Here is a 54,245-nt window from a genome sequence, read left to right as displayed (position 1 = left end):
CAGGGTCCGGATTGAAAGACTCACTCGGTACGACTTGACTCATGCTTATCTCCATCAGCAGGGCATTGCGGGTCTCGGGACTGACGCTATTTCAACTGCTTGTGAGGCTTCCCTGTGCGAGCCAAGTCAGGGTGCTCATGTAGGTCGAGCATGCCCCGTATGTATGAGTTCTTTCGACACGGTGTCCGCTTGGAGCTGCGGCCGTTGAAGGGGCAACGAAAAGGGCCCGCAAGCGGCGAAGCTGCGGGCCCTGGAAGAAAAATGCCGATGCCGTGGGGGCGTGCCTGGGAAAGGGATTTGAGAGGGAGGGAGGAGAAAGCTCCCAGGCTCGGCGGAATCCGTTGCCGGCCAGTATGCAGACCTTTCCTGAAGAAAAGCTTTACGTCGTGTAAAGAAGTTGCAGGTCTGCTGTGTGGAGTCACCCCGGATGGTCAAGTGCTGCGCGCTGATTTACCGCCGGAGGTCGCACGGGATTTGGACGAGGCACGCCAGTAGGTTGTGATCCTGATGGCCACGGAGGTGGAACTGCAGCAGGTTGACGGTGGGGCGTTAACGGCTTGCTTGTGTTTCGTGCAGAGCGCTATCCCACTACTTGGCCGGATGGTCCTTGCGGTACAGCGTCCACTCTTCCATTTCCGTCCCGTTCGGCAGCACGCAGATGCCTTCCTGGCCCTGGGGCGTCTTCTCCATCCGAACTTGTCCGCCGATTTCACCGCAATAGACCGATGCGGGATTGGCCATGCCCACGGAGGGTGCCAGCTTCTGTTGGGCGCATGCGCTGAGTGCCAGTGCCACCAGGGCCACCAGCGCGATTCCTGAGAGTTCCAGTGCTTTGTTCATTGCGCCACTCTATACCTCTGGAGGTTGGGAGTGTTGTTGCGTCCGCAACCTTCGGTTTGCGATGCAAAGGTATGTCAGCGCGGCATTTTGTGCATAGAATGCTGACTCGCTAGCATACAACCCAAGAAAAGTCCATGACACCTGATTACAAGACGCTCCTGCAGCAAAAGGCAGAGATCGAAGCACGCATCGCCGAAGTCCTGAAAGCCGAAAAAGGCGGGGCCATCGCCAAGGTTCGCGAGCTCGTCCAGCAATTCCAATTGACCCAGGAAGATGTGTTCAGCACGGGCAAGCGCAAGTCGCCCGTCGGTGCAGGCGTGCCCAAGTACCGTGATCCGTCCACCGGCGCAACGTGGACCGGCCGGGGCAAGCCTCCTGCGTGGATCAAGGATGCAGTGGACCGCACTGCCTTCGAAATCTGACCAACAGCCCGCACTCGCGGGCTTTGTCTTTTCTGGCCACTTGCGCTCAGTGGGCCCACGGCAGTTCACAAGCGTCACCTTGCGCCAAGGCCGACGCTCTTGTCATGCTCTGCGCTGATTGCCTTAGCTGTGCTTGTCCGACAGGGCCGGTCCCGGGCGGCGACCATGCTTGAGGTCATGAACAAACCTACTCCCAACACCCCGGGCCAAGTGCCCACCTCGTCGTCCCGCAACCGGTTCGCCACCAAGCGAACCATGTACATCGTTGCCGCTATCGTGGCTGTGGCACTGGTGATCATGTTTGTGCCCTGGTAGGCGCGCATCGACATCCCGCTCCCGCCCCCGCTCATGTCCGCAAGGGCATGAGAAAGCCCGCCATCTGGCGGGCTTTCGTTTTGGGGAATCGCTTGCCTCAGTGCGCGTGGTGCGCCGTGGGTGCTTGCGCCGGGGGGAGTTGGGCCAACTTCTGCGAGCAGTCGCTGCACACATGCCACGCGTGGAATTGGCGGGCTCCTGTGGCGGGTTTTTCCTGTTCGCACTGGATGCAGAAGACGGCGGGGGCCAGGTCCATGAGCCGGATCGGCTCTCGGCCTTTCTTGGGACTACGCATAGCTCTCCTTCAAAGTGTTGCTCCTCGGTATCCATTGGGCGCCGGGTTGGGAAAGGCCGGTCGTCAGCGGGCGCGCCATGGCGCAGCAGAAGCCAGCGCCATCGAGGGTGCGTGTTCAACTTACAGCCAAGCCGTCTCACGGTTGTGACTTCCGCATGACCGTGTGGGGAACGCGCCGCAGTGGTTTGACAGTGCAATTTGCGCAGTCTTAGAATTTGTCCCTTCCATTCCTGCGACCGCTGCGAGCCTGACATGAACCTGTGACGCCTTCGGACCCTAGTCCGACCGATCCCCCCGAAGCCCATTCCCGGCCCACGGCGGACGCCCGCGTCACCACCTGCATGCCCGTTGACTGCTCCGCGTTTTCTGAACGCAATCTCGCGTCGCCGTGCGGCCTCTTTATGAAAGAGTGCCCATGACAGAACCCATCGACATCCTTGCCCACAACACCGCCGCCTGGAACCTGCAGGCAGCGAAAGACTGCGACTGGTCGCGCCCGGTCGACAGCGCTGAAATAGCCCGGGCCCGTGCCGGAAGCTGGCAGGCGCGGCTCACGCCCGGCCCCTTGCCAGCGGGCTGGCTGGATGATGTGCGCGGCCTGCGCATCCTCTGCCTTGCCGGCGGCGGCGGCCAGCAGGGGCCCATTCTTGCGGCGGCGGGCGCGCAGGTCACCGTGTTCGATGCCTCTGCCGGGCAGCTTGCACAGGACCGCCATGTAGCGCAGCGCGAAGGCCTTGCGCTGACCTGCGTGCAGGGAGATATGCGCGATCTGGGCGTTTTTGCAGATGCCGGCTTCGATGTGATCTTTCACCCCATCTCCAACCTCTACGTGCCTGATGTGCGTCCCGTATGGCGTGAATGCGCGCGGGTGCTCGCGAAGGGTGGGCGCCTTCTGTCCAGCTTCTGGAATCCGGTGGTCTTCGTGGAGGACCGCGATCCCGCGTTGCGCGAGCAAGGGCTCATGCGGCCTGCGCGGCGCCTTCCGTATTCCGATGTGGTGGATTTGCCGCCCGCAGCGCTTGATGCCAAGCGGGAGCGCAATGAGGCGCTGGTGTTCGGCCATACGCTGGCCGATCAGATCGGCGGCCAGCTGGATGCGGGGTTGGTGCTGACGGGCTTTCATGAAGACTGGCAGCCCCATGCCCGTTTTGTGATCGAGAAGTTCGTGCCGACCTTCATTGCGACACGTTCGGTGAAACTCTGAAGGTACTGCGGCCTGGCCTTGCCGCCCTCAGGTCGGCCTTAGGTCGCCTTTAGGTGCGCAAGGCCGGCGTCCAGGTCTGTTGCTGGGCGGGTTCGGTCACGGGCTGCGCCGGCTTCGGTCGGGGAGCCGGGCCCTTGGCCTGGGACGAGGGCTGGGCCTGCCGTGCTTGCTCGGCGCCGGATTTGGCCAGCAGCATCATCACGGCCATGCAGATCAGCGTCAGCATGAGCACCACGCAGATGGGGCCCAGATCCACGGAGGCGATGTCCAGCCCCTTCAGCGACTGCCAGCGTTCTGAGCGTACTTCCAGTGGTTCTTCGGGATCGGCCATGGCACCTCCACTGCGTTGAGTGTGGACACATGCTAGGCGTAAGTGAGCATGCAAACAATATGGGGACTTCGCCAGGATGTGAGGGTATACAGCAGCCCCGGCTCGGTTGGCTTCACGCTTGAAGGCTCTTTCCGCTGCTGCCGTGTGACAGCTACTTGACCCACATCAACTGCACCGCCACGGCCAGGGCGATGGCCAGCAGCCCCAGCAGCACGGCCATTGCCACGATGGTGACCGCCCTGCGGCGCTTTGCCTTGCGTGGGTTGCGCAAACGGGGCGGGGTGGGAGGGGGCTGCGTGGCATCCAGGGCCGCAATTCTTGCCAGCCAGTCTTCGGCTGTGGGCAAGGTGGGGGTGGGCGATGCGCAGGGTGAGGCGGGGGCGAGGCGGGTGGTGAGACGGGCTTGCCACGGTTCATGGCCCCAGCTCCTGACGCATCTCTTCAAGCACCTGCACGGCGCCCTGGATCATGGCCAGCCTGTGCTGCAGCGCAGCCTTTTGGGCCTGCAGCCGGTCCAGCTGCTCGGCGACCAGCGCCTCGTCGGCCCGCAGCTTCTTCAGCCGCTCCTGTATGGCCTCCATTTCCGGGGCGCTCATCTGCCAATCCTCCAGCATCGAAGGGCGCGGAGCGTGGCCCGGACCCTTCTCACAATTCACACGAATGCTGGCAATTATCTGTGCGCCTTAGTGATTGGCTATGAATGAATTGACATAGATTGTCATTGACCGGCGCAGAAGGCCGAAGGCTGTGCAGTTGTTCAAAGCAGCCAGGTCCTGTTGGGCCGGTTGCCGTCGATTTCCACAAGTCCTGCGTCCTGCAGTATGGGCAGGATGTAGGTGATCACCACGGCCGCGTTGTCGTTGGCCTGCTTGGCCGCAAAGCCCAGAAAGCCGGGCCGGTGCTGGCTGGAGGCCACGATGCAGGGCCGCTCGGCGCCGTGATGCTCCTGGGCCAGATGGCGCAGCACGGCGCCGAAGGCTTCCCGCCTTATGCGCACCGTGTTGCCCTTGTGCGTTCTGACTTCCAGGCCGCTGTCGCTGCGGCGGATGACAGTGAAGGACGCGGTGCGTCCCTTGTCGGGCGTCTTCAGGGGCTTGTCCTGGGCGATGCCGTCCCAGAAGGCATTGAAATCGTTGTTGGAGAGCACGCGCACGAAAAAGAGGTCCATTGCCTGGAGGTTTTCTTGGACGTGGAGTCTCCCTGGCTTCGACTGGCCGAAGATGAGCAAATCTGAGCAGTGCCGCTCAATGTGCGAGAAATTTGAGGAAGATCCGGCCTTGCCGCGTTCTGACCTCGGTCCCTTCGATAAAGCCCATCAGTCTGGCCGAACCGTCCATGGAGTACAGCGCCGGTCCATCGATGCGGTAGATGGGCCTGGTCCCGCAACGGACGAATTCATCGCCTTCGACACGCCCGATTTCGTTTCCGTGCCCATCAAGCACAGTCCACGAGCCTCCTGCAATCATGGCCTCACCCGGCAGTTGCCGGTTCCCAAGTGAAACCACCAATCTAAGGAACGCGAGGTGTCTGAATCTGAGCGAATCTGAGCAGTCGTGTAAAGCTGTGCCGCCGACGCCTTGGGCAGGGTCCTGTGGAAATTCGTGTGCGCCAGGCCCAAGCCGCATCGCACCGGCCAAAAGAAGCTGGCTGCGATCTAGGGGCACTGCATGCGTGGGCGATTGAGCGGTTCGCAGCCAAGTAGAATTGTTTCATATCAAAGACATGCTGCTCTGAAAGTTGCAGCGACCGGGCCCGCTTGGCGGGCCTTGTGCATGGGGCGCGGTCCCGCAGCCGGTATCTGGGTGCATGTCCTGATTCTCTGTAGGCCCGGCCTGCGATCCAATCTCGCGCATGGGGCTGAGCCTTCTTGTCAAATTGCTCTCATTTATGAAGATCTGCTGTCGCCAACCGGATGCGCCTGCGGCATTGCCTTTCGGCTTGCCCGTGGGCCATGCCGTGTGGTGCATGCCGCGCTGCGGAGGGCGGGTGTGAGCGAACAGGCGCTGTACGATCTGGCCCCCGTTCTGGAGCTGATGCTGCTGGGCCTGTTGCTGGCGCTGGGCCCCCTGGCCTGGGTGTGGCTGCGCAATCGCAGCGGCGGCTCGCTCAAGCGGCTGCAGGCGCTGTCGGTGCTCACGCTGTTCCTGACTTTCGATCTGGTGCTGTTCGGCGCCTTCACCCGCCTGACCGATTCCGGCCTGGGCTGCCCCGACTGGCCGGGCTGCTATGGCAGCGCCAGCCCCATGGGCGCCCGCGCGCAGATTGCTGAGGCCCAGGCCGCCATGCCCACCGGGCCGGTGACGCATGGCAAGGCATGGATAGAGATGGTCCACCGCTATCTGGCAACCACCGTGGGCGTGCTCATCATCGCCATGACCATCATGGCCTGGCGGCGCGCGCGGCGCCTGGGCAGGGCGGGTGGCGCAGGGGCCGAGCTTACAGGGGCGGAGGGCACAGGCGGTGCCCTGAGTCCGTGGTGGCCCACGCTGGCGCTGTTCTGGGTCTGCCTGCAGGGCGCCTTTGGCGCCTGGACCGTGACCATGAAGCTTTTTCCGGCCATCGTGACCCTGCACCTGCTGGGCGGCACGGGGCTGCTGGCCTTGCTGTGCGTGCCCGCCGTGGGGTTGAGCCGTGCTGCGCGTCAGCAAGGGGCGACCGTGATTTCGCCCGCGCTGCGCGCGGGGCTGTGGCTGGGTCTTGCGCTGCTGGTGCTGCAGGTGGCGCTGGGCGGCTGGGTCAGCACCAACTATGCGGTGCTGGCCTGCAGCAGTTTCCCGACCTGCCAGGGCAGCTGGTGGCCGGCCATGGATTTTTCGCAGGCGCTGCAGATCTGGCGTCCGCTGGGCCTGCTGCAGGACGGCAGCAACATCAGCTTTGCGGGCCTCACGGCCATCCACTATCTGCACCGCCTGGCGGCCTATGTGGTGGTGGCTGCGCTGGCCGGGCTGTGGTGGCGTTTGGGTGAAGTGCCCGCACTGGCGTCGCAGCGCCGCGTGCTGGGTGCGTTTTTGGTGCTGCAGGTGCTGACAGGCCTGTCGAACGTGGTGCTCGATTGGCCGTTGGTGGCCGCGGTGCTGCATACGGGCGGCGCAGCTGCGCTGGTGACCGTGATTGTTTGGTGCCTGGCGGCCAGCCGCCCGGGCGCACTGCGGGACGGTCTGCCGGTTGCCCGTGGAGAGATTGCATGAGTAAACAAGCTTCCCTGAGTGTCGAGCCCTCGCGCTGGACACAGTTCTATGCCCTGACCAAGCCGCGTGTGGTGCAGCTGATCGTGTTCTGCGCACTGATCGGCATGGTGCTGGCCGTGCCCGGCTGGCCCAACGCCGACCAGTGGCTGCACATGGCGCTGGCCTGCTTGGGCATCTGGCTGGTGGCGGGCGCGGCGGCCGCCTTCAACTGCCTGGTGGAGCGCCATATCGATGCGCGCATGAAGCGCACCTCCTGGCGGCCCACGGCGCGCGGCGAGCTGAGCAGCCAGCAGGCGCTGGCCTTCTCGGCCATCTTGTGCACGCTGGGCGCGCTGGTGCTGCTGCTGTGCACCAACCCGCTGACCATGTGGCTGACGCTGGCCACCTTCGTGGGCTATGCCGTGATCTACACGGTGATCCTCAAGCCCGCCACGCCGCAGAACATCGTGATCGGCGGCGCCTCTGGTGCCATGCCGCCCGTGCTGGGCTGGGCCGCGATGACGGGCCAGGTCGGTCCCGAGGCGCTGATCCTGTTCCTCATCATCTTCCTGTGGACACCACCCCATTTCTGGGCGCTGGCGCTGTACCGCGTGGAAGACTACCGCCAGTCCGGCCTGCCCATGCTGCCCGTGACGCATGGCAGCGAGTACACGCGGCTGCAGATCCTGCTGTATACGGTGATCCTGTTTGCGGCCTGCATGCTGCCCTTCATGTACGGCATGAGTTCCTGGCTGTACCTGGTGGTGGCCGTGGTGCTGAGCGTGGGCTTCTGTGCCTATGCCTTTGCACTGTGGCGCAATTACTCGGACCAGCTGTCGCGCAAGACATTCCGCTTCTCGCTGATCCACCTGAGCGTGCTGTTCCTGGCGCTGCTGGTCGATCACTACCTCTGGCTGGGCTGATGGGTTGATGGCCTGAGGGCCATGGCCGCGCAATGACAAACCGGGCCCTTGAGGCCCGGTTTGTCTTGGTGACTGCCGCCTTACTTGATCTGCCGCTTTTCCAGCTTGCGCGCCAGCGTACGCCGGTGCATGCCCAGGCGGCGAGCGGCTTCGGAGATGTTGAAATCGCTCTCGGCCAGGGTTTCGTGGATGTGTTCCCACTCCAGCGTCTTGATGGAGGTGGGGTTGCGCGACAGTTCCACGTCGGTGCGGCCCTCGAGGCGGCCGAAGGCGGCCTCGATATCGTCGGTGTTGGAGGGCTTGGCCAGATAGTGGCATGCGCCTAGCTTGACCGCCTCCACGGCCGTGGCAATGCTGGCATAGCCTGTGAGCACGACGATCAGCGCCTCGGGGCTGTGCTGGTGCAGCATCTGCACGCAGCTCAGGCCCGACGCGTTGCCCGCCAGCTTGAGGTCCATGACGGCGTACTGCGGCGAGTGCGTCTGCAGCAGCTCGCGCACTTCCTCGGCGCTGGCGGCCTGCAGCACGCGGTAGCCGCGCCGCTCGAACGAGCGCGTCAGCGTGCGCGCAAAGGTCGCATCGTCTTCAACCAGCAGCAGGAGGCGGGAGCTGTCCATGGGCGATTCGGGTTCCTGTGGGCGCCGCTTCAGGCGCCGGGTTCAATGGCAATCGATGACAGGGGCAGGCGGATCTCCACCTCACTGCCCCGCGGCGGGGTGTTCCTCACCTGAACGCGTCCGCCCAGCGAGCGCGCCACGTTGAGCACCAGGAACAGGCCCAGCCCCCGGCCCGGGCGCTCCGTCTTGGTGGAGATATGGCGCTGGCCCAGCTGTTCCAGCACGGCGGGTGCAAAGCCCGGTCCCTTGTCGCGCACGGTGATGCACAGCATGCCGGTGCGCACGGCCAGGTGCAGCGCCACATGGCGGGGGAGGCTTCGGCCGCATTGTCGAGCACATTGCAAACCATTTGCTGCAACGCGGTATCGGAAAGAATGGGGAAGTCCTCGTCGGCCTGGACATAGTCGAAATGCTCCACGGCGTGGCGTGACTGCCAGTGCGCGACCACGCCGTCCATGAAGGCGCGCAGCGTGGTGGCCTGTGGCGCATCGGCGCGGGTCTCGCCGGCCGACATGAGCACGCTGGAGACGATGGACTTGCAGCGCAGCAGCTGCTGCTGCATTTCCTGCAGGTCTGCCAGCAGGTCGGGGTCTTGCGTGATGGCGGGCATGCGCTGCCAGTCGCCCAGGATGACGGACATGGTGGACAGCGGCGTGCCCAGCTCGTGCGCCGCGCCCGTGGCCAGCAGGCCCATGCGCACGATGTGCTCCTCTTCGCTGGCACGCTGGCGCATGTTGGCCAGCCGTGCGTCACGCCGGCGCAGGTTGGAGACGATGCGGCGCAGGAAGACGACCAGCAGCACCGTGGTCAGCCCGAAGCTGATCAGAATGCCGCTCACGTACAGGCCGGGCAGCCCGTCCGGTCCCGCCGCGCCAATGGGCAGGGGCCAGTGCACGATGGCCAGCACCAGGGTGCACAGCGAGGTGCTGGCAACGATGATCCAGGCGTGCACGGGCCTGAGCAGCACGGCGCCCAGAATGCCCTGCAGCAGGAACAGATAGATGAAGGGATTGCTGGCGCCGCCGCTCAAATACAGCTGTATGGCCAGGGCGAGCACGTCGGCCAGCAGGGCCAGGAACAGGTTGCGCGCCGAGATCTGGCGGCGGTGGCTGCGGTACCAGTAGATGTAGCCAAGATTGGTGAAGACGCTGGCCATCAGCACCAGAGCCATGGCCGGCAGCGGCAGGGTGATGCCGAAGCCGTAGTGCACCAGGGAGATGGTGATCACCTGCCCGACCACGGCAAACCAGCGCAGCTGTATCAGCAGCTGCATGTTCTGGCGTTCGGTGGTGCGCTCGACGCGGAACAGGGACTCTGAAGGCGAATTCACGCGGGCGATTGTGCGCTACCGCAGGCAGCCGTGGCGCGGCAGGGTCTTGTAGAGGACTGGCGTAAAAAAGGCCACCGATGTCATCGGTGGCCCTGTTGCCTGGAGCGGCGGCTTTACGGCCTTACGGCTTTACGGCTTGCTGCTTGCCTGCCGGTCATTGCGCCTGACCAGCCAGGCCGCGCCGACCACCATCAGCGCCAGCCCGTACCAGGTCAGCGCATAGACCAGATGGCTGTTGGGGAAGCGGATCACGGTCATGCCCGGGCGCGGCCAGGTGCCGTCTGCCACGGGCTGGCCCGGCAGGCCTGCGTCGATGAAGTAGGGGGCTGCATGGTCCAGGCCCTGGGCCTGTGCAATGGCCGCCACATCGCGCGAGAACCAGCGCTGCTGCGCGGGATCGTTCTCGCGCAGGAAGCCGCCGCGCGGCTCGCTGATGCGCAGCAGGCCGGCCACCGTCACCGGGTCCTGGGGCGCCTGTGCGGGCTGATCCTGCCAGCGCGCGCGCTGCGCTGTGGGAATGAAGCCCCGGTTCACCAGCACCTGGTTGCCGTCGTTCATCTGCAGCGGCGTCAGTACCCAGAAGCCGGCGCCCAATTCGGTCACGGCCTGGGTCAGCACGGTCTTGCCGGCCAGCCAGTGGCCGCTGGCCTGCACGGCGCGGTACTCGTGGTCAGCGGCCGTGATCTGCGGCCATTCGGCGGGCGGGGGCAGGGCAGCGGGTGCGGCGTGCACGCGCTGGTCAACGCGCTCTATCAAGTCCAGCTTCCAGGCACGGCGCTGGACCTGCCAGCTGCCCAGGAAGATGAAGCCCAAAAACAAGGCGATGCCCACCGAGATGAGCATCGCCTGAGCGAGTGGGCCACGCCGGCGCGATGCGCCGGCGTGGCTGGAGGGCCCGGAGTTTCCAGATGCGGTCAAGGCGTGACCGAGGCTGGAGCCGTCTGAGCGGCGGGGTCGGCCGGCATGGTGTGCTGGGGCATCATGTTGGTGTTCATGTGGAACATGACCCACAGGGTGCCCGCAATGCCGATGGCCACGAAGACCACGGTGAAGATGGTGGACAGCAGGGTCCAGCCGCCTTCGATCTTGCCGTTCATGTGCAGGAAGAAGACCATGTGGACCAGGATCTGCACCACGGCGAAGCCGCCGAGCACCATCACGGCCGTTGCACGGTCCGAGATGACATTGCTCATCACCAGCCAGAACGGGATGGCCGTCAGGATGATCGAGAGCACGAAGCCCCACATATAGCCCGAGAACGTGCTGTGCGGGCCTGCGTCGTGGTGGTGATCGTCATGGCCGTGCTGGTCGTGGTGACCGTGGCCATGGCCGGCGTGGATGTCGTGTGCAGCCATTTACAGCACCCCCATCAGGTAAACAAAAGTGAAGACGCCGATCCAGACCACGTCCAAGAAGTGCCAGAACATCGACAGGCACATCAGGCGGCGGTTGTTCTCGTGCGTCAGGCCGTGCTTGTTGATCTGGATCATCAGCGTGACCAGCCAGATCAGGCCGAAGCTCACGTGCAGGCCGTGGGTGCCCACCAGCGTGAAGAACGAGGACAGGAAGGCGCTGCGCTGCGGGCCTGCGCCCTCGTGCAGCAGGTGGGAGAACTCATAGAGTTCCAGGCCCAGGAAGCACAGGCCGAACAGGCCGGTGATGGCCAGCCACAGCTGGGTGCCGCCCAGCTTGCCCTGCTGCTTTTGCAGCATGGCGAAGCCGAAGGTGATGGACGACAGCAGCAGGAAGGCCGTGTTCATCGCCACCAGGGGCAGGTCGAACAGCTGGGCGCCCGTGGGGCCTGCAGCGTAGTTGCGGCCCAGCACGCCATAGGTGGCGAACAGCGCTGCAAAGATCAGGCAGTCGCTCATCAGGTAGAGCCAGAAGCCCAGAGCGGTGCCGTTTTCGGGATGGGGCTCCTCGGCGAGGTGGTACTCGCGCGGGGCCAGGGCGGCAGCGCCGCCTGCGGTGTAACGGGTATCAGACATGACGTGCCAGCTGTTGTGTGCGCAGTTCTTCCGTGGCCGCGACTTCCGCGGCGGGGATGTAGTAGTCGCGCTTGTAGTTGAACGTGTGGATGATCGACGCCAGCACGGTGGCGGCGAACGACGCAATGGCCAGGGGCCACATGTGCCAGATCATCGCGAAGCCGAAGACCGTGGACAGCGCGGCGATCACGACACCGGCGCCGGTGTTGGACGGCATGTGGACGGGCTTGAAGCCGGTCAGCGGACGCTGGTAGCCGTGCTTCTTCATGTCCCACCAGGCATCGATCTCATGCACCACGGGCGTGAAGGCGAAGTTGTACTGGGGAGGGGGCGAGGAGGTGGCCCACTCCAGCGTGCGGCCTTCCCATGGGTCGCCGGTCACGTCACGCAGCTGGTCGCGCTTGAAGTAGCTGACCACCAGCTGGATCAGGAAGCTGCCGATGCCCAGTGCCACCAGACCGGCGCCCAGGGCGGCGATCACGAACCAGATCTGCAGCGAGGGGTCCTCGAAGTGGTTGGCACGGCGTGTCACGCCCATCAGGCCCAGCACGTACAGCGGTGTGAAGGCGACCCAGAAGCCGACCAGCCAGAACCAGAACGAGCACTTGCCCCAGAACTCGTCGAGCTTGTAGCCGAAGGCCTTGGGGAACCAGAAGTTGATGCCGGCGAACACGCCGAACACCACGCCGCCGATGATCACGTTGTGGAAGTGGGCGATCAGGAACAGGCTGTTGTGGAGCACGAAGTCGGCCGGGGGAACGGCCAGCAGCACGCCGGTCATGCCGCCGATGGCGAACGTGCACATGAAGCCCACGGTCCACAGCATCGGCACCGTGAAGCGGATGCGGCCGCGGTACATGGTGAACAGCCAGTTGAAGATCTTGGCGCCCGTCGGGATCGAGATGATCATCGTCGTGATGCCGAAGAAGGTGTTCACGCTGGCGCCGGAGCCCATGGTGAAGAAGTGGTGCAGCCAGACCAGGTAGGACAGGATGGTGATACACACCGTCGCGTACACCATGGAGGTGTAGCCGAACAGGCGCTTGCGGCTGAAGGTGGAGACGATCTCCGAGAAGATGCCGAAGCAGGGCAGGATCAGGATGTAGACCTCGGGGTGGCCCCAGATCCAGATCAGGTTCACGTACAGCATGGGGTTGCCGCCCAGCTCGTTCGTGAAGAAGTTCGTGCCGACGTAGCGGTCCAGCGACATCAGCACCAGGGCTGCGGTCAGGATGGGGAACGAGGCCACGATCAGCGCGTTGGTGCACAGGGCGGTCCAGGTGAAGACGGGCATCTTCATCAGGTTCATGCCGGGTGCGCGCATCTTGATGATGGTCACGATCAGGTTGATGCCTGACAGCGTGGTGCCGACGCCGGCCACCTGCAATCCCCAGATGTAGTAGTCAAGCCCGACCCCGGGGTTCTGCGCCCCCAGGTTGGACAGTGCCAGCCAGCCGGAGGTGGAGAACTCGCCCAGGAACAGCGAGATCATCACCAGCACGGCGCCGCCCGTGGTCATCCAGAAGCTGAAGTTGTTCAGGAACGGGAAGGACACGTCGCGGGCGCCGATCTGCAGCGGCACCAGATAGTTCATCAGGCCGGTCACGAAGGGCATGGCCACGAAGAAGATCATGATCACGCCGTGTGCCGTGAAGATCTGGTCGTAGTGGTGCGGAGGCAGGTAGCCCAGGTTGTCGCCGAAGGCCATGGCCTGCTGCAGGCGCATCATCAGCGCGTCGGCAAAGCCGCGCAGCAGCATGACCAGACCGAGGATCATGTACATGATGCCGATCTTCTTGTGGTCGATGCTGCACAGCCAGTCGCGCCACAGCGGGCCCCACAGGCGGAACTTGGTGAGCAGGCCCAGCACGGCAAGGCCGCCGAGCACCACGGCGATGAAGGTCGCCAGCACGATGGGCTCATGCGCCATCGGGATGGAGTCCCAAGTGATGCGTCCCAGCAGCCAGTGGGCCTGTGCCGGGGAGGTATGTTCAGACATATCGAGTCTCTTAGGTCGTGATGGGAGCGGGCGGCGGTCTGGCCGTCGTCCGCGTCCGCTAACTGCTTATTGCTGCGCAGCGGCTGCGGAGCCGTCGCGCTGGTCCAGGAAGGCCACGACGCGGTCGGCGTTTTGCACCGTGCACACATCCTGGGGCAGGTTCATGCCCACGGCCTTGAGATAGGCTTCGCCGCCGGCAGCGTCGATGGCCATCATGTGATGCATGCACATCTTGCCTTCTTCGACACAGCGGTTGAGCACCTTGTCGTACAGGCCTTCGTCCACCGTGGCGAAGCGCTCGACCGGGTTGCGCTCGCTGGGCTTGACCAGGTTCAGGTAGGTATCGCGCGTCAGGGCCTTGCCTTCGGACTTGGCCTTGGCAACCCACTGATCGAACTCTTCGTTGCTCAGGCCATGGAACTTGAACGTCATGCCCGAGAAGCCGGCGCCGCTGTAGTGCGATGCCAGGCCGTGGAACACGCCGGGCTTGTTGATCACGGCGTTCAGCTCGGTCTGCATGCCGGGCATGGCATAGATCATGCCGGCCAGGTCAGGCACGTAGAAGGAGTTCATCGTCGAGGTGGCGGTCAGCTTGAAGTGGATGGGACGATCCACGGGAGCGGCCAGCTCGTTGACGGTGGCGATGCCTTTTTCAGGGATGAAGAACAGCCACTTCCAGTCCATGGCCACGACCTGCACCTCCAGCGGCTTGACATCGGTGCTCAGCGGCTTGGTGGCCGAGACGCGGTCCAGCGGACGGTAGGGGTCCAGCTTGTGGGTGCTGATCCAGGTGATGGCGCCCAGCGCGATGATGATCATCAGCGGCACGGACCAGATCACCAGCTCCAGCGTGGTGGAGTGGTGCCATTCGGGGTCGTAGTGGGCCTCGGTGTTCGACTGGCGGTATTTCCAGGCGAAAAGCAGCGTGAGGATGATCACCGGGATGATGATGATCAGCATCAGCAAGGTGGCCGTGACCACCAGGTTGCCTTGCTGCGCGGCGATGTCGCCGGCGGGGTTGAGCACGACGGCTTTGCTGCAGCCAGTGAGACTGGCTGTCAAAGCGGCCGCGGTGAGCCACGCAGGCCCACGGAGTTCCTTGATTTTTAGCATGCTAGGGGCGCAACAAGAGCGCGTTTACATAGAAACGCGGATTACAAGATCCGGGCAAATGTATTACGAAGTATAAATTTGTCCATTGGACATTTTGTCCAACGTCAAGGAGAACCCGGGAACTTTCTGCTACCTGGACGGGTGCACGTCAGGTGCCTGGCGGTCCGGAGGCCGCATTTTCGCGTCGCGCGCAGCAGGACAAACACCGAGGCCGGTCGAGGTGGAAACCGCCTTGCGCCAGATCAAGCGAGGGCGTAGAACAGAGCTGTCAGTGAGACGAGACAAGGAGCATCCATCTATGAGCGGCCTCGACACAACTGCAAGCTTCCCCGGCGGAAGCTATGAGAGCAAAGAATCTCTGTCCCGCGCCGACACCCACGAAGATGTCACGCCCAACGAAATCGCCGTCGGCGTGATCATCGGGCGATCCTCGGAGTACTTCGACTTCTTCGTGTTCGGCATCGCCTGCGTGCTGGTCTTCCCGGCGCTGCTGTTTCCCTACCTTTCCAAGCTCGACGGCACGCTGATGTCGTTCGCCATCTTCTCGCTGGCCTTCGTGGCCCGGCCGCTGGGCACGGCGCTGTCCATGGCCGTGCAGCGGCGCTGGGGGCGGGCGACCAAGCTGACGCTGGCGCTGTTTCTGCTGGGCGTGTGCACCGTGGGCATGGCCTTCCTGCCCAGCTACCAGCAGGCGGGGGTGAACGCCATCATCGTGCTGGCGCTGCTGCGCATAGGCCAGGGCATTGCGCTGGGCGGCTCGTGGGACGGCCTGCCGTCGCTGCTGGCCATGTCGGCGCCCAAGAACCGGCGCGGCTGGTATTCGATGATGGGCCAGTTGGGCGCGCCGCTGGGCTTCGTGCTCGCGGCAGGGCTGTTTGCCTTCATCTACGCCCATGTGGGAGCCGACGAGTTCCTCAGCTGGGGCTGGCGCTATCCCTTCTGCGTGGCCTTTGCCATCAACGTCGTGGCACTGTTTGCCCGGCTGCGCCTGGTCGTGGGCCAGTCCTACACCGAACTGCTGCAGCAGCGTGAGCTGGAGCCCATGGGCGTGCTGCCGCTGATGCGCGACGAGGGTCGCAACGTGGTGATCGGTGCGTTTGCCGCCCTGGCCAGCTTTGCGCTGTTCCACCTGGTGACCATCTTCCCGCTGTCCTGGATCTCGCTGTACTCGGACCAGTCGGTGACCCATGTGCTCGGGGTGCAGATCGTGGGCGCCTTCTGTGCGGCTGCCGCCATCATGGTCTCGGGCTGGCTGGCCGACCGTGTGGGCCGGCGCAACACGCTGGGCACCATGGCCTGCCTGATCGGCATCTTCAGCTTCCTGGCGCCCTGGCTGCTGGGCAGCGGAACGATGGGGAACAACGTGTTCATCATCGTCGGCTTCATCCTGCTGGGCCTGTCCTATGGCCAGGCGGCCGGCACGGTGACGTCCAACTTCCCCTCACGCTATCGCTACACGGGTGCTGCTCTGTCCTCGGACATGGCCTGGCTGGTGGGCGCGGCATTCGCTCCGCTGGTGGCCCTGGGCGTGTCCTCGCGCTTCGGACTGGTGGCGCTGGGGATCTATCTGCTGTCGGGTGCGCTGTGCACGCTGGCGGCGCTGGGCATCAACCGCGCCATCGAGACGCGCGACTGAACGGGCGCAGCAAATCAAAGGCCGGCTCTGCCGGCCTTTTTCGTTGTGACTTCGCCTCAGGGGTTTTCACCGTAGCGCTGCTTGAAGTCGAATTCGAGCCTGTCGCAGTCCTGCACCGATTCAAACTGCTGCGTCTTGCGCTCGGCCTCTGGCCGCGCGGTTTCCTTGCGGCAGATCTTGATGGTTTCGCGCTCCACCCAGCGCGCCTCACCTTCGGGCGTGGACAGCAACTGGCCAGCCAGCATGAGCACAGCGAAGAAGGCCACGGGCAGGCCGATGAGCCAGGGCACGATGCGGCTTTTTGGTGGCTTGGGCGGTTTCGGCGGTGTTGGCGGTTTGGCCGGATCGGATCCGTTGGCGCTGGCAGCGGTGGCCGGTTCGCTGGAATGGGGCTCGGGTGTCTGTGGTTGCGCCATGGTGTGCTTGCTGTGGTTCCGGCTGGCGATTATCCAGGGCGCCCATCGCGCGCAGTCTGAGCGGGATCAGGGAACGGCGAGATCGCCTGTGCTAGCCATCTCCCCCATCTCCTGCACCAGCCATTTCTCCAGCGCAAGAATGTCGGCCCTGCGGCCCGGATGGGGCGCCACCCACAGCTGCAGGCGCCGTGGACCGGCCAGTCGCGCGCCGCTGTTGCGCGCTCGGGCAGATGGGAGGAGAGGCCTTCTTTGGCCACGTGCGTGATGGAGGCCAGGCAGGGCTCGCTGCCGCAACCATGGGGCAAACCTATAATGCGCGTTGGTCCCGACGGGACACCCTCCCGCCAGGGACAGCGCCCCGCGTGCGCGCTCCGAACTCCTAGACACCATGAGCACACCCACTTTCACCGTTGCCGACATTCGCAAGAGCTTTCTGGACTTTTTCGCATCCAAGGGCCACACCATCGTGGAGTCGAGCCCCCTGGTGCCCGGCAACGATCCGACGCTGATGTTCACCAACTCGGGCATGGTCCAGTTCAAGGACGTGTTCCTGGGCACCGACAAGCGCCCCTACAAGCGCGCCACCTCGGTGCAGACCTGCCTGCGCGCAGGCGGCAAGCACAACGATCTGGAAAACGTGGGCTACACGGCCCGCCACCACACCTTCTTCGAGATGCTGGGCAACTGGTCCTTCGGCGACTACTTCAAGCGCGAGTCGCTCAAGTGGGCCTGGGAGCTGCTGACCGAGGTCTACAAGCTGCCCAAGGAACGCCTGCTGGCCACGGTCTACGCCGAGGACGACGAGGCCTATGACATCTGGACCAAGGAAATCGGCCTGCCGCCCGAGCGCGTGATCCGCATTGGCGACAACAAGGGCGGCCGCTACAAGAGCGACAACTTCTGGATGATGGCCGACACCGGTCCCTGCGGCCCCTGCTCGGAAATCTTCTACGACCACGGCGCGCACGTGGCCGGCGGCCCTCCGGGCAGCCCTGACGAAGACGGCGACCGCTTCATCGAGATCTGGAACAACGTGTTCATGCAGTTCGACATGGACGAGCAGGGCAACGTCAAGCCGCTGCCCGCGCCCTGCGTGGACACCGGCATGGGCCTGGAGCGCCTGGCCGCCATCCTGCAGCATGTGCACAGCAACTACGAGATCGACCTGTTCCAGGCGCTGATCAAGGCCGCTGCGCGCGAGACGCACATCACCGACATCGAGACCCCCTCGCTCAAGGTGATCGCCGACCACATCCGCGCCACCGCCTTCCTGGTGGCCGACGGCGTGATTCCCTCCAACGAAGGCCGCGGCTACGTGCAGCGCCGCATCGTGCGCCGCGCCATCCGCCACGGCTACAAGCTGGGCCAGAAGACCCCGTTCTTCCACAAGCTGGTCAAGGACCTGGTGGCCGTGATGGGCGATGCCTATCCCAAGATCCGCGAGCAGGAAGCGCGCATCACCGAAGTGCTGCGGGTCGAGGAAGAGCGCTTCTTCGAGACCCTGGCCAACGGCATGGAAATCCTGGACGCAGCGCTGGCCGGTGGCGCCAAGGTGCTGCCCGGCGACGTGGCCTTCAAGCTGCACGACACCTACGGCTTCCCCCTGGACCTGACCAACGACGTCTGCCGCGAGCGCGGCCTGAGCGTGGACGAGGCGGGCTTCCAGACTGCCATGGAAGAGCAGAAGAACAAGGCCCGCGCAGCAGGCAAGTTCAAGATGGACCGCGCCCTGGAGTACACGGGCGATGCCAATGCCTTCACGGGCTACCAGAAGCTGGCCGAGGCCGCCAAGGTGGTGGCACTGTATGCCGAAGGCAGCGCCGTGCAGGAACTCAAGGCAGGCCAGAGCGGCGTGGTCGTGCTCGACACCACGCCTTTCTACGCCGAGTCCGGCGGCCAGGTGGGCGACCAGGGTGTGATCAGCACTGCGGGCGCACGCTTTGCGGTCGAGGACACGCTCAAGATCAAGGCCGATGTGTTCGGCCACCATGGCGTGCTGGAGTCCGGCAGCCTCAAGGTGGGCGATGCCGTGCAGGCCGAGGTGGACACGCAGCTGCGTGCCGCCACCATGCGCAACCATTCGGTCACGCACATCATGCACAAGGCCCTGCGCGAAGTGCTGGGCGATCACGTGCAGCAAAAGGGCTCGCTGGTCAACGCCGAGCGCACGCGCTTCGACTTTGCCCACAACCAGCCCGTGACCGCTGAAGAGATCCGCGAGATCGAACGCCGCGTGAACGCCGAGATCCTGGCCAACACGCCCACCGATGCGCGCGTGATGGACATCGAATCGGCCAAGGCCACGGGCGCCATGATGCTGTTCGGCGAGAAGTACGGCGACTCCGTGCGCGTGCTGGACATCGGCAGCAGCCGCGAACTGTGCGGCGGCACCCACGTGCAGCGCACGGGCGACATCGGCCTGTTCAAGGTGGTGGGCGAAGGCGGCGTGGCCGCCGGCGTGCGCCGCATCGAGGCGGTGACCGGCGAGAACGCGCTGGCCTACCTGCAATCGCTGGAATCCACGGTGGACCAGGCCGCCGCCGCGCTGAAGGCGCCGACGGCCGAGCTGAACACCCGCATCGGCGGTGCGCTGGAGCAGATCCGCGCGCTGGAGAAGGAAGTGGCTGCGCTCAAGGGCAAGCTCGCTTCCAGCCAGGGCGACGAGCTGGCCGGCCAGGCCGTGGACGTCAAGGGCATCAAGGTGCTGGCCGCCAGGCTGGAAGGCGCTGACGCCAAGACCCTGCGCGACACCATGGACAAGCTCAAGGACAAGCTGGGCGCCGCAGCCATCGTGCTGGCCGCCGTCGATGGCGACAAGGTGCAACTGGCCGCAGGCGTGACCAAGGCCGAGACCTCGCGCCTCAAGGCTGGCGATCTGGTGAACTTCGTGGCCAGCCAGGTCGGCGGCAAGGGCGGCGGCAAGCCCGACATGGCCATGGCCGGCGGCACGGACGCTTCGGGCCTGCCCGCGGCGCTGGCCGGTGTGCAGGCCTGGGTGGCAGAGCGCGTCTGACCCAGCTGCGCGGCAGATGATTCCTGCTGCCCCTTCTTCGGGACGCCCCGGTGGACTCCACCGGGGCGTCTTGCCGTGGGCGCTGCGTATGACCTACATGGCCTGGGTGATGGGCGTGCTGGCGCAGTCGGCCGCTGCCGCCGCGCAAAGCGTGGTCTTCATCAACCCCGGCCGGTCCGATGAGCGCTACTGGACCACGGTCAGCGAGGCCATGCAGGACGCGGCCAGCAGCCTGGGCATGCAGCTGCAGGTCCGCTATGCCCAGCGCGACCACCTGCGCCCCATCGAGATTGCGCGCCAGATTGCCGCCTTGCCCAAGGCGCAGCGGCCCCGGTACGTGATGTTTACCAACGACTACAGCGTGGCGCCGGAAATCCTGCGCACGCTGGAGGCCGCAGGCATCGACAGCTTCATGGCCTTCAGCGGCGTGCCCGAAACATTGCGCGGCCAGACCGGCGTGGCGCGGGAGCGCTATCGCCACTGGCTGGGCAGTCTGGAGCCGGGCGCCGAAGAGGCCGGCTACCTGACCGCCAAGTCACTGTTCGCCGCTGCACGGGCATCGGGCCAGGCGCGTGCGGCCGATGGCCGGCTGCACATGGTGGCCATTGCCGGGGACCGCTCCACGCCCTCCTCGGTGGAACGCAATGCCGGCATGCGCCGCGCGGCGGCCGAGGCCAGCGACGTGGTGCTGCAGCAGGAAGTCTTTGGCGAATGGCGCCGCGAACGCGCCGAGCAGCAGGCGGCCGTGCTGTTCCAGCGCTATCCCGAGGTGCGCCTGGTCTGGGCGGGCAACGACGAGATGGCCTTTGGCGCCATGCAGGCCTGGCGCGCGCGGGGCGGCTCGCCGGGGCGTGATGCCTTCTTCAGCGCCATCAATTCATCGGCCGCCGCCATGACGGCGCTGCGCACGGGCGAGCTGTCGGCACTGGCGGGCGGCCATTTCCTGACCGGTGCCTGGGCCCTGGTCATGCTCTACGACCATGCGCACGGAACCGATTTCGCCTCCGAAGGGCTGGAGCAGGTGCGGCCCATGTTCACGCTGCTGGACAAGTCCCAGATCGACCGCTACGAGCACAGGATCAGCGCGCCGCTGGCCCCTCTGGACTTTCGCAGCTACAGCAAGCACCTCAATCCCCGGCTGCGGCGCTACGGATTCGAGCTCAAGCACCTGCTGCGCTGAGCGCCTTCCATGCCCCGCTTCCGTTCGATCGCCTCCCTGCTGATCCTGCGCATCATGCTGCTGGCCGTGGCCTGCATGCTGGTGTTTGGCGGCGCCCACGCCTGGTGGGAGTACCGCAAGGGGCAGCAGGAGTTTCGCCGCTCCATGGAGACGCTGGTGGCCAACAGCATGATCTCGCTGTCCGCCGCGCTGTGGGACATCGAGCCGGCCCTAGTGCGCGAGCAGGTGCAGTGGCTGGGAAAGCTGCCCCTGGTGGGACATGTGCAGCTGCGCGTCACCTCCACGGGCGAGATGTACGAGGCGGGCGAGCCCAGGGATGGCCGCGCGCCCGCCGTGTCCATGCTCATTCCGGCACCGCGTCACAGCCAGTCCAGCCTGCCGCTGGGCGAACTGCAGGTCTGGGAGAACCGGGGCCACTACCTGGAGGTGCTGCGCGACTCCACGCTGCGCGTGCTGCTGGGCTATGCGCTGTTCACGGCCCTGGTCTGCCTGATGGTGGCCTGGGTGATGCGCAGGGAGCTGCGCCAGCCGCTGCAGCAGATTGCGGGCTTTGCGGCCAACCTCAAGCCCAATGAGTTGTCGAGGCCCTTGGTACTGGAGCGGGCGCGGCGCGGGCAGCGCGACGAGATCGACATGGTGGTGCAGGGCTTTGGCCAGTTGCAGCATGACCTGCGCGGCCACATCGAACATCTGGACCTGCTGGTGGCCCAGCGCACGGCCCAGCTGGAGGAGCTGGTGGAGGAGGTCAAGCGCATGTCGCTGACCGATGCGCTGACCGGATGCCTCAACCGCCGCGCCATGGACGAGCGCCTGGCCTCCGAGGTCGCCCAGGGCCAGCGCCTGGGTGCGGCCCTGAGCGTGATGTTCGTGGACGTGGACCGCTTCAAGCAGGTCAATGACAGGCACGGCCATGCCGCAGGCGATGCCGTGCTGCGCGAGGTGGCACGGCGTTGCCGGCACGCACTGGAGCGGGAGCCTTCGGCGCAATGGATGGCGCGCTATGGCGGGGAGGAGTTCCTGATCGTGATGCCCGGTGTGGCTGCGGCCCAGGCCTGGGCGCTGGCCGGGCAGCTGCGCGAGGCCATACGCTCCACGCCCATACAGGTCCATGGCCTGGAGCTGGCGGCGACGGCCAGCTTTGGCGTGGCGCAACTGCAGGGTGCCGAGAGCGCGCAGGAACTGCTGCAGCGCGCCGATGCCATGCTCTACGAGGCCAAGCACGCCGGGCGCGACTGCGTGCGCGTGGCCGGCCTCACCTGAACGGCACGGCGCCGGGCCGGCTCAGAACAGTTCGATGTCGTTGCTGTTCACCTGGGGGGCCAGCAGCCCCTGGGTGATCACCGTAGTACCAGGTCTGGTTGCGGCCATGCTCCTTGGCGTGGTAGAGGGCCTGGTCGGCATGGCCCAGCACCTCCACGGGTGCGCCCGTGCCCATGGCGGCAAAGCCCGTGCTCACGGTGATGCGGCCGACCTGGGGGAACTCGTAGCTCTCCACGTCGTGGCGCAGGCGCTCCAGCGCCTTGCGGGCATTGACCAGGCTGACCGAGCGCAGCAGCACCACGAATTCCTCGCCGCCGAAGCGGAACACACGGTCCTTGGCGTCGAAGCAGCTGCGCAGGATGTTGGCGACCAGGATCAGCACCTCGTCGCCATACAGGTGGCCAAAGCGGTCGTTGATGCGCTTGAAATGGTCGATGTCGATGGCGGCCAGCCACTGGCCGGGAACGTCTTCCGTGGCCACGCCCGGCATGGCCATCGGCGCCTCCTGCAGCGACAGGCGCAGGAACTGCTCGTCGAAGGTCTTGCGGTTGAGCAGGCCGGTCAGCGCATCGCGTTCGCTGTAGTCCAGCAGGCTCTGGTAGTTGTGATAGACGCCGAAGATGCCCTGGATCACATCGAGCCGGCTGGGCGAGAAGGCCGTGGACTGCGTGATCTCCAGGCAGTGGTAGGCCGTCTCCTGGCGCCACAGCGGCAGCCACAGCACGTGCTGGCCATCGGGCTGCACGGCCGAGGCGATGAGGGCGCGCTGCTGCAGCGCCTGCTGCAGCGCGGGCATGGAGGCCAGCTCCACGCTTTGCGGGTCGTACAAGGCCTCGGCATCGGTGGACATGACCTGATCGCCCTGGCTCCAGGTGCGCGCACGCACGCAGTGCCTGCCGTCGGGCATGGCGAACAGCTCCAGCGCCCGGACCTGCACCACGCCATTGAGCTTGAACAGGGTGGACAGCACCGAGATTTCCAATCGCAGATGGTCCCTGTGGGCCGTCATCTCGACCAGATTCTGTAGCAATGGCTGCATGCGAGGCCTTGTATTGGAAGAGGGCGCGACCGGCTCAGCGGCGCTCAAACACCAGATCCCACACACCGTGGCCCAGGCGGATGCCACGGTTTTCGAACTTGGTCAGCGGCCGGTAGTCGGGCTTGGCGGCATAGCCTTCGGCCGTGTTGGCCAGCAGGGGCTCCGCGCCCAGCACTTCCAGCATCTGCACCGCATAGGGCTCCCAGTCGGTGGCGCAGTGGATGTAGCCACCGGGACGCAGCCGCCGTGCCAGCTTGGCTACCAGAGGCTCCTGGATCAGTCGGCGCTTGTTGTGCTTTTTCTTGTGCCAGGGATCGGGGAAGAAGATGTGGATGCCGTCCAGGCTGGCCTCGGGCAGCATGTTGTCGATGACTTCGACGGCGTCGTGCTGCAGTATGCGGATGTTGGAGATGTCCTGCTCGCCAATGCGCTTGAGCAGGGCGCCCACGCCGGGCTCGTGCACCTCGCAGCACAGGAAGTTGTCATCGGGGCGCACGCGCGCGATGTGGGCCGTGGCCTCGCCCATGCCGAAGCCGATCTCCAGGATCAGGGGGCCTGGCGGCCATAGGTGGCAGAGGCGTCCAGCGGCACGGCCTGGTAGTTCAGCACGAAGCGCGGACCCAGCTCCTCGAAGGCCTTGGCCTGGCCTGTCGTGGTGCGGCCGGCGCGGCGCACATAGCTCTTGATGGTCTTGGGATGGGCCACGCCCTCGGGCGGCTGGCCGGTACGGGCGGCCGCAGGTGTGGAGGGCGAAGAGGAATCGTGCGGCGCACCGGGGGCAGCGGACATGGTGTTCGGGGTATCGCCGTCCATGGACTGCTCGGCTTGGGGGGAAGAAATTGGGTTCACGGGCTCAATTGTATGTATGGCGCCAGCCCCTGACCCAGAACTGCAGCGCTTCGCCCAATGCGGCCTGGGGTGATGGCTGGTGCAGTCCCAGGTGGGCGGCTGCGGTGCGCAGCGCGGTCACAGGGGCGCTCAGGTCCAGTGCGGGGGCGCCGTGCTGCTTGGAAAGCTTTTCGCCGTCGGGCATGAGCACCAGCGGCGTGTGCAGGTACTGCGGGTGACCTATGCCCAGGGCGCGCTGCAGCAACATCTGGCGGGGCGTATTGTCGGCGAGGTCGGCGCCGCGCACCACATGGGTGATGCCCTGCAGGCCGTCATCGACGACCACGGCCAACTGGTAGGCCCACAGGCCGTCGGCCCGGCGCAGGACAAAGTCGCCCACGCCGTGGACCACATCCTGCTGCTGGGCGCCCAAGCGGCGGTCCTGCCAGTGCAGCACGGGATCGTGGCGGGTGAGGCGGTCCAGCGCAAAGCGCCAGGCCCGGGCGCTTTTGCCGTGCAGGCCGTCGCGGCAGGTGCCGGGGTAGGGCCGCTCCACATGGCGCTCATGGGCCCAGCCCAGGTTTTCCCAGGCTGCCTCGATGTCCTTGCGCGTGCAGCCGCAGGGATAGGCCAGGCCGCCGGCCTTGAGCCGCTCCAGTGCGCTTTCGTAGAAGGTGTGGCGGCGGGACTGCCAAACAGGCTCTTCGTCCGGCAGCAGGCCGCAGGTGGCAAGCTGGTTCAGGATGGCGGTGTCGGCACCGGGCTGGCAGCGCGGAGGGTCTATGTCCTCGATGCGCACCAGCCAGCGGCCGCCATGGGCGCGTGCATCCAGCCAGCTGGCCAGCGCCGCCACCAGGGAGCCTGCATGCAGCAGGCCCGTGGGTGAGGGCGCAAAACGGCCGACATACGGGGATGGGGCGGGTGCGGAGCCGGTCTCGGCGGATTCAGGGGCGGCGGGAATCATCGGGGCCGGATGTTAAGGCCTTGCGCCGCCCCCTGCCAGGACCTGGTGGCCTGGTTCAGTCCGCAACCAACGCCAGGGCCATTTCCAGTCCCGAGACAAAGGCATCCTCCACGCGGCGGCCAATGCACCAGTCGCCGCACAGGCCCAGGCCCGCATCCTTGTTGCGCAAATGGCTGCGGCCCAGCGGCGACAGGGTCTGCGCATGGGGCCAGAGGTAGACGCTGGCATGGCGGGGAGGGATGCGGATGCGCGTGATCTCGCCAAAGGCCTTCTGCATTTTGGCCAGCACGCGCGGGGCGTCGTCGGCGCGGTGCTCCTGCGACCATTGGGGGCTGGCCAGCACGGTCCAGCGTTCGCTTTGGGAGCGGCCCGGCTTGGAGGATTCTCGTGCCACCCAGACCGCGCGCTCATGCGTGGTGCGGGCCGCATTCCACTGCGGTCCCAGGGTGGACAGGCCGGCCTCGGTGGCCATGGGGTAGGACAGCGTCAGCGCCCAGCAGGGCGCCATTTCCACGGCCGCCATGCCCTGCACCAGCGACAGGGCCAGGGGCGTGGTCTGCAGCAGCTGGCGCGCCTGTGGAGCGGGCAGGGCGAGTATCACTTCATCGAAGCCTGCGCGGATCTGCGTGGTCGGCTCGGTCGTCTCCACATGCAGGCTCCAGCCGCGCGAGCCGGGCTGGCGTTCGAGCTTGGTCACGCGCTGGCCCAGGTGCAGGCGGTCGGCATCCCACAGCGGCGCGGCCCAGGCCAGCGGCAGGGCCTGCATGTCGGGCGTGGCCACCCAATGGGCTTCGGTGGGTGCGGGTGCGGCGCTGGACTGGCGGCCCTGCGCATCCAGCACGCGCAGCGTGCTCACGCTCCAGGGACGGCACAGGCCGGGCACGGTCTGCAGGGCCAGCTCGAAGCGCTTGTCGCGCACGGTGAAATACTGCGCGCCGATGTCGAAGGCGCCATGCGCGGCGTTGACCGAGCGCATGCGCCCGCCCACCTGGGGCAGCCGCTCGTAGACATGGACATCGTGGCCGGCCTGCATCAGCGTGCGTGCGCAGGCCAGGCCCGCCATGCCGGCGCCAATCACGGCAATGCGGCGTGCGCCGGCCTTGGGGCGCGCCTTGGAGGCTTCGGGGGGCTTGGTGGCCTTTTTCTTGACCGTGGACTTGGAGGCAGCGCGGGAAGCGTTCATGGAGCAGACCTTTGCGGGCAGTGGCAGATTCCGGGAAGCATGTCCTTTCCGGCCTGTTGCACCGCAGCGGCGTGGCAGGCCGGGACCTGTAACCACTCTACACCCGCGAAGACCGCCCGGCGGCGTGCGCCAGCTCAATGTCGGTGATGATTTTCCATGAGAGCGCGGCGCGTGGCGGGGCTCTCCAACTGCTGCAGCCACCACTGCAGCGCGCGCGGCGGGACCTGCTGCGGCGGGCAGGACCATGCGTAGTGCATGCGCACGTTGCGCGAGGGCCGGGCGACTTGGCGCGTCACCAGCAGGCCGGCCTGCACATACACATCGGCCATGAAATGGGGCAGGAAGCCGCAGCCTATGCCACGCACCTGGGCCTCGATCTTGGCCTGCATGGAATCCACGGTGAAGATGTCCTGGCCGCTGAGCAGGCCCATGCTGGCGCTGTCGCGCAGGCCTGAATCGGCCACGGCGATGATGCGGTGCTGCAGCAAGGTGGCGTCGGTGATGGGCTCGGGCGCCGTGGCCAGCGGATGGTGGGGCGCCACGGCAAAGACGAAGTCCAGCTCGCCTAGCTCGCAGGCCTGCAGGCCCGCCACGTTGCTGGAGTTGACGGCCACGCCGATGGCCAGGTCGGCCCGGCCCGAGGTCAGCATCTCCAGCGTGCCGGTGAGTATGCCGTCGCGCAGCTTCAGCCGCGTGGGTGGCTGCATGGCGTAGAAGGCCTCGACCAGCTCCAGCATCGGCGTGCGCGCCACGGCACCATCGACCACGATGGTCAGGTGCGGCTCCCAACCCGTGGCCACGCGGCGCACGCGATGCGCCACGGTGTCGATCTCATGCAGCAGGCGCACCCCCTCGCGCAGCAGCTCCCGGCCGGCCTCGGTGGGCTGGGCGTGGCGCGAGCGGCGGTCGAACAGCAGCACGTCCAGCGCATCTTCGATCTGGCGCACACGGTAGGTCAGGGCACTGGGCACCAAGCCCAGCTGGCGTGCAGCGGCGGCAAAGCTGCCGGCCTCGGCAATGGCCTGGAGCATGGCCAGGCTGTCGGGGGTGAGCACGTCGCGGGGGCTGGGCATGGGGCGTTATGGCTTCAAAAGCTTTGAATGATGCCATCAATCCTGCTGCGCCTTGCCTGCGGCAGCGGCTTCTACAGTGGAGCCATCGACGCAAGAGTTTCGAAGATCTGACACGTTGGAAAGGGACAAAAACATGATCGCCCTGCGCAAATCCCGGGAACGCGGCCATGCCGACCATGGCTGGCTGCGCTCGCACCACAGCTTTTCGTTTGCGGGCTACCACGATCCGCGCCACATGGGCTTTGGCAACCTGCGCGTGATCAACGAAGACCACATCGCCCCGGGCACGGGCTTCGGCTCCCACGGCCACAAGGACATGGAGATCATCAGCTACGTGCTCGAAGGCCGGCTCTCGCACAAGGACAGCATGGGCAACGAGCAGACCATCTCGCCCGGCGAGGTGCAGCGCATGAGCGCCGGCTCGGGCGTGGTCCACAGCGAGCACAACCATGCGCCGGGCCAGACCACGCATTTCCTGCAGATATGGCTGCTGCCCAGCGAGACGGGCATAGCGCCCGGCTATGCGCAAAAAGCTTTTGCCGACGAGGAAAAGCGCGGCCGGCTGCGCCTGGTGGCCTCGCCCGATGGCGCCGAGGGCTCGGTCAGCGTCCATGCCGATGCCCGGCTGTATGCCGGGCTGTTCGACGGCGATGAGCAGGTCGAACTGGAACTGCCCGCCGGCCGCAAGACCTATGTGCACCTGGTGCGCGGCGCGCTGAGCGTCAATGGGCAACGGCTGACAACGGGCGATGCGGCCCTTGTGGAGAATGAACCGCGACTGCGCCTGCACGACGGGGAACAGTCCGAGGTCCTGGTCTTCGATCTGCAAGCCTGAGAGCGTGCACAGCACGCTCTGAAGATTCACGAGGAGTACCCATCATGTTGAACCGTCTGAGCAACCCGCTGGCGCTGGCCGGCCGCATCCTGATCGCGCTGATGTTCGTGCCTGCGGGCTTTCAGAAAATCGGAGGCTTCGCCGGGACCGTGGGCTATGCCGCATCGGTAGGCATGCCCATGCCGCAGATCGGCGTGGCCATTGCCCTGGTGGTGGAGATCGTCGGCGGCCTGGCCTTGCTGCTGGGCTGGTGCACGCGCTGGGCGGCCCTGGTGCTGGCGTTCTTCACGCTGGTGGCCAGCTTCTTCTTTCACACCTACTGGAGCGTGCCGGCCGACGCGGCCATGATGCAGCAGCTGCTGTTCTGGAAGAACATCGCCGTGACTGGCGGCCTGCTGGGCTTTGCCGCCCACGGTGCCGGTGGCTGGAGCGTGGATGCGCGCCGCCATTGAGTGGGTCGGGCAGCGTTGGCCATGCCCTGATTTTTGTTAGGCTACTGCCTTGAGTGGGCCCCCCAGCAGCGCTGCGGGGCCCTTTGGCGTGGATGGATTGATGAATGCGGCGCTGGCTGGCCTGTGGCTGCGCAGGGCGTCCGAGGATTGGATTTCTTGTATGTCAGATATCGTGGTGGTCTACCACTCGGGTTACGGACACACCCAGCGCATGGCCCAGGCCGTGGCAGACGGCGCAGGCGCGCGCATGCTGTCGATCGACAGCGACGGCCAGTTGCCTGCGGGTGGCTGGGAATTGCTGGCGGCGGCAGACGCCATCGTCTTTGGATCGCCCACCTACATGGGCGGGCCGAGCTGGCAGTTCAAGCGCTTTGCCGATGCCTCTTCCAAGCCGTGGTTCGTGCAGGCCTGGAAGGACAAGCTGTTCGCCGGCTTCACCAACAGTGCCAGCGTCAACGGCAACAAGCAGACCACGCTGGACTACCTGTTCCAGCTGGCCATGCAGCACGGCGGCTTGTGGGTAGGTAGCGGCATGCTGCCGTCCAACGCGCGCGCCGCGCAGCGCAATGACCTCAACTGGATAGGCGCCTTCAGCGGTGCCATGGCGCAATCGGCCTCGGATGCCTCGGCCGCCGAGATGCTGCCGGGCGACCTGGAGACGGCGCGCGTGTTCGGCGAGCGCGTGGCGCAGCAGGCGCTGCGGCTGATGCGCGAGGCCGGCGCGGCTTGATCAGCCGTCCCCACTGAACCTCACGCCCCAGCCGGTCCAGCAGGCTGTACCAGGCCACTCCCGCCGCTATGTACAACCGTTGCAACCCATGCAGCGGTATCGGCTGAACCGGCGTTACCGGAAAAGAGCAGGCCAGCGCATTTCCTCCGGCCATCAGCGCTGCCGCCTCCCGCCCCAGCAGGGTGGCCATGGCAATGCCGCGGCCGTTGTAGCCCAGGGCCATGGTGATGCCGGGGGCAGGCTGGTGCAGATGGGGCATGAAGTCGCGTGTGACGGCGATGCGCCCAGCCCAGCGGTACTCGTATTGGAGGGGGCCCAGGCCGGGAAACATCAGCGCCACGGCGCGTTCCAGATGGGCATAGTCGCCTGCGCCCTGCGGGTCCGCAAAATGGCCGCGCCCGCCCATGAGCAGACGGCCTTGTGCGTCCTTGCGAAAGTACAGCAGCAGGCGCTGCGAGGTCGAGCCTGTCTCGCCCCCGGGCAGGATGTGCGCGCCCGCCTTGCCCAGGGGCTGCGTGGCCACGATGAAGCTGTTGGCTGCCAGCACCGTGCGTGCCAGACTAGGCCACAGGCCATCGGTATAGCCGTTGGTGCCCAGCAGCACCTGCCTGGCCTGTATGCGGTGACCCTGGGCCGTGGTGGCGACCCAGTGGTCCGTGCCCTGGCGCTCCAGTGCCAGCACGGGCGATTCGCTGTGAACCTGCACGCCCAGGGCCTGTGCGGCGCGCACCAGTCCGCGCACGTAGGCCAGGGGCTGTATGGCGCCGGCGCGTCCATCCAGCCAGCCGCCGGCAAAGGCGGGCGTGCCTGTGCGTGCTGCCGTGGCAGCGCGGTCCAGCAGTTCCACGCGCACGCCGCGCCGTTCCCACTGCCGGGCGCGTGCGTGCATGCCGTCCACCGCCTGCTGGGTGTATCCGACCTGCAGCCAGCCGGCACGCACGGGCGCGCAGTCGATGCCGTGCCGTTCGATCAACCCGTACACAAGGTCGGCCGAGCGGGAGACGGCGTCGATCAGCCGCTCGCCACGAGCGGCGCCGTGGATGCGCTGCAGTTCGTCGGGGTCGTACTTGAGGGTGGGGTTCACCTGGCCGCCGTTGCGGCCCGACGCACCCCAGCCGGGAGCATGGGCGTCAAGCACGCACACGCTGGCGCCACTTTCGGCCAAATGCAGTGCTGCCGACAGGCCGGTATATCCCGCGCCGATCACCAGCACGTCGGTGGTGGTCAGCGGTGCCGCCAGCGGTGGCGTGGGCGGTGCGGCGGGCGCAGTGGCCGCCCACAGCGATGGCGCTGACGGGTGCGACAGCACGGGGCGTACCGACGAAGACGATGCGATGGAGGCGGTGGCTGACATCGTCATGCCGCACCTTCTGATGGCGCACAGTGCTGGCGCAGCACGCGCCGCAGGAAGTCCTGCGTGCGTGCATGGCGCGGTGCGCCCAGCACCTGGGCCGAAGGGCCTTCCTCCAAGATGGTGCCGCCATGCAGAAAGCACACGCGGTCGGCCACCTCGCGAGCAAAGGCCATCTCGTGCGTGACCACGATCATCGTCATGCCTTCTTCGGCCAGCTGGCGCATCACGCCCAGCACGTCGCCCACCAGTTCGGGGTCCAGGGCCGAAGTGGGTTCGTCGAACAGCATGGCCTCGGGCTTCATGGCCAGGGCGCGGGCAATGGCCACCCGCTGCTGCTGTCCGCCCGACAGCTGTGCGGGCCAGGCCTGTGCCTTGTCTGCCAGACCTACCTTGCGCAGCAGCTCCAATGCCTCGGCATGGGCCTGGCCGGGAGCCTGGCCCTTCACATGGATGGGGCCTTCCATCACGTTCTGCACCACGGTGCGGTGCGGGAAGAGGTTGAAGCGCTGGAACACCATGCCCATGCGGCTGCGAAGCGCGTGGATGGAGGGCGCGCGGGTGTCCACGCACTCCCCGAAGGCGCGCACCTCGCCGCCCTGGTACGACTCCAGGCCGTTGATGCAGCGCAGCACAGTGGACTTGCCTGATCCCGAAGGGCCGATCAGGCACACCACTTCTCCACGTGCCACGCGCAGGTTGACGCCCCGCAGCACGCGATGCTCGCCGTAGGCCTTTTCCAGGTGGTCGATCTCGATCATGGCGACTTCCTCCCCGCTCCAAAGCGCTTCTCCAGACGCCTGAGCCCCCATACCAGCGGCAGGCTCATGGCCAGGTAGAGCAGGGCGACCAGGGTGTAGACCGTCATGTTCTGGAAGGTGGACGCTGCGATCAACTGGCCCTGGCGCGTCATCTCGGCCACGGTGATGGTGGAGACCAGGGACGAGTCCTTGAGCATCATCACCAGGGTGTTGCCGTAGGGCGGCAGCGCAATGCGGAATGCCTGCGGCAGCACCACGCGGCGCATGAGCAGGGCGGGTCGCATGCCCATGGCCAATGCGGCTTCCCGCTGGCCTGGGTCCACCGCCTCGATGCCGGCGCGGAAGTTCTCTGCCTGATAGGCCGAATAGGCAATGCCCAGGCCGATCACGCCGGCCTGGAATGCGGTGAGCTGGATACCGACCTCGGGCAGCACGAAGTAGATGTAGAACAGCTGCACGATGATGGGCAGGCCCCGTATCACATTGACCACGGTCGATGCGGCCCACGAGACGGCGCGCACGGGTGAGAGCTTGCCCAGCGCCAGCACCAGTCCGATCGCGCTGGACAACAGGAACGACAGCGCGGTGACCTGCACCGTGACCACCGCTCCTTGCAGCAGGATGGGCAGGAACTCTCGCGCGTGCTGCACAAATGCTTGCATGGCGTACTTTCCTCGAAGGTGTCATTGCCGTGCATTGCGCGGCAAAGGGGGAGGCGAGGCGCGAGGCGACCCGGCGGGCGTCCGATGTCCTCAGATGCCCCACTTCTTGACGATCTGGGCCAGGGTGCCGTCTGCCTTGATGGTGGCGATGGCCTTGTTCAGGCGGGCCAGGGTTTCGGTGTCTCCCTTGCGCACCACCAGGCACACATCCCCCACATTGGAGGGCTTGTAGCTTTCGGCCAGCTTCACGCCCTGGAAGCTGTGCTGGCGTATCTGGTAGGCAATGATGGGCTGGTCACCCAGCCCTGCCTTGATGCGGCCAAGCGCCAGATCGCGCGTCATGTCGGCTACCGAGTCGTAGCTGCGCACTTCCCTGAAGATGCCCTTTTTCTGCAGCAGGTCGTAGAACACCGTGCCCACCTGGGCACCGACGACCTCGCCCTTGAGATCGTCCAGTGATACATAGGCCTTGGCATCGTCGGCCTTGACGATCAGGCCCTCGCCGTAGGAGTAGACCGCATCGCTGAAATCCACCACCTGCTGGCGTGCAGCGGTCTTGAGCATGGCGGCCGAGATGATGTCGATCTTGCTGGATGTGAGCGAGGGGATCAGCGCCGCAAAGCTGGTCTGCTGCACATGGGCCTGGAAGCCTCCCGCCTTGGCCACGGCCTGCATGGTGTCGACCATCATGCCCTGGATGCTGTTGCTCTTGACGTCCAGAAAGGTGAACGGAATGCCTGTGGGCGTGGCGCCCACGTTGTAGCTGGTCGGGGCGCTGCCGCCTTGCGCTGCAGCCAGCGCGACAGCGCCGGCGGCACACATGCCCAGGGCGAGGTGGAGGACGCGGTGGACAAAACCTGGCATTGCCTGACTCCTTGGCGTGAACGACGGAAGGAAACAGCAGGGACAGGTCACCTTGGGGGCAGCCCCTCGCCTGCAGCGGAGAATTCTCGGAACCGCGCCAATGATCAATGTGGATGAATCTTTAGAAAATAAGAGAAAACCACTAAGCAATTCAAAGAAATCGATATGCGATTCTTTGGAAGTGGATGCCTATACTTCCGCCATGCAAGCAACGCCTCAACCCGCTTCGTCACCGATGGATGACGACACCAACCCACTGTTCAACCAGTCGCTGGAGAAGGGCCTGGCCGTGCTCTGCGCCTTCAGCGCGCAGCACCGGAGCATGACGCTGGCCGATGTGGCTGCCGCTGCGGGCATCAACAAAAGCTCGGCGCAACGCATGGTGTTCACGCTGGAGCAACTGGGCTATGTCCGCAAGCATCCGCAAACCCGGCGCTACCAGCTCGCGCCGCGCGTCATGCGCGTGGGCTACAACTACCTGGCGGCCAATCCGGTGATCGACCTGGCCAATCCGTATCTTTCGGAGCTGACCAAGATCACGACCGAGACCACCTGCCTGACCGAGCCCGACGGGCTGGAGATGGTCTACGTGGCACGCTTCATCAGCGCCCAGTTTGTGCCGGTGCACATGCCCATTGGCAGTCGCATCCCCATGTACTGCACTGCCTCGGGGCGTGCCTGGCTGAGCGCACTGCCCGATGAAGAAGCCCTGGCCCTGCTGCGCCAGAGCGAGCGGACCGCGCACACACGTTTCACCATCACGGACGAGGCCGCCATCCTCGATGAACTGGCCCAGGCGCGTCGGCGCGGCTATGCCGTCAACCGGGAGGAACTCTTTCTGGGCGACATGACGCTGGGCGCGCCCGTCATCGGCAGCCATGGCCGCCCCGTGGCTGCCGTGCACATCGTCGCGCCGACCAGCCGATGGACGGTGGAGGAAGCGCAAGCCCGCCTGGGCCCAGGGCTGCTGGCCTGCGCCCGCTCGCTCAGCAACTCGGTGCGTGCCCTGGGCTGAACAGCGGCCGATGCGGCGGTCGGTGCAGCTGCATTGGTGTCGCACGCCGCAAGCGTGGCGTGCATGCCCCGGGGCTTCAAGTCAGGGCTGGGGGACCGGTCTATGGAGACGGAGTCTCCTGGGCCTGCGGATGCTCCAGCTGGGGTGCGGCCGACAGGTCCGCGTCCACGGCCCGGCGCTCGTCAAAGACGAAGCAGCCGCCGTCATAGAAGGCGCCGTCGGTTTCCTCGAAGTACTTGAGGATGCCGCCTTCCAGCTGGTAGACATGCTCCAGGCCCTCGTCCCGCATCAGGATGGCGGCCTTCTCGCAGCGTATGCCGCCCGTGCAGTAGCTGACCACGGTCTTGTCGGCCAGCTCGGCCTTGTGGGCGCGCAGCGCGGGCGGGAACTCGGTGAACTTGGTGATGCGCCAGTCGATGGTGTCCTTGAAGGCGCCGGCATCGACCTCGAAGTCGTTGCGCGTGTCCAGCGTCACCACCTCGCGGCCCTCGTCATCGTGGCCCTGTTCCAGCCAGCGGCGCAGCGTGGCGGGGCTGACCGATGGCGCGCGGCCCTCTGCCGGGCGGATGGTGGGGTGGTCCATGCGGATGATCTCGCGCTTGACCTTGACCAGCATCTTGCGAAACGGCACGGTGTCGGACCAGCTTTCCTTGGGGGCCAGGTCGGCAAAGCGCTCATCGGCGCGCAACTGGTCAACGAAGCTGTGCACCGCCTGGGCGGGGCCGGCCAGGAAGAAGTTGATGCCTTCCTCGGCCAGGAGGATGGTGCCCTTGAGCGCCAGGGCCTGGGCGCGTTCGGCCAGGGTGTCGCGCAGCGCCGCTGCATCGGGCAGCGGCGTGAACTTGTAGCAGGAAATATTGAGGATGTCGGACACGGGCAGGCAGGCGGGTGCGGCACAGGCCGCGGGTTGGATCGGGGCGCCGGCGAGAGGCGGCCCGATCAGCCGCCCGACACCAGCAGGGCCTTGATTTTATTGGCCAGCTGGGCCACTGCCAGCGAAGCCGGTGCGCCGGGCATGGACTGCAGCAGCAACTGGCGGCGCATCACTGCCTCGCGCACGGCCGGGTCGGACGGAATATCGCCCAGGTGCGTGAGCCGCAATGGCTCGCCGGAGGCCGTGTTGACAAAGCGGTTGAGCACCTGCTGCAGCTGGCCCGTGATGGCGCGGCCATCTCCGGGGCGTGCCGCCTGGTTGATGGCCAGGCGGATCTGCTGGCGTTTTTGCTGGATGGCCAGCACCTTGATGGCCGCATAGGCATCGGTCAGCGAGGTGGGCTCGGGCGTGGCGATGACCAGCACCTCGGTGGCCATGGACACGGAGAACAGCACCACGTCCGAGATGCCTGCGCCGGTGTCCAGCAGCACGATGTCGTAGCGCGGGGCCAGTGTCTCGATGGTGTGCGTGAACTGCTGGCGGATCTCGGGCGTGAGCCGCGAGTACTCGATCATCCCGGAGCCGGCCAGCAGCACCGAGTAGCCGCCGGGCGCGGGCAGGATGGCTTCCTCCAGCGAGGAACGGCCGGTGAATACATCGTGCAGCGTGACCTTGGGGTAGAGGTTGAGCACCACATCCAGGTTGGCCAGACCCAGGTCGGCGTCAAGCACCAGGACCTTGAGGCCATGGCGTGTCAGCGCTGCGGCCAGATTGGCCGAAACGAAGGTCTTGCCCACGCCGCCCTTGCCGCTGGTCACGGCGATGATGTGTCCGCGCGGCTTGGCGCGCACGGCATCGCTCATCGGAACGGCAGCGGGCAGGGAGGGGTGGGGAATGGCGTTGTCGCTTACCACCTGGCTATCAGCGGAGTCCATCTTCGGGGTCCACATCGGTTGCAATATCTGGATTCAGCCCATTGTCAAACGGGGACGGGGCATACAAAGGTCCGAAAAGCAGGCTTTTTTCCTCCGCGCTTACCGTACTGTCAGGTTGTTCTTCAATGTGCACGCGGTTGCGGCCGGCGGATTTGGCCAGGTACAACTGTTTGTCGGCACGCTCGGTCCACAAGGTTGTGGTGCTGCGTATCCACTGCAGCGCATAGGCGCCGCCGATGCTGATGGTGATCTGCAGTGTCAGCGTGGGTGAGATGACGACCGGCATGCGCTCGATGGCGCTGCGTATGCGTTCGGCCACGGAGACACCGAAGGTCGCAGGGCAGGCGGGCAGCACGATGGCGAATTCCTCTCCTCCGTAGCGGGCCAGCGTGTCCATGGGGCGCACGCAATTGGTCAGGGTACGGGCCACCGACTGCAGAACCCGGTCGCCCACGATATGGCCGTGCTGGTCGTTGATCTGCTTGAAGTGGTCGATGTCCAGCATCAGCATCAGGGCCGCTTCGCCAGACCGCGCCACGCGGTCGATCTCGCGCTCGGCAATGGTGCGGAAATGGCGGCGGTTGGCCAGTCCCGTGAGCGGGTCGCGCAGCGACAGCGAGCACAGTTCATCGATCAGCGCCTGCAGATATCGCGTCGGCGAATCCGTGGGCAGATGGACCGCCCCACCAGCGTGGGTAACCAGCGCGTGGGCTGTGGCCAGGCGCAGGTCGCGCAGGTATACGGATTGGTGGGATGCGGGGGCAGTCACGGAGGGCTGAATGAAAAGCCAGTGAAGTGTATCAGTGTGTAGGCTCGATTGTCGCCGCGCCGGCATCGACTTTTGCACCATCGGAGGTAACAGATGTTGATCCTGGTGCAGGCACGAACGGCGGCAGGGCAAGGGCGGCGAGGAATTCCGCATCGGTGCGGTACAGCCGCAGGTGCGGTCCGCGGTGCAGGGCGCCTGCCCGCAGCAGCACCTGCTCGGCCGGCAGCTTCAGGCCCACCACATGCAGCACGCCGCTGCGCTTGGCCGCCAGCAGTTGCAGGCGCACGAAGGTTTCCACGCCCGTCACGTCGATGCGGTTGATGGGCTGGGCCAGCAGGCACAGATGGTGTGTCTCCGGGCGCAGCGCCCATTCGTCACCGATACGACGCTCCAGGGCCGAGGCAGAGCCGAAGTCCAGCTCGGCATCCATGCGCAGGGCCAGCAGGCCCGGCGCCAGCGGCGGCAGTTGCCAGAGGTTGCGGTCGCGCAGGCTGCCGTCGGGATGCTGGCCCACTTCGATGATGCGCGGATGCAGGCGCTGGTAGAGGAAGTAGCCCAGGCTCAGCACAATGCCCGCGAACACGCCCCAGTACATGCGCGGCGCCGTGACGATGGTCAGCAGCAGCGTGGCCAGCGCAATGCTGCCCTCCACGCGCGACACCTTGAACAGCTGCAGCAGCACGCGCGGCTTGACCAGGTTGACCACGGCCGTGATCACGATGGCCGCCAGCGCCGCCTTGGGCACGTGGTACAGCGCCGGGATGAACCACAGCACCACGATGACCACCAGCAGGATGGAGAACACGTTGGACCAGCCCGTCTTGGCGCCGGCCAGCAGGTTCACGGCCGAGCGCGAGAACGAGGCGCTGGTGGCAAAGCTGCCGAACAGGCCCGCACTGATCTTGGACAGGCCCTGGGCGACCAGGTCCTGGTTCTCGTTCCAGCGCGTGCCGGCCTGCTGATGCTCCACCTGGGCGCTGGAGGCCGTCTCCAGAAAGCTCACAAGCGAGATCACCAGCACCGGCATCACCAGGGCGCCGAACTCGTCCCAGCTCAGCAATCCCGGCAACTGGAAGCTGGGCAGGCCTGCCGGCAGGTGGCCGACCACGGCGCCCCCGTCATCGGCAAAGTCCGTGGCCCAGCTGATCACGCCGGTCAGCGCAATGATGAAGATGGCCGAGGGAAAGGCCGCGCGCCAGCGCTTGGCCAGTACCAGCAGCGCAATGCTGGCAAGGCCGTAGAGGATGGACTGCCAGTCGAAAAGCTGCAGCGAAGGCGTGTTCCAGACTGCGCTCCAGGTCGAACGCAGTCCCAGCAGGGTGGGCAACTGCGAGGCCAGGATCAGCAGCGCTGCCGCCTGCGTGAAACCCGTGAGCACGGGCGAGGTCACCAGGTTGAGCAGCCAGCCGGCGCGCATCAGGCCCAGCGACCACTGCACCAGGCCCGAAAGAATCGCCATCCAGGCGGCCAGGGCCACCCAGTGCGCGGAGCCGGGTTCGGCCAGGCCCGTGAGGGAGGCGCCGATCAGCAGTGCACTCAAGGCCGTGGGCCCCACACCCAGACGCGGCGAGCCGCTGAACATCACGGCCACCAGGGCAGGGACGATGGAGGCGTAAATGCCGGTGATCAGCGGCATGCCGGCAAGCGCTGCATAGGCCACGCCCTGGGGCAGAAGCATCAGACCAACGGTGAGACCTGCCCAGAACTCCCCGCGCAGCACGGCTGCCGAGGGTTTGGGCCATGCCAGGAAAGGAAACCAGCGCGCCAGGGAATGCATGGCCGCTATTGTCATGCTAACTGGATGGTGCCGGGATGTTCGAGCTTGTCCTACAGGCGCTTGCGTCGGCGTCGTATGGGTTTGTCCCAGGGCCATAAATAAAGTCGAGGCCTGTGTTGACCGCCTCACAACTATTCAAGGAGTAACCGCATGACTTTCATCACCCAACGCTGCTGCCACATCCTCGCCGTGTCCGCCCTGGCCTTCGGCCTCGCCGCATGCGGCAAGACCGAAGACACTGCCGGCCAGAAGCTCGACTCCGCCGTCCAGCAGTCCCAGCAGGCCGCGCAAAGCGCAGGCCAGAAGATCGACAACGCCATGAGCAGCGCCGGCACCAAGATCGAGGAAGGCGCGATGAAGGCCGAAACGGCCACCAACAACGCCATGAGCCAGGCGGGTGCCGCGCTCGACGATGCGGGCATCACCGCCCAGATCAAGGCCGACCTGATCAAGGAACCCGATATCTCCGCCCTCAAGATCGACGTGGACACCAAGGCCGGCGCCGTCACGCTGACCGGCTCGGTGCCCAGCGATGCGCTCAAGATGCGCGCCGGCGACATCGCCAAGGCCGTCAAGGGCGTGAACAACGTCAGCAACATGCTGGAGATCAAGGCCAGCTGATCGCAGCCACCGGCTTTGCTCCCTCAATGAAAACCAGGCGCTTTGTCCGCCTGGTTTTTTTATGCCTGAACGCTGTGGCCCAGCGCATAAGATGCGCTGCATGAGCACACCCGACCTGCAGATCAGCACCCATCTCATCCACCATCCCTACCAGCCGCCCGAAGGCTTTGTCGCACCGCAGCCGCCGGTGCACAAGGCCTCGACGGTGATCTTCGAGAACGTGGCGGCCATGCGCCGCCGCCAGTGGCTGGACAAGAGCAGCTACACCTACGGCCTGCACGGCACGCCCACCACGTTCTTGCTGGAAGAGCGACTGAGCGCGCTGGAAGGCGGCCTGCAATGCCTGCTGGTGCCCAGCGGCCTGGCGGCCATCGCCACCACCTCCCTGGCCCTGCTGCGCACCGGCGACGAGATGCTGCTGCCCGACAACGCCTACGGTCCCAACAAGACCCTGAGCGAGGGCGAGCTGGCCCATTTCGGCGTGCGCCACCAGTGCTACGACGCCATGGATGTTGCCGACCTCGAAGCCAAAATCACGCCCAAGACGCGTTTGGTCTGGCTGGAGGCGCCGGGCTCGGTGACCATGGAGTTCCCTGACCTCATCGCCATGGTGCGCCTGTGCCGCGCGCGCGGCATCACCACCGTGCTGGACAACACCTGGGGTGCGGGCCTGGCCTTCAATCCCTTCGACCTGCTGGGTGACGGCTCGCACAGCCTGGGCGTGGACGCCACGGTCCATGCGCTCACCAAGTACCCCAGCGGCGGCGGCGATGTGCTCATGGGCAGCATCATCACGCGCGACCAGGCGCTGCACATGCGCATCAAGCTGGCCCATATGCGGCTGGGCCTGGGCGTGGGCGGCAACGACACCGAGGCCGTGCTGCGCTCGCTGCCCAGCATTGCGCTGCGCTACCACGCACAGGACCGCGCCGCGCGCGAGCTGGCGCGCTGGCTGCAGCAGCAGCCGGCCGTGGTCCAGGTGCTGCATCCCGCGCTTGAAGGCGCTCCGGGCCACGAGAACTGGAAGGCCCTGTGCGGCGCAGCCGGCGGCGGCGAGGGCGTGGCGGCCGGCCTGTTCAGCGTGGTCATTGACCCGCGCCACGGCCAGCAGGCCGTGGACCGCTTCTGCGACAGCCTGCGCCTGTTCAAGATCGGCTACAGCTGGGGCGGCCCCATCAGCCTGGTCGTGCCCTATGAGCTGCCGTCCATGCGCAGCTGCCCCACGCCCCATCTGCGCAGCGGCACCGTGGTGCGCTTTGCCATCGGCCTGGAGGCCGTGCAGGACCTGCGTGCCGACCTGGAGCAGGCCCTGGCCGCTGCGTTCGCATAGTTGAGCGCCAGGCGCCGGTGACATGCGCCTGTCACCGGCAGCACCGATGCTCGTTGGCTTCATACCATCCCACGGGGGCCTCCAGGCCCTGGTCCAGCATGAAGCACAAAGAGAGCATCACCAATATCCTGCAGCACGCGAAGACCGCGTCCAATGGGTCCGGCATCGTGGCCAGCCGCCGCCATTTCGTGCGCGGCATGGGCGCATCGGCCCTGGCGCTGCCACTGGCAGGCTGCGGCGGCTCCGATGGCGACAGCCGCATTCCCGTCGAGTTCCGCCACGGCGTGGCCAGCGGCGACCCGTTGAGCGACCGCGTCATCCTCTGGACCCGCGTGACGCCACCCCAGGGCCATTCCAGCGATATCGAGGTGGAGTGGGAGCTGGCCTCGGACGCCGACTTCAAGACCATCGTGGTGTCGGGCAAGGCCATGGCGCGCGCCACCCAGGACTTCACCTTCAAGGCCGACGCCACGGGCCTCAGGCCGGCCACGCGCTACCACTACCGCTTTCGCTGCCAGGGCATGACCAGCGCCACGGGCCGCACGCGCACCCTGCCCGTGGGCGCCGTGCAGCAGGTCAAGCTGGCCGTGTTCTCCTGCGCCAACTACCCGGCGGGCTACTTCAACGTCTACGCGCATGCCGCGCGCCAGGGCGACCTGGATGCCTCCGTGCACCTGGGCGACTACATCTATGAATACGCACGCGGAGGCTATGCCAATGGCAAGGCCGAAGCCATGCAGCGCCAGAGCCTGCCGGCCAACGAAATCGTCAGCCTGGCCGACTACCGCCAGCGCCATGCCCAGTACAAGAGCGATGCCGACCTGCAGGCCCTGCATGCGGCGGCGCCCATGATCGCCGTCTGGGACGATCACGAAGTCTCCAACGACACCTGGATGCACGGCGCCGAAAACCACCAGCCGGCCACCGAGGGGGATTTCGAACTGCGCAAGGTGGCAGCGCTCAAGGCCTATCACGAGTGGATGCCCACGCGCAACGCGCAGCCCGAGGTCATCTACCGCAGCTTCGCCTTCGGCGACCTGCTGGCGCTGCACATGCTGGACACGCGCGTCATCGGCCGCGACAAACAACTGGACTACGCCGACTACTTCACCGCCCAGGGCCTGGACGCGGCACGCTTCACCTCCGACATGGCCAATCCTGCGCGCCAGCTCATGGGCGCCACCCAGACCCAGTGGCTGGGCCAGCGGCTGGCGGCCTCGCAGGCCACCTGGCAGGTGCTGGGCCAGCAGGTCCTGATGGGGCGCGTGGAGCTGCCGGCGCCCTTGCTGATGGACATCCTCAGCCCCGGCAGCGGCGTCTCGCTGCCGGCCTACGCGGCGCTGCTGGGCAAGGCGCAGGCGAACCCGGCCAGCCTGACGGCGGCGGAAAAGGCCATCCTGGCCCAGCCCAGCATTCCCTACAACCTCGATGCCTGGGACGGCTACGCCGTGGCACGCGAGACCGTGCTGGCCACGGCGCGCAGCCTGGGCAAGAACCTGGTCGTGCTGGCGGGCGACACCCACAACGCCTGGGCCAGCGAATTGCGTGACCGCAGCGGGCAGGCCGTGGGCGTGGAGTTCGCCACCTCGTCCGTCAGCTCGCCGGGTTTCGAGGAATACCTGTCGGGCCAGGACCCGGCCCAGTTGCGTGGCGCGCTGCTGCAATTCATCTCCACGCTCAAGTACTGCGATACCTCGCGCCGTGGCTACATGATCGTCACGGCCACGCCGCAGGCCTGCCAGGCCGAGTGGATCTACGTGGACACCGTGTTCAGCCACCAATACCAGGCTGTGCGCGATGCGGCCTGGAAGGTGCTGCCCGGCCAGCCGGGCAAGCTGGTCCAGGCCTGAGTGCAGACTCGGGTACAGACCTGGGGGTCTGGGCGGGCCTCGGTAGTTTCCGCCATGGCAGCAGTGCCATGGCTGCGATAACTTTGGACTCGCTGATCCAGGAGGTCCAGGCATGCAGGCATCCCCCGCTCCCGAGAAAGCTTCCGACAACCCGGCCGGCATGCTGCAGGTGCAACTGCTGCGCATGGCCGACCCCTGGCGCTGGCTGGCCCTGGGCTGGCGCGATCTGCGGCGTGCGCCTGGCGTGGCGCTGTTCTACGGCCTGTGCTTCTGGGCCATGGCCCTGCTGATCGGCTGGGTGTTCCGCGCCAGCCCGGAATACAGCATGGCCATGGCAAGCGGCTGCCTGCTCATCGGCCCCTTCCTGGCCATGGGCCTGTACGACACCAGCCGCAGGCTGGAGCGGGGCTTGCCGCCCCAACTGAGCAGCTCGCTGACCTGCTGGGACACGCAGATGGGCAGCATGGGCATGCTGGTCATGGTGCTGCTGGTGCTGGAGATGCTCTGGGCGCGCGCGTCCATGGTGGTCTTTGCCGTGTTCTTCGATACCGGCATGCCGACCACGGCCGGCATGCTGCAGGCCGTGGCGCGGCCCGAGAACTGGGAATTCCTGGCCATTTACCTGCTGGTCGGCGGCGCCTTCGCGGCCCTGGTGTTCGCCAGCATGGTGGTGGCGCTGCCGGCCATGCTGGACCGGGGCAGCGATGCACTCACGGCCTGCATCACCAGCATGCGCGTGGTCGGCCTGAACCTGGCCGTCATGCTGCAGTGGGCCGCGATCATCACCGTACTGGTGGCGGTTTCCCTGTGGTGGCATGGCGCGGGCCTGCTGCTGGTGGGGCCTTTGCTGGGCTGTGCCAGTTGGCATGCATACCGTTGCAGCGTGGGCGATTCCGCCGTGCCTGCGTCCACCATATCCTGAGGTTTTCCTGGCAGGCCCCGTCTTGCGGCTACAGTGGGGCTTGCAACAACAGAGGAGTCCACCTGTGGCGACACCCAATTACGCCTATGAAAAACGCCAGCGCGAACTGGCCAAGAAGCAGAAGAAGCTAGAGAAGGAGAAAGCCAAGGCCGAAAAAAGACCCGACGAGCATGAGGGCGGCGGCTCAGAAGGTAATGCGCAGGCATCTCCTGCAGCAGCCCGTCCCGGCGAGGAAGGCCGCGGCAGCTGACACCCTGCCTGCCCTGAGCTCAGGGCAGCAGCTTGCTGAGCTGGGGCCAGACGTTGTCCAGCATGCGCGGCTGGGCCTTGGCCGTGGGGTGGATGCGGTCGGCCTGGAACCACTGGGCCGAATCGGCCGCATCACCGATGCCGGCCAGCAGGAAGGGCACCAGCGGCACCTTCTGCTCCTGCGCCACCTTGGCAAACAACTGCTCGAACTGGCGCGTATAGCCGCTGCCATAGTTGGGCGGCACCTGCATGCCCACCAGCAGCACCTTGGCTCCGGCATCCCGGGCCGCGCGGACCATGGCGTCCAGATTGCCCTGCGTGCTTTGCAGCGGCAGACCCCGCAGCGCATCGTTGCCACCCAATTCGATCACCACCACCGATGGCTTGTGCTGCTTGAGCAAGGCAGGCAGGCGAGAGCGGCCGCCCGAGGTGGTCTCTCCACTCACGCTGGCGTTGACCAGCGGCACATTCTTTGGGCTCTCCTGCAGGCGCTTTTGCAGCAGTGCCACCCAGCCCGTGCCACGGGCCAGTCCGTATTCGGCACTCAGCGAGTCGCCCAGCACCAGCAGCGGGCCCGGCTCGGCTGCCCACGTGGACGTGGCCGTCCAAGTACCCAGCAGGCCGAAGGCCAAGCCGGCCGATATAAAGTGGCGGCGTCGGCGCATTGCGCGCAGCTTGTCTTGCATCGTCTTCCCATCCTCCATGTCACAAAGCACTGCCCAGCCCCTGATCGAAGTCGAGCATGTCTTCAAGTCGGTCAGCGATTCGACCGGAACACTGGATATTCTGCGGGATATCGATCTGCGTTTTGCCGCAAGGGAAACCGTGGCCATCGTCGGTGCCTCGGGCTCGGGCAAAAGTACGCTGCTGTCCATTCTTGCCGGCCTGGATACGCCCACGCGCGGCACGGTGCGGCTGCAGGGCCAGGACATGTTCGCGCTGGATGAGGATGCACGCGCCGCCGTGCGCGCGCAAAAGCTCGGCTTTGTCTTCCAGAGCTTCCAGCTGCTGGGCAATCTGACGGCGCTGGAGAACGTGATGCTGCCGCTGGAGCTGGCGGGCAGCCGCGAGGCCCGCCGCCGCGCCACCGAGATGCTGGAGCGCGTGGGCCTGGGCCAGCGCCTGGGTCACTATCCCAAGCTGCTGTCGGGCGGCGAGCAGCAGCGCGTGGCGCTGGCCCGCGCCTTCGTGGTCGAGCCCGCCGTGCTGCTGGCCGACGAGCCCACGGGCAGCCTGGACTTTGCGACCGGCGAAACCATCATGGAGCTGATGTTCGCGCTCAACCGCGAACGCGGCACGACGCTGGTCATGGTCACCCATGACCGAGCCATCGCCGCGCGCTGCGAGCGCCGCGTGACCATCGAGGCCGGCCGCGTTGCCAGCGTCGAAGAGGGGCAGGCGCTGGCGGCCTGATCGGACGCCAGCAAGGGGTGGCGCTCAGGCCGCCACGGCCTCACGGCGCCCGGCTGCCTCGCAGGCAGCTGCCGTGAAGATCACGTCGGTCGAGGAGTTCAGCGCGGTTTCGGCCGAGTCCTGGATCACGCCGATCACAAAGCCCACGCCAACCACCTGCATGGCCAGATCGTTGGAGATGCCGAACAGGCTGCAGGCCAGCGGAATCAGCAGCAACGAGCCGCCGGCCACACCCGAGGCTCCGCAGGCGCAGACCGCGGACACCACGCACAGCAAGATGGCGGTCAGCAGATCGACCTCGATGCCCAGCGTATGGGCCGCAGCCAGCGAGAGCACGCTGATGGTGACGGCGGCGCCGGCCATGTTGATGGTGGCGCCCAGCGGGATGGAGACGCTGTAGGTGTCCTCATCCAGGCCCAGGCGCTTGGCCAGCGCCAGGTTCACGGGGATGTTGGCGGCCGAGCTGCGCGTGAAGAAGGCCGTCACCGCGCTCTCGCGCAGGCAGGTCAGCACCAGCGGATAGGGGTTGCGGCGCGTCTGTGTCCAGACGATGAGCGGGTTCACCACCAGGGCCACGAAGAGCATGCAGCCCAGCAGCACGGCCAGCAGGTGCGCGTAGTCCAGCAGCTTTTCCAGGCCAGACTGTGCAAAGGTGCCGGCCACCAGGCCGAAGATGCCCAGCGGCGCCAGCCGGATCACGCCCTGGATCACGCGGGTGATGGCCTGGCCCAGGTCCTGCATCACGGTGCGCGTGGACTCCGAGGCATGGCGCAGGGCCATGCCCATGGCCAGTGCCCAGGCGAGGATGCCGATGTAGTTGGCATTCATCAGCGCACGCACGGGGTTGTCGAAGGCGCTTTGCACCAGGGCCATCAGCACTTCGCCAATGCGCCCGGGCGCGCCCTGGGCCGGGGCGGCATCCTTGAACTGGATGGTGGAAGGGAAGGCCATGCTGGCCGCCACGGCGACCACGGCCGCCGCAAAGGTGCCCAGCACATACAGCCACAGGATGGGGCGGATCTGCGTGGCCTGGCCAGGCCGGTGGTTGCTGGTGGCCGAGACCACCAGCAGCAGCACCAGCACGGGCGCCACGGCCTTGAGGGCGGAGATGAACAGCGTGCCCAGCAGGGACACGGACTGGGCGGCCTCGGGCCAGAGCCAGGCCAGCAGGCCGCCAGCGACCAGGCTGATGGCGATCTGGCCGACCAGGCTGGTGCGGGCAAGCCGGGCGAAGAGGGCTTTGAGCATGATGGTTGGCAAAGAAAAGGAAAAAACTCAAGCGATGGAAAAATGCAAAGCGGCATGCCCGTGGCTACGGTGCATGCCGCAATGTGCAGGGCTGCTGGAAGGCGGCCAAGCCGCGCAGTGTAGCGGCTACGTAAAAACCACAGGAGCCGTTGCGCGCAGACGGGCTTCGCAAGGCGGGGCCCGGGGCACCGCTCAATTGGCGGGATAATTGCGCCCCATGTCGTCCCCCAAAGTTCTCTTCGGCTTCCACGCCGTCGGCGTGCGCATGAAGACCGCGCCCCAATCCATCATCGAGGTCTACTACGAGGCCACGCGCCGCGATGCGCGCATGCGCCAGTTCCTCGACCGCGCCAAGTCGGCCGGCGTCCGGCTGATCGAGGCCGACGGCGAACGCCTTGCCAAGCTGGCTGGCAGCCATGGCCACCAGGGCGTGGCCGCGCGCGTGGAGGCGGTGGCCCAGGTGCATTCGCTGGACGAATTGCTGGAGCAGCTGGAGGCAGACGGCATCAGCAAGCCGCTGCTGCTGGTGCTGGATGGCGTGACCGATCCGCACAACCTGGGGGCCTGCCTGCGCGTGGCCGATGGCGCCGGCGCCCATGCGGTGATTGCGCCGAAGGACCATGCGGTAGGCGTGAACGCCACCGTGGCCAAGGTGGCCAGCGGCGCGGCCGAGACCGTGCCCTATTTCATGGTCACCAACCTGGCGCGCACGCTCAATGAGCTCAAGGAGCGCGACATCTGGATCATCGGCACCAGCGACGATGCGCCCAAGACCCTGTACGAGGTGGACCTCACGGGCCCCACGGCCCTGGTGCTGGGCGCCGAAGGCGACGGCATGCGCCAGCTCACGCGCAAGACCTGCGACGAGCTGATCGGCATCCCCATGATGGGCGCCGTCTCCAGCCTCAACGTGTCCGTGGCCAGCGGCGTGTGCCTGTACGAAGCGCTGCGCCAGCGCGGCCAGGGCACCACGCCTGCCGTGTCTGCCGCCCCGGCTGACCAGATCTAGGCCGGCGCGCCGCTGGCGCCCGCACTTGCACCTTCGGCCGTACCCAGTTCCACCACGCTCTCGAAGCCGCCCCAGAACATGCGCTTGGCGTCGAAGGGCATGGTGGCCGGGTCCATGGAGGCAATGCGCGGATCCTTCATGACGGCGGCATTGATGCGGTCGCGCTCCGCGCGCGACGCATAGATGATCCATGAGAAGAACACGACCTCGCCTTCCTTGAGCTGCACGGCCTGTGGAAACGAGGTCAGCTTGCCCATGGGCACGTCATCGCCCGCGCATTCCCAGTACTGCAGCGCGCCGTACTCCATCCATACCTTGCCTGCGGCCTGCGCCACCTCGCGGTAGGCCTGCAGGTTGGCCCGGGGAACGGGCAGCACGAATCCGTCGATGTAGTGCATGACTCTCTCCTGGTGAAATCCGGCTTCAGAGCCGGGCTGCGAGCTCGGCCAGCTGGTCCGTGCACTGGCCCCAGCCGGTGTGAAAACCCATGGCTTCGTGCTGGGTGCGGTCGGCAGCACTCCAATGGCGCACCCGGGCGGTATAGCGGGTCTGGGCACCCTCGGGATCGAAGCTGACGATGCCCGTCATGAAGGGCTTGTCGGCAGGCACCCAGCCTTGGGTGAATGCGTCGGTGAAGACCAGGCGGCGGTTGGGAATGACTTCCAGGTAGACACCGTTGCCGGGCATCTCCTGGCCTTCAGGGCTGCGCATGATGATGAGGCTGTGGCCGCCGGGTCGCACATCGTTGTCCACCCGGGCCACGCTCCAGGGGCTGGGCGCAAACCATTGCTGGATCAGCGCGGGTTCGGTCCAGCAGCGGTAGAGCCTGTCGGCGGGAATGTCCAGCAGGCGCGTGAGCACCAGGTCGTTGGCGTGTTCGGGAAGGTCTTGTGCTGTCATGGCGCTCCTCATTGCATGGAATGCAGGCCGATTCGGTTGCCCTCGGTGTCCACCACGACGGCGCAGTGCCCGTGGGGGCCTATGGAGAATTTGGCCTGCTCGATGCGCCCGCCTGCGGCCTCGACGCGGCCCTGTTCGATGGCACAGTCCTCGCAGCCGAAATAGACCAGGGTGCCGCCGCCGCCGGAAGGTGCGCCGTCCATCCGCACCAGCATTCCGCCCGCGCCGGGGCCTGTCATGTCCATCGGAAAGGACAGCATCTCCTGGCTGTCGGAGCCATCGGGCGCGGGCAGATGCTCCAGCTTGCCCTGGAAGACGGTTTCATAGAACCGGCGCGCACGCGCCATGTCCTGCACATGGATCTCGAACCAGACGACTGGGTTGGCGTTCATGAAGACTCCTTCTTGGGTGACAGAGGCAATGTGTCGGCCGGCCTTGTTCAGGCCTCGCCCTTGACGTTGACCATCCAGGGTGTGTTGAAGCGGTCCGTCACCATGCCAAAGCCCGGCGACCAGAACGTGGCCTGGAAGGGCATGGTCACCTTGCCGCCTTCGGCCAGCGCGTTGAAGATGCGGCCGCCTTCGGTGGCGTCGTCCACGCCGATCGAGATCCACATGCCCTGGGCCTGCTGGTAGCCACCGCCACCGCCACCGCAGTTGTCGGTGGCGTCCGAGGCCATCAGCGCCTGGTCCTTGATCTGCAGGTGGGCATGCATGATGAGCCCCTTGGCGGAATCGGGCATCTGCTCCATGCCCGGTGTCTCGCCAAAGGTGCTCTGGTGCACGATGGTGCCGCCGAACAGCCTGGCGTAGAAGGCAAAGGCCTCGGCGCAGTTGCCGTTGAAGTTCAGATAGGGGATGAATTGCATGGAATGCTCCTGAAGTGGTTGGTGGCGAGGGGAGGGGGAGAGGAGTGGGAGGATGGGCGCCGGAGGCCTCAGCGGCCGTCATGCGCGCGCTCAAGAGCGGCGATGTCCAGCTTTTGCATGCCCAGCAGGGCCTGCATCACGCGCTGGGCGGCGGCCATGTCGGGGCCCCCCATCCAGCCCGCCATCTGGGCCGGAACGATTTGCCAAGACAGGCCATGGCGGTCCTTGAGCCAGCCGCATTGACGCGCCGCCGGGTCGCCGCCCTCGGACAGGGCGCCCCAGTAGTGGTCTATCTCGTCCTGCGTATCGCAACTGACCATCAGCGAGACGGCCTCGTTGAAGCGGAACATCGGGCCGCCGTTGAGCGCCAGAAAGGGCTGGCCGTCCAGCTCGAATTGCACCGTCATCACGCTGCCCGCCGGCCTGCCGTGGATGTCGTGGCCGGCTTCGCCATAGCGGGCAATGGCCGTGATGCGGGAATCGGGAAAGACTTCTGTATAAAAGCGCGCCGCCTGCTCGCCCTGGTTGTCAAACCAGAGGCAGGGCTGGATGCGGCCGGTGTGCAAAGCCATGCTTGTCTCCTTGGTGACGGTGAAAACCGTTTTTGCCGTTCGATGCCGGCTTTTTATCGATTTCTGCCCGGCGTGTGTACGCCGTTCACATATGCTAGGGACTAAAATGGACGCTGTCCACATCAGGCGCTGTCAGCTTCGGTGTCAAGCTGTAAATCGGCGAGGCAGGGCTGTCGTCCCTTGCGTGTGACGTGGTCATGCAGAAAAAAAAGGAATCAAAACAGTGACGCAGCGACGTGTCAGGCGTGAGTCATACCACCATGGCGACCTGCGCCAGGCCCTGGTCGAGGCTGGCCTGGCACTGGCGCGCGAAGGCGGTCCCCAGGCCATCGTGCTGCGCGAGGCCACGCGGCGGGCGGGCGTGGCGCCGAATGCGGCCTATCGTCACTTTGCCAACCGCCAGGCACTGTTTGATGCCGTGCGCGCTGCGGCCCTGGGCGCACTGGCCGCGGCCATCGAGGCCGAAATGGTCCAGGCCCGTGCCCTGCCCGATGCGCTGCAGCGCTCACGCGCCTTGCTGGCTGCCGTGGGCCGGGGCTACCTGGGCTTTGCCCAGACGGAGACCGGCTGGTTCCGCACGGCCTTTGCCTCTGTCGAGTACGACGTGGACCTGCCGCCCGACACCACGCGTGCGGCGGCCATGGGCCTGAACCCGTTCGAGCTGCTGGGCTACGCGTTGGACAGCATGGCCGAGGCCGGCGTGCTGCCGCCCGAGCGCCGTCCCCAGGCCGAGTTCCTGGCCTGGTCGGCCGTGCACGGCATGGCCTTGCTGGTGATCGACGGCCCGCTGCGCCGTGCCACACCCGAGCAGCGTCGGGCGCTGGCGCTGCGCCTGTTGGAGATGGTGGAAAAAGGCATTTGATGCGCCCTGGGGCGGCGCTGCCGCACAATGGCCTGCTTTTTTTCCTTCGCCCTCCGATGCCCGACGAACCTTCCCCCACTTCGCTGCCTGCGGCTGCCGCCGAACTGCCCGGCCAGGGTGAGCTGCACGAGCTGCGCGAGCGCATCGCGCATGCAGCGCACATCGCCGTGCTCACGGGCGCAGGCGTCAGTGCCGAGTCCGGCGTGCCCACGTTCCGCGATGACAAGAACAGCTATTGGGCGCAGTTCAACCCGCAGGACATGGCCAGCGAGGCGGGCTTTCGCGCCCATCCGCAGCGCGTGTGGCAGTGGTATGCGCACCGGCGCGAGGCCGTGGCGGCAGTGCAGCCCAATGCAGGCCACCATGCGCTGGCGCAGTGGGCCTTGCAGCACCCGGGCCGCATGACCCTGGTCACGCAGAACGTGGATGGCCTGCACCAGCGCGCGGGCAGCCCCGGCGTGCTGTGCCTGCATGGCGAGTTGATGCGCGACCGTTGGCTCGAGCGGCCCCGCGCCTGCTGCGACCTGGCCGGGCAGAACCCTGGCGAGCCTCCGCAGTGCCCTGTTTGCGGCAACCTGGTGCGCCCGGGCGTGGTCTGGTTCGGCGAGTCCCTGCCCATGGGCGTATGGCAGGACGCCGAGGCTGCCGTGCAGCGCTGCGAGGTACTGCTGGTGGTCGGCACCTCGGGCGCCGTGTATCCGGCAGCGGGGCTGGCCCGCATCGCGCGCCGGGCAGGCGCGCACGTGGCCGTCATCAACCCGGCGCCTTCCGAGCTGGATGACGCAGCGCACCAGTGCCTGCGCGGCCCATCGGCCCAGATCCTGCCCGCGCTGCTGGCGGGCTAGAGGCCCCGGGCCAGGGCGGGCAGGCTGCCCTGGCCTGCGCAGGTCACTCCCTTGCGCCTTCTTCCTGACTGGCCTGGTTGAGCTCGGCCACGTCCTGAGCCGACAGCTGCAGGCGCGTGGCCTGCACCAGTTGCTGCAACTGGGCCAGCGAGGTCGCGCTTGCGATGGGCGAGGTCACAAACGGGCGCTGCATCTGCCAGGCCAGGGCCACGCACGCGGGCTGGCTGTTCAGGCGCGCGGCCACGGCGTCCAGGGCGTGCACTATGCGCAAGCCGCGCGGGTTCAGGTAGGTGGCCACGGTCTTGCCACCGCGCGCACTCTTGGCTGCGTCTTCGCTGCTGCGGTACTTGCCCGTCAGAAAACCCGCTGCCAGCGCATAGAAGTTGATGATGCCCACCTGCTCGGCCGCGCACAGCGGCGCCAGATCGCGCTCCAGCACGGCGCGGTCGTACAGGTTGTACAGCGGCTGCAGGCTCTCGTAGCGCGGCAGGCCCAGCTCGGCGCTGGTGCGCAGGGCCTCGGCCAGACGCGGCGCGCTGTGGTTGGAGGCGCCGATGGCCCGCACCTTGCCTGCGGCGATCAGGTCGGCAAAGGCGCCCAGGGTATCGGCCAGCGGCACGCTGGCATCGTCGTCATGCGACTGGTACAGGTCGATGTAGTCCGTCTGCAGGCGCTGCAGCGAGGCATCCACGGCCTGGCGGATGTACTCGGGGCGCAGGCCCACCCGGCCCTCGCCCATGTCCTTGCCGACCTTGGTGGCCAGCACGATGTCGGCGCGCCGTCCGCTGCGCTTGAGCCATTTGCCGATCACGGTCTCCGACTCGCCGCCCGCATGGCCCGGCGCCCAGCGCGAGTACACGTCGGCCGTGTCGATGAAGTTCATGCCGGCATCCAGCCAGGCGTCGAGCAGCGAGAACGACGTGGCCTCGTCCACGGTCCAGCCGAAGACATTGCCGCCAAAGCACAGCGGCGAGACCTGCAGGCCGCTGCGGCCCAGGGAACGAAGGGAAGGGGCTTGCGCCATGTACGGCTCCTTTTGACGAAAAAACCAGGGTAGTCCTCAGGACCTCTCAGATCCAGCCCAGCGCACCCAGCAGCGCGCCCGCGCCCAGCAGCCACAGCAGGTGGATGCGCGTGCGCCACACCAGCAGGGCGCAGGCCAGGGTCAGCAGCCACAGGCGCCAGTCCTGGGCCGGGCGGCCGCTGGCGCTGCCCAGCAGCCAGCCCGTGGCCAGCAGCAGCCCGATGACCAGCGGCCCCATGCCCTGCTTGAAGGCACGCACGCCGCGCCGGTTCTTGTTGCGCTGGCCCCAGCGCGAGGCCTGCCAGGCCAGCAGGGAGCTGGGCAGCAGGATGCCGACCATGCAGATGGTCACGCCCAGCGCGCCAAAGGTCCATGCCAGCGGCCCGGTGCCCCCGCCCGCGTTCAGGCCCAGGTTCCAGCCCAGCAGGGCGATGAAGAGCACATTGGGCCCGGGCGCCGCCTGGGCGATGGCGATGGAGCTGCTGAACTGCGCCTCGCTGAGCCAGCCGTGGCCATCGACCAGGAAGCGGTGCATGTCGGGCGCCGTGGCAATGGCGCCGCCAACGGCCATCAGCGACAGCGTCAGGAAATACAGCAGCAACTGCAGCCAGTCGGCGGGCTGCAGGTTCAGGGCGATCTGGTGGGCGGCGTTCATGGGGCGAGCTTTCTCCAGGTCAGCACGCAGCCGGCACCGCCGACCACCAGCAGCACCCAGGCCAGCGGCACGCGCAGCACGGCCATGGCAATGAACGAGGCCAGCGCCAGGGCCGCGCTGCACCAGCGCCCCAGCGGGTGTCGGCTCAGCGTGCTGGTCAGCTTCAGCCCCATGCCCGCCACCAGGCCGGCCGCGACGGCGCCCATGCCGCGCAGCGCCCCGGCCATGGCGGGGTGGTCGGCCAGCTGCGAATAGATCACGGTCAGCGTCAGCACCAGCAGCATGGGAAAGCACAGCATCCCGCACACGGCGACCACGGCGCCACGCCAGCCGAAGTAGCGCTCGCCAATGGTGATGGACAGGTTGACCACATTGGGCCCGGGCATGATCTGGGCCACGGCCCAGTCCTCCACAAACTCTTCATTGGTCAGCCAGCGCTTTTTCTCGACCAGCTCGCGCTGTACCACGGCCAGCACACCGCCAAAGCCCTGCAGGGCCAGCCAGGTGAAGGACCAGAACAGGTCGCGCAGGTTGGCCGGGGCGGGGCGCTGGGCAGGCGCATCGGCGGTGTCGTGTGGCGGGGAAGCCTGGGGCGGCGATGCGGGCATGTTCTGGCTTGTGTCTGGGCCGCCCGGGCAGGGCCCGGGGACGGCATCGCTGTTGTCATGGGGTGGAACCGTGCGGGCCGATCCTGTCTCCGTGCCTGCCTCGGGGTGGCACGCACGGAATATTAATCCTGCGCAGCGGCCTCGTCGGCAGCGGCCCCATCGGCAACGGCGATGGGGGCATTGCAAGCGCAGATGGCTTGCTGCCGGCATGCGCCCAGGCCTGCCCGCCGGCCTGCCTGAACAGGAGTAGATTCTCTCCACCCACACAACCCGAGGATCTCCGGCATGGACATGGATTGGAGCAAGGCGCTGCAGGAAAGCCTGGTCTGGCTGGCGGCGGCCTCAGTGATCACCGTCGTGGCTTTCGCGGCCGTGGCGCTGCTGCTGGTTCGATTCACCCGCTGGGGTCGGCAGTTCTGGCAGCTGGCCGGCCCGTTCCTGCACCCCAGAAACAGCTGGTGGCCGCTGCTGGTGTTCATGCTGCTGCTGGTGCTGGCCCTGGTCTCGGTGCGCATGAACGTGCTGTTCTCCTTTTGGTACAACGGCTTCTACAGCGCGCTGCAGGAGCTGGACCAGAAGGGCTTCTGGCGATTCCTGGGCATCTTTGCTGTGCTGGCCACCATCCACATCCTGCGCGAGCTGTTCAATTTCTATGTGAACCAGGCGTTCCGCATCCGCTGGCGGGTCTGGCTCAACGAGCGCGTGACCACCGACTGGATGCGCGGCGACGCCTACTACCGCAGCCACTTCCTGGACGAGCCGGTGGACAACCCCGACCAGCGCATCGAGCTGGATGTGAACACCTTTGTCTCGAACTCGCTGACCCTGGCGCTGGGCGCCGTCAGCGCCGTGGTCTCGCTGGTGGCGTTCACGGGCATTCTCTGGGGGCTGTCCGCGCCCATTGCCGTGGCGGGCGTGGAGGTTCCGCGGGCCATGGTCTTTGCGGTCTACGTCTACGTGATCATCGCCACGCTGATTGCCTTTCGCCTGGGCCAGCCGCTGATCCGGCTGAACTTCCTGAACGAGAGGCTGACCGCCAACTTCCGCTACGCCCTGGTGCGCGTGCGTGAATATGCGGAGAACATCGCCTTCTACCAGGGCGCGGCCA

General features: G+C 66.4%; 54 protein-coding genes and 4 pseudogenes (1 of these 58 running past the window's edge). 22 read left to right on the top strand and 36 right to left on the bottom strand.

What is annotated here, in order from left to right:
* Positions 1–588: 588 nt before the first annotated feature.
* Positions 589–840, bottom strand: coding sequence for a putative hemolysin (locus tag CLV01_RS19485; RefSeq protein WP_013802146.1), 252 nt, complete (start codon positions 838–840; stop codon positions 589–591).
* Between the two features lie 134 nt (positions 841–974).
* Between CLV01_RS19485 and CLV01_RS19480 the strand changes: the two genes are divergently transcribed.
* Both CLV01_RS19480 and CLV01_RS19465 read left to right on the top strand, forming a co-directional pair.
* Positions 975–1,262 carry an H-NS histone family protein gene (locus tag CLV01_RS19480; protein ID WP_012205896.1) on the top strand — a complete coding sequence of 96 codons (288 nt, stop codon included), beginning with the start codon at positions 975–977 and terminating at the stop codon, positions 1,260–1,262.
* 1,025 nt (positions 1,263–2,287) lie between these two features.
* Positions 2,288–3,076 carry a class I SAM-dependent methyltransferase gene (locus CLV01_RS19465; protein ID WP_013802150.1) on the top strand — a complete coding sequence of 263 codons (789 nt, stop codon included), beginning with the start codon at positions 2,288–2,290 and terminating at the stop codon, positions 3,074–3,076.
* 49 nt (positions 3,077–3,125) lie between these two features.
* Here the strand turns inward: CLV01_RS19465 and CLV01_RS19460 are convergent, their stop codons facing one another.
* From CLV01_RS19460 to CLV01_RS19445, 4 genes are all read right to left on the bottom strand, one after another.
* A complete protein-coding gene (locus tag CLV01_RS19460) occupies positions 3,126–3,407 on the bottom strand; it encodes a hypothetical protein (protein WP_012205894.1) in 282 nt (93 codons plus the stop codon).
* Between the two features lie 151 nt (positions 3,408–3,558).
* Positions 3,559–3,753, bottom strand: coding sequence for a hypothetical protein (locus tag CLV01_RS19455; RefSeq protein WP_257221410.1), 195 nt, complete (start codon positions 3,751–3,753; stop codon positions 3,559–3,561).
* A 67-nt stretch (positions 3,754–3,820) separates the two neighbouring features.
* Positions 3,821–4,003 (bottom strand): hypothetical protein, encoded by a 183-nt coding sequence (locus CLV01_RS19450; protein WP_225613976.1) that lies wholly within the window; start codon positions 4,001–4,003, stop codon positions 3,821–3,823.
* A 161-nt stretch (positions 4,004–4,164) separates the two neighbouring features.
* Positions 4,165–4,575: a hypothetical protein gene (locus tag CLV01_RS19445; protein ID WP_013802153.1), complete on the bottom strand. Its 411-nt coding sequence runs from the start codon at positions 4,573–4,575 to the stop codon at positions 4,165–4,167.
* Between the two features lie 820 nt (positions 4,576–5,395).
* Between CLV01_RS19445 and CLV01_RS19435 the strand changes: the two genes are divergently transcribed.
* Both CLV01_RS19435 and cyoE read left to right on the top strand, forming a co-directional pair.
* Entirely contained in the window at positions 5,396–6,595 is a 1,200-nt protein-coding gene (locus tag CLV01_RS19435; RefSeq protein ID WP_099735102.1) for a COX15/CtaA family protein, read from the top strand.
* The gene (gene cyoE / locus CLV01_RS19430) at positions 6,592–7,497 is read left to right on the top strand and encodes a heme o synthase (RefSeq protein WP_099733458.1); all 906 of its coding nucleotides are present in this window, start codon (positions 6,592–6,594) and stop codon (positions 7,495–7,497) included. The genes CLV01_RS19435 and cyoE overlap by 4 nt, the downstream gene beginning before the upstream one ends.
* An 80-nt stretch (positions 7,498–7,577) precedes the next feature.
* Here the strand turns inward: cyoE and CLV01_RS19425 are convergent, their stop codons facing one another.
* From CLV01_RS19425 to cyoA, 7 genes and pseudogenes are all read right to left on the bottom strand, one after another.
* Entirely contained in the window at positions 7,578–8,114 is a 537-nt protein-coding gene (locus tag CLV01_RS19425) for a response regulator transcription factor (RefSeq protein ID WP_013802156.1), read from the bottom strand.
* 29 nt (positions 8,115–8,143) lie between these two features.
* Positions 8,144–9,444: pseudogene (locus CLV01_RS29850) on the bottom strand (ATP-binding protein).
* Between the two features lie 129 nt (positions 9,445–9,573).
* On the bottom strand, positions 9,574–10,287 hold the full coding sequence (locus CLV01_RS19415; RefSeq protein WP_099733459.1) for an SURF1 family protein: 714 nt from the start codon (positions 10,285–10,287) through the stop codon (positions 9,574–9,576).
* A gap of 71 nt (positions 10,288–10,358) precedes the next feature.
* Positions 10,359–10,799: a cytochrome o ubiquinol oxidase subunit IV gene (cyoD, locus tag CLV01_RS19410; RefSeq protein ID WP_065346355.1), complete on the bottom strand. Its 441-nt coding sequence runs from the start codon at positions 10,797–10,799 to the stop codon at positions 10,359–10,361.
* On the bottom strand, positions 10,800–11,432 hold the full coding sequence (gene cyoC / locus CLV01_RS19405) for a cytochrome o ubiquinol oxidase subunit III (protein ID WP_012205884.1): 633 nt from the start codon (positions 11,430–11,432) through the stop codon (positions 10,800–10,802).
* Positions 11,425–13,431 carry a cytochrome o ubiquinol oxidase subunit I gene (cyoB, locus tag CLV01_RS19400; protein WP_013802159.1) on the bottom strand — a complete coding sequence of 669 codons (2,007 nt, stop codon included), beginning with the start codon at positions 13,429–13,431 and terminating at the stop codon, positions 11,425–11,427. Before cyoB ends, cyoC begins: the two co-directional genes overlap by 8 nt.
* 66 nt (positions 13,432–13,497) lie before the next feature.
* Positions 13,498–14,544 (bottom strand): ubiquinol oxidase subunit II, encoded by a 1,047-nt coding sequence (gene cyoA, locus CLV01_RS19395; RefSeq protein ID WP_012205882.1) that lies wholly within the window; start codon positions 14,542–14,544, stop codon positions 13,498–13,500.
* 298 nt (positions 14,545–14,842) lie between these two features.
* On the opposite strand from cyoA, the gene CLV01_RS19390 reads away from it, so the two are divergent.
* The gene (locus tag CLV01_RS19390; RefSeq protein ID WP_013802160.1) at positions 14,843–16,180 is read left to right on the top strand and encodes an MFS transporter; all 1,338 of its coding nucleotides are present in this window, start codon (positions 14,843–14,845) and stop codon (positions 16,178–16,180) included.
* A gap of 56 nt (positions 16,181–16,236) precedes the next feature.
* Here CLV01_RS19390 and CLV01_RS19385 read toward each other — a convergent pair whose 3' ends face one another.
* Positions 16,237–16,596, bottom strand: coding sequence for a hypothetical protein (locus tag CLV01_RS19385; RefSeq protein WP_099733460.1), 360 nt, complete (start codon positions 16,594–16,596; stop codon positions 16,237–16,239).
* 388 nt (positions 16,597–16,984) lie between these two features.
* Here CLV01_RS19385 and alaS point away from each other — a divergent pair, with 388 nt between their 5' ends.
* The 3 genes from alaS to CLV01_RS19370 all read left to right on the top strand — a co-directional run bounded on the left by alaS (position 16,985) and on the right by CLV01_RS19370 (position 22,049).
* A complete protein-coding gene (gene alaS, locus CLV01_RS19380) occupies positions 16,985–19,609 on the top strand; it encodes an alanine--tRNA ligase (protein WP_099733461.1) in 2,625 nt (874 codons plus the stop codon).
* Positions 19,610–19,697: 88 nt separating this feature from the next.
* Positions 19,698–20,789, top strand: a complete 1,092-nt coding sequence (locus CLV01_RS19375; protein WP_013802163.1) for an ABC transporter substrate-binding protein — start codon at positions 19,698–19,700, stop codon at positions 20,787–20,789.
* A 9-nt stretch (positions 20,790–20,798) separates the two neighbouring features.
* On the top strand, positions 20,799–22,049 hold the full coding sequence (locus CLV01_RS19370; RefSeq protein WP_099733462.1) for a GGDEF domain-containing protein: 1,251 nt from the start codon (positions 20,799–20,801) through the stop codon (positions 22,047–22,049).
* A gap of 21 nt (positions 22,050–22,070) precedes the next feature.
* Here CLV01_RS19370 and CLV01_RS19365 read toward each other — a convergent pair.
* The 5 genes and pseudogenes from CLV01_RS19365 to CLV01_RS19345 form a co-directional block, all read right to left on the bottom strand.
* Positions 22,071–23,088 (bottom strand): annotated as a pseudogene (locus tag CLV01_RS19365) (GGDEF domain-containing protein).
* Positions 23,089–23,122: 34 nt separating this feature from the next.
* Positions 23,123–23,877 (bottom strand): annotated as a pseudogene (trmB, locus tag CLV01_RS19360) (tRNA (guanosine(46)-N7)-methyltransferase TrmB).
* A 64-nt stretch (positions 23,878–23,941) separates the two neighbouring features.
* Positions 23,942–24,880, bottom strand: coding sequence for a tRNA glutamyl-Q(34) synthetase GluQRS (gene gluQRS / locus CLV01_RS19355; protein WP_099733464.1), 939 nt, complete (start codon positions 24,878–24,880; stop codon positions 23,942–23,944).
* 55 nt (positions 24,881–24,935) lie between these two features.
* Positions 24,936–26,063: an NAD(P)/FAD-dependent oxidoreductase gene (locus CLV01_RS19350; protein WP_034394361.1), complete on the bottom strand. Its 1,128-nt coding sequence runs from the start codon at positions 26,061–26,063 to the stop codon at positions 24,936–24,938.
* Positions 26,064–26,197: 134 nt separating this feature from the next.
* Entirely contained in the window at positions 26,198–27,136 is a 939-nt protein-coding gene (locus tag CLV01_RS19345; protein ID WP_099733465.1) for a LysR family transcriptional regulator, read from the bottom strand.
* 133 nt (positions 27,137–27,269) lie between these two features.
* On the opposite strand from CLV01_RS19345, the gene CLV01_RS19340 reads away from it, so the two are divergent.
* The 3 genes from CLV01_RS19340 to CLV01_RS29970 all read left to right on the top strand — a co-directional run bounded on the left by CLV01_RS19340 (position 27,270) and on the right by CLV01_RS29970 (position 29,153).
* A complete protein-coding gene (locus CLV01_RS19340; RefSeq protein ID WP_099733466.1) occupies positions 27,270–27,971 on the top strand; it encodes a pirin family protein in 702 nt (233 codons plus the stop codon).
* Positions 27,972–28,015: 44 nt separating this feature from the next.
* Complete coding sequence (locus CLV01_RS19335) at positions 28,016–28,423, top strand: DoxX family protein (RefSeq protein ID WP_012205870.1); 408 nt, start codon at positions 28,016–28,018, stop codon at positions 28,421–28,423.
* Between the two features lie 160 nt (positions 28,424–28,583).
* The gene (locus tag CLV01_RS29970) at positions 28,584–29,153 is read left to right on the top strand and encodes a flavodoxin family protein (RefSeq protein WP_099733467.1); all 570 of its coding nucleotides are present in this window, start codon (positions 28,584–28,586) and stop codon (positions 29,151–29,153) included.
* Between the two features lie 25 nt (positions 29,154–29,178).
* Here CLV01_RS29970 and CLV01_RS19325 read toward each other — a convergent pair.
* From CLV01_RS19325 to CLV01_RS19310, 4 genes and pseudogenes are all read right to left on the bottom strand, one after another.
* Positions 29,179–30,507, bottom strand: a pseudogene (locus CLV01_RS19325) (NAD(P)/FAD-dependent oxidoreductase); the annotation flags it as partial.
* Between the two features lie 2 nt (positions 30,508–30,509).
* On the bottom strand, positions 30,510–31,265 hold the full coding sequence (locus CLV01_RS19320) for an amino acid ABC transporter ATP-binding protein (RefSeq protein WP_099733469.1): 756 nt from the start codon (positions 31,263–31,265) through the stop codon (positions 30,510–30,512).
* Entirely contained in the window at positions 31,262–31,927 is a 666-nt protein-coding gene (gene ehuD / locus CLV01_RS19315) for an ectoine/hydroxyectoine ABC transporter permease subunit EhuD (RefSeq protein ID WP_016451664.1), read from the bottom strand. Before ehuD ends, CLV01_RS19320 begins: the two co-directional genes overlap by 4 nt.
* Before the next feature lie 90 nt (positions 31,928–32,017).
* On the bottom strand, positions 32,018–32,791 hold the full coding sequence (locus CLV01_RS19310; protein WP_099733470.1) for an ABC transporter substrate-binding protein: 774 nt from the start codon (positions 32,789–32,791) through the stop codon (positions 32,018–32,020).
* Positions 32,792–33,026: 235 nt separating this feature from the next.
* Between CLV01_RS19310 and CLV01_RS19305 the strand changes: the two genes are divergently transcribed.
* A complete protein-coding gene (locus CLV01_RS19305) occupies positions 33,027–33,806 on the top strand; it encodes an IclR family transcriptional regulator (protein WP_034365152.1) in 780 nt (259 codons plus the stop codon).
* 100 nt (positions 33,807–33,906) lie between these two features.
* Here the strand turns inward: CLV01_RS19305 and CLV01_RS19300 are convergent, their stop codons facing one another.
* The 4 genes from CLV01_RS19300 to CLV01_RS19285 form a co-directional block, all read right to left on the bottom strand.
* Complete coding sequence (locus CLV01_RS19300; RefSeq protein ID WP_099733471.1) at positions 33,907–34,680, bottom strand: sulfurtransferase; 774 nt, start codon at positions 34,678–34,680, stop codon at positions 33,907–33,909.
* Between the two features lie 65 nt (positions 34,681–34,745).
* Positions 34,746–35,615 (bottom strand): MinD/ParA family protein, encoded by an 870-nt coding sequence (locus tag CLV01_RS19295; RefSeq protein WP_013802173.1) that lies wholly within the window; start codon positions 35,613–35,615, stop codon positions 34,746–34,748.
* Positions 35,602–36,465: a GGDEF domain-containing protein gene (locus CLV01_RS19290; RefSeq protein WP_013802174.1), complete on the bottom strand. Its 864-nt coding sequence runs from the start codon at positions 36,463–36,465 to the stop codon at positions 35,602–35,604. The genes CLV01_RS19295 and CLV01_RS19290 overlap by 14 nt, the downstream gene beginning before the upstream one ends.
* Positions 36,416–38,161 carry a SulP family inorganic anion transporter gene (locus CLV01_RS19285; RefSeq protein WP_099733472.1) on the bottom strand — a complete coding sequence of 582 codons (1,746 nt, stop codon included), beginning with the start codon at positions 38,159–38,161 and terminating at the stop codon, positions 36,416–36,418. Before CLV01_RS19285 ends, CLV01_RS19290 begins: the two co-directional genes overlap by 50 nt.
* 150 nt (positions 38,162–38,311) lie before the next feature.
* On the opposite strand from CLV01_RS19285, the gene CLV01_RS19280 reads away from it, so the two are divergent.
* The 5 genes from CLV01_RS19280 to CLV01_RS19260 all read left to right on the top strand — a co-directional run bounded on the left by CLV01_RS19280 (position 38,312) and on the right by CLV01_RS19260 (position 43,134).
* Positions 38,312–38,782, top strand: coding sequence for a BON domain-containing protein (locus tag CLV01_RS19280; RefSeq protein WP_013802176.1), 471 nt, complete (start codon positions 38,312–38,314; stop codon positions 38,780–38,782).
* A gap of 100 nt (positions 38,783–38,882) precedes the next feature.
* A complete protein-coding gene (locus CLV01_RS19275) occupies positions 38,883–40,112 on the top strand; it encodes a PLP-dependent transferase (RefSeq protein WP_099735103.1) in 1,230 nt (409 codons plus the stop codon).
* Positions 40,113–40,210: 98 nt separating this feature from the next.
* On the top strand, positions 40,211–41,962 hold the full coding sequence (locus CLV01_RS19270; protein ID WP_099733473.1) for an alkaline phosphatase D family protein: 1,752 nt from the start codon (positions 40,211–40,213) through the stop codon (positions 41,960–41,962).
* Positions 41,963–42,074: 112 nt separating this feature from the next.
* On the top strand, positions 42,075–42,884 hold the full coding sequence (locus CLV01_RS19265; RefSeq protein ID WP_099733474.1) for a DUF2189 domain-containing protein: 810 nt from the start codon (positions 42,075–42,077) through the stop codon (positions 42,882–42,884).
* A gap of 64 nt (positions 42,885–42,948) precedes the next feature.
* Entirely contained in the window at positions 42,949–43,134 is a 186-nt protein-coding gene (locus CLV01_RS19260; protein ID WP_043782093.1) for a hypothetical protein, read from the top strand.
* A gap of 19 nt (positions 43,135–43,153) precedes the next feature.
* Here CLV01_RS19260 and CLV01_RS19255 read toward each other — a convergent pair whose 3' ends face one another.
* A complete protein-coding gene (locus tag CLV01_RS19255) occupies positions 43,154–43,819 on the bottom strand; it encodes an arylesterase (protein ID WP_013802181.1) in 666 nt (221 codons plus the stop codon).
* 16 nt (positions 43,820–43,835) lie between these two features.
* Here CLV01_RS19255 and CLV01_RS19250 point away from each other — a divergent pair, with 16 nt between their 5' ends.
* On the top strand, positions 43,836–44,546 hold the full coding sequence (locus CLV01_RS19250) for an ABC transporter ATP-binding protein (RefSeq protein ID WP_099733475.1): 711 nt from the start codon (positions 43,836–43,838) through the stop codon (positions 44,544–44,546).
* Positions 44,547–44,570: 24 nt separating this feature from the next.
* Here the strand turns inward: CLV01_RS19250 and sstT are convergent, their stop codons facing one another.
* Positions 44,571–45,794 carry a serine/threonine transporter SstT gene (gene sstT / locus CLV01_RS19245; RefSeq protein WP_013802183.1) on the bottom strand — a complete coding sequence of 408 codons (1,224 nt, stop codon included), beginning with the start codon at positions 45,792–45,794 and terminating at the stop codon, positions 44,571–44,573.
* 217 nt (positions 45,795–46,011) lie between these two features.
* On the opposite strand from sstT, the gene rlmB reads away from it, so the two are divergent.
* Positions 46,012–46,803, top strand: coding sequence for a 23S rRNA (guanosine(2251)-2'-O)-methyltransferase RlmB (gene rlmB, locus CLV01_RS19240; RefSeq protein ID WP_012205857.1), 792 nt, complete (start codon positions 46,012–46,014; stop codon positions 46,801–46,803).
* Here the strand turns inward: rlmB and CLV01_RS19235 are convergent.
* The 5 genes from CLV01_RS19235 to CLV01_RS19215 form a co-directional block, all read right to left on the bottom strand.
* The gene (locus CLV01_RS19235) at positions 46,800–47,201 is read right to left on the bottom strand and encodes a DUF1428 domain-containing protein (RefSeq protein ID WP_088164526.1); all 402 of its coding nucleotides are present in this window, start codon (positions 47,199–47,201) and stop codon (positions 46,800–46,802) included. The two genes, rlmB and CLV01_RS19235, sit on opposite strands and share 4 nt — an antisense overlap.
* Positions 47,202–47,226: 25 nt before the next feature.
* Positions 47,227–47,703, bottom strand: coding sequence for an SRPBCC family protein (locus CLV01_RS19230; RefSeq protein ID WP_099733476.1), 477 nt, complete (start codon positions 47,701–47,703; stop codon positions 47,227–47,229).
* A gap of 8 nt (positions 47,704–47,711) precedes the next feature.
* Positions 47,712–48,095 (bottom strand): VOC family protein, encoded by a 384-nt coding sequence (locus CLV01_RS19225; RefSeq protein WP_013802186.1) that lies wholly within the window; start codon positions 48,093–48,095, stop codon positions 47,712–47,714.
* A gap of 47 nt (positions 48,096–48,142) precedes the next feature.
* Positions 48,143–48,571 (bottom strand): VOC family protein, encoded by a 429-nt coding sequence (locus tag CLV01_RS19220; protein ID WP_099733477.1) that lies wholly within the window; start codon positions 48,569–48,571, stop codon positions 48,143–48,145.
* A gap of 68 nt (positions 48,572–48,639) precedes the next feature.
* Positions 48,640–49,143: a VOC family protein gene (locus tag CLV01_RS19215; protein WP_013802188.1), complete on the bottom strand. Its 504-nt coding sequence runs from the start codon at positions 49,141–49,143 to the stop codon at positions 48,640–48,642.
* Between the two features lie 223 nt (positions 49,144–49,366).
* Here CLV01_RS19215 and CLV01_RS19210 point away from each other — a divergent pair, with 223 nt between their 5' ends.
* Positions 49,367–50,005, top strand: coding sequence for a TetR/AcrR family transcriptional regulator (locus CLV01_RS19210; RefSeq protein WP_013802189.1), 639 nt, complete (start codon positions 49,367–49,369; stop codon positions 50,003–50,005).
* Positions 50,005–50,850, top strand: coding sequence for an SIR2 family NAD-dependent protein deacylase (locus CLV01_RS19205; protein WP_099733478.1), 846 nt, complete (start codon positions 50,005–50,007; stop codon positions 50,848–50,850). The genes CLV01_RS19210 and CLV01_RS19205 overlap by 1 nt, the downstream gene beginning before the upstream one ends.
* A 43-nt stretch (positions 50,851–50,893) precedes the next feature.
* Here the strand turns inward: CLV01_RS19205 and CLV01_RS19200 are convergent, their stop codons facing one another.
* Genes CLV01_RS19200 through CLV01_RS19190 form a run of 3 tightly spaced genes read right to left on the bottom strand, consistent with a single transcriptional unit; the run spans position 50,894 to position 53,137 of the window.
* Entirely contained in the window at positions 50,894–51,874 is a 981-nt protein-coding gene (locus CLV01_RS19200; RefSeq protein ID WP_099733479.1) for an aldo/keto reductase, read from the bottom strand.
* A 46-nt stretch (positions 51,875–51,920) separates the two neighbouring features.
* Complete coding sequence (locus CLV01_RS19195; protein ID WP_013802192.1) at positions 51,921–52,529, bottom strand: chromate transporter; 609 nt, start codon at positions 52,527–52,529, stop codon at positions 51,921–51,923.
* The gene (locus CLV01_RS19190) at positions 52,526–53,137 is read right to left on the bottom strand and encodes a chromate transporter (RefSeq protein WP_099733480.1); all 612 of its coding nucleotides are present in this window, start codon (positions 53,135–53,137) and stop codon (positions 52,526–52,528) included. The genes CLV01_RS19195 and CLV01_RS19190 overlap by 4 nt, the downstream gene beginning before the upstream one ends.
* 285 nt (positions 53,138–53,422) lie before the next feature.
* Between CLV01_RS19190 and CLV01_RS19185 the strand changes: the two genes are divergently transcribed.
* Positions 53,423–54,245, top strand: partial view of an ABC transporter ATP-binding protein/permease gene (locus tag CLV01_RS19185; RefSeq protein WP_099733481.1) — the beginning only. 998 nt of this gene lie beyond the right edge of the window; only the first 823 of its 1,821 coding nucleotides appear in the window; its start codon is at positions 53,423–53,425; the stop codon falls past the right edge of the window.

Source organism: Delftia sp. 60 (genome assembly GCF_002754395.1).
In the GTDB taxonomy this organism is placed as follows: Bacteria; Pseudomonadota; Gammaproteobacteria; order Burkholderiales; family Burkholderiaceae_C; genus Comamonas; species Comamonas acidovorans.
Note: the sequence above shows the minus strand (reverse complement) of the source record. Positions and strands in the feature narration are given on the sequence as shown.

What these genes read in the sequence shown, in the direction of transcription:
- CLV01_RS19485 (WP_013802146.1), bottom strand. Translation starts at nt 840, where the DNA reads ATGAACAAAGCACTGGAACTCTCAGGAATCGCGCTGGTGGCCCTGGTG.
- CLV01_RS19480 (WP_012205896.1), top strand. Translation starts at nt 975, where the DNA reads ATGACACCTGATTACAAGACGCTCCTGCAGCAAAAGGCAGAGATCGAA.
- CLV01_RS19465 (WP_013802150.1), top strand. Translation starts at nt 2,288, where the DNA reads ATGACAGAACCCATCGACATCCTTGCCCACAACACCGCCGCCTGGAAC.
- CLV01_RS19460 (WP_012205894.1), bottom strand. Translation starts at nt 3,407, where the DNA reads ATGGCCGATCCCGAAGAACCACTGGAAGTACGCTCAGAACGCTGGCAG.
- CLV01_RS19450 (WP_225613976.1), bottom strand. Translation starts at nt 4,003, where the DNA reads ATGAGCGCCCCGGAAATGGAGGCCATACAGGAGCGGCTGAAGAAGCTG.
- CLV01_RS19445 (WP_013802153.1), bottom strand. Translation starts at nt 4,575, where the DNA reads ATGGACCTCTTTTTCGTGCGCGTGCTCTCCAACAACGATTTCAATGCC.
- cyoE (WP_099733458.1), top strand. Translation starts at nt 6,592, where the DNA reads ATGAGTAAACAAGCTTCCCTGAGTGTCGAGCCCTCGCGCTGGACACAG.
- CLV01_RS19425 (WP_013802156.1), bottom strand. Translation starts at nt 8,114, where the DNA reads ATGGACAGCTCCCGCCTCCTGCTGCTGGTTGAAGACGATGCGACCTTT.
- CLV01_RS19415 (WP_099733459.1), bottom strand. Translation starts at nt 10,287, where the DNA reads ATGCTCATCTCGGTGGGCATCGCCTTGTTTTTGGGCTTCATCTTCCTG.
- cyoD (WP_065346355.1), bottom strand. Translation starts at nt 10,799, where the DNA reads ATGGCTGCACACGACATCCACGCCGGCCATGGCCACGGTCACCACGAC.
- cyoC (WP_012205884.1), bottom strand. Translation starts at nt 11,432, where the DNA reads ATGTCTGATACCCGTTACACCGCAGGCGGCGCTGCCGCCCTGGCCCCG.
- cyoB (WP_013802159.1), bottom strand. Translation starts at nt 13,431, where the DNA reads ATGTCTGAACATACCTCCCCGGCACAGGCCCACTGGCTGCTGGGACGC.
- cyoA (WP_012205882.1), bottom strand. Translation starts at nt 14,544, where the DNA reads ATGCTAAAAATCAAGGAACTCCGTGGGCCTGCGTGGCTCACCGCGGCC.
- CLV01_RS19390 (WP_013802160.1), top strand. Translation starts at nt 14,843, where the DNA reads ATGAGCGGCCTCGACACAACTGCAAGCTTCCCCGGCGGAAGCTATGAG.
- CLV01_RS19385 (WP_099733460.1), bottom strand. Translation starts at nt 16,596, where the DNA reads ATGGCGCAACCACAGACACCCGAGCCCCATTCCAGCGAACCGGCCACC.
- alaS (WP_099733461.1), top strand. Translation starts at nt 16,985, where the DNA reads ATGAGCACACCCACTTTCACCGTTGCCGACATTCGCAAGAGCTTTCTG.
- CLV01_RS19375 (WP_013802163.1), top strand. Translation starts at nt 19,698, where the DNA reads ATGACCTACATGGCCTGGGTGATGGGCGTGCTGGCGCAGTCGGCCGCT.
- CLV01_RS19370 (WP_099733462.1), top strand. Translation starts at nt 20,799, where the DNA reads ATGCCCCGCTTCCGTTCGATCGCCTCCCTGCTGATCCTGCGCATCATG.
- gluQRS (WP_099733464.1), bottom strand. Translation starts at nt 24,880, where the DNA reads ATGATTCCCGCCGCCCCTGAATCCGCCGAGACCGGCTCCGCACCCGCC.
- CLV01_RS19350 (WP_034394361.1), bottom strand. Translation starts at nt 26,063, where the DNA reads ATGAACGCTTCCCGCGCTGCCTCCAAGTCCACGGTCAAGAAAAAGGCC.
- CLV01_RS19345 (WP_099733465.1), bottom strand. Translation starts at nt 27,136, where the DNA reads ATGCCCAGCCCCCGCGACGTGCTCACCCCCGACAGCCTGGCCATGCTC.
- CLV01_RS19340 (WP_099733466.1), top strand. Translation starts at nt 27,270, where the DNA reads ATGATCGCCCTGCGCAAATCCCGGGAACGCGGCCATGCCGACCATGGC.
- CLV01_RS19335 (WP_012205870.1), top strand. Translation starts at nt 28,016, where the DNA reads ATGTTGAACCGTCTGAGCAACCCGCTGGCGCTGGCCGGCCGCATCCTG.
- CLV01_RS29970 (WP_099733467.1), top strand. Translation starts at nt 28,584, where the DNA reads ATGTCAGATATCGTGGTGGTCTACCACTCGGGTTACGGACACACCCAG.
- CLV01_RS19320 (WP_099733469.1), bottom strand. Translation starts at nt 31,265, where the DNA reads ATGATCGAGATCGACCACCTGGAAAAGGCCTACGGCGAGCATCGCGTG.
- ehuD (WP_016451664.1), bottom strand. Translation starts at nt 31,927, where the DNA reads ATGCAAGCATTTGTGCAGCACGCGCGAGAGTTCCTGCCCATCCTGCTG.
- CLV01_RS19310 (WP_099733470.1), bottom strand. Translation starts at nt 32,791, where the DNA reads ATGCCAGGTTTTGTCCACCGCGTCCTCCACCTCGCCCTGGGCATGTGT.
- CLV01_RS19305 (WP_034365152.1), top strand. Translation starts at nt 33,027, where the DNA reads ATGGATGACGACACCAACCCACTGTTCAACCAGTCGCTGGAGAAGGGC.
- CLV01_RS19295 (WP_013802173.1), bottom strand. Translation starts at nt 35,615, where the DNA reads ATGGACTCCGCTGATAGCCAGGTGGTAAGCGACAACGCCATTCCCCAC.
- CLV01_RS19290 (WP_013802174.1), bottom strand. Translation starts at nt 36,465, where the DNA reads ATGGTGCAAAAGTCGATGCCGGCGCGGCGACAATCGAGCCTACACACT.
- CLV01_RS19285 (WP_099733472.1), bottom strand. Translation starts at nt 38,161, where the DNA reads ATGCATTCCCTGGCGCGCTGGTTTCCTTTCCTGGCATGGCCCAAACCC.
- CLV01_RS19280 (WP_013802176.1), top strand. Translation starts at nt 38,312, where the DNA reads ATGACTTTCATCACCCAACGCTGCTGCCACATCCTCGCCGTGTCCGCC.
- CLV01_RS19275 (WP_099735103.1), top strand. Translation starts at nt 38,883, where the DNA reads ATGAGCACACCCGACCTGCAGATCAGCACCCATCTCATCCACCATCCC.
- CLV01_RS19270 (WP_099733473.1), top strand. Translation starts at nt 40,211, where the DNA reads ATGAAGCACAAAGAGAGCATCACCAATATCCTGCAGCACGCGAAGACC.
- CLV01_RS19265 (WP_099733474.1), top strand. Translation starts at nt 42,075, where the DNA reads ATGCAGGCATCCCCCGCTCCCGAGAAAGCTTCCGACAACCCGGCCGGC.
- CLV01_RS19255 (WP_013802181.1), bottom strand. Translation starts at nt 43,819, where the DNA reads ATGCAAGACAAGCTGCGCGCAATGCGCCGACGCCGCCACTTTATATCG.
- CLV01_RS19250 (WP_099733475.1), top strand. Translation starts at nt 43,836, where the DNA reads ATGTCACAAAGCACTGCCCAGCCCCTGATCGAAGTCGAGCATGTCTTC.
- sstT (WP_013802183.1), bottom strand. Translation starts at nt 45,794, where the DNA reads ATGCTCAAAGCCCTCTTCGCCCGGCTTGCCCGCACCAGCCTGGTCGGC.
- rlmB (WP_012205857.1), top strand. Translation starts at nt 46,012, where the DNA reads ATGTCGTCCCCCAAAGTTCTCTTCGGCTTCCACGCCGTCGGCGTGCGC.
- CLV01_RS19235 (WP_088164526.1), bottom strand. Translation starts at nt 47,201, where the DNA reads ATGCACTACATCGACGGATTCGTGCTGCCCGTTCCCCGGGCCAACCTG.
- CLV01_RS19230 (WP_099733476.1), bottom strand. Translation starts at nt 47,703, where the DNA reads ATGACAGCACAAGACCTTCCCGAACACGCCAACGACCTGGTGCTCACG.
- CLV01_RS19225 (WP_013802186.1), bottom strand. Translation starts at nt 48,095, where the DNA reads ATGAACGCCAACCCAGTCGTCTGGTTCGAGATCCATGTGCAGGACATG.
- CLV01_RS19220 (WP_099733477.1), bottom strand. Translation starts at nt 48,571, where the DNA reads ATGCAATTCATCCCCTATCTGAACTTCAACGGCAACTGCGCCGAGGCC.
- CLV01_RS19215 (WP_013802188.1), bottom strand. Translation starts at nt 49,143, where the DNA reads ATGGCTTTGCACACCGGCCGCATCCAGCCCTGCCTCTGGTTTGACAAC.
- CLV01_RS19205 (WP_099733478.1), top strand. Translation starts at nt 50,005, where the DNA reads ATGCGCCCTGGGGCGGCGCTGCCGCACAATGGCCTGCTTTTTTTCCTT.
- CLV01_RS19200 (WP_099733479.1), bottom strand. Translation starts at nt 51,874, where the DNA reads ATGGCGCAAGCCCCTTCCCTTCGTTCCCTGGGCCGCAGCGGCCTGCAG.
- CLV01_RS19195 (WP_013802192.1), bottom strand. Translation starts at nt 52,529, where the DNA reads ATGAACGCCGCCCACCAGATCGCCCTGAACCTGCAGCCCGCCGACTGG.
- CLV01_RS19190 (WP_099733480.1), bottom strand. Translation starts at nt 53,137, where the DNA reads ATGCCCGCATCGCCGCCCCAGGCTTCCCCGCCACACGACACCGCCGAT.